Source organism: Chitinophaga sp. sic0106, from assembly GCF_019219075.1.
Lineage (GTDB): Bacteria > Bacteroidota > Bacteroidia > Chitinophagales > Chitinophagaceae > Chitinophaga.
The window spans coordinates 57672-114270 of sequence record NZ_JAHUWJ010000022.1 but is presented as its reverse complement, the minus strand read 5'-3'; the positions used below and the strand labels follow the sequence as shown (position 1 = coordinate 114270).

Below are 56599 nucleotides of genomic sequence, written 5' to 3'. Positions count from 1 at the left end.
AACTACTACTATTGGAAAACAACCCACCAAATGAACTTATTCTAACAAACCGCCGTATGCGGAACCGCATGTACGGTGGTGTGAGAGGACAGTGAGGGAAATAATCCCTCACTTCCTACTCGATTTCAGGGCTTGGGGCCCCACCGCTGGTGGGACCCCAAGCCCTGTTCCTCCCGTCTGCCGAAGGCGGACGAGAGGAACAGGAAACCTGAACTTTAACATTCCCCCTGACTTTTAAACCCTAAAAATTCATAAATTCAGGAATCTAAAAATATTGATTGTATTCACTAACAGATTAAAGCTGGACGTAATATGCAAAGACACATCAATAAAGTAGCCGTACTAGGCTCTGGGGTTATGGGATCAAGAATTGCCTGTCACTTTGCAGGCATTGGAGTTCAGGTACTACTGCTTGATATCGCACCAAAAGAACTGAACGACGCAGAAAAGAAGAAAAACCTCACATTGGATAGTCCTGCAGTGAAGAACCGGATTGTGAATGACGCTCTCCAGGCTGCTGTTAAGTCAAATCCCTCTCCTGTTTTCACGAAAGATGTAGTAAAACGCATCAAAACAGGCAATTTCACGGACGACATGAAAAAAATCGCAGATTGCGACTGGATCATTGAAGTAGTGGTGGAAAACCTGGCCGTGAAAAAAATAGTGTTTGAACAGGTGGAACAGTTCCGTAAACCCGGAACGCTCATTACTTCCAATACCTCTGGCATTCCCATTCACCTGATGGCAGAAGGCCGCAGTGAAGATTTTCAGAAAAACTTCTGTGGCAGCCACTTCTTTAATCCGCCGCGCTACCTGCGCCTGCTCGAAATTATTCCAACACCACATACGGATCCTGCGGTCATTGATTTCCTCATGGAGTACGGTGACCTGTACCTGGGTAAAACCACGGTGCTCTGTAAGGATACACCTGCCTTTATCGCTAACCGCGTAGGCGTGTATTCTATCATGGCCATCTTCCATATCATGCAGGAAATGGGCCTGGGCATCGATGAAATTGATGCGCTCACAGGTCCGGTGATTGGCCGCCCTAAATCGGCTACCTTCCGCACGGCGGACGTGGTGGGAATTGATACCCTCGTGAAAGTGGCAAAAGGGGTGCTGGAGAATTGCCCGGATGACGAAGCCATTGGCATCTTCAAAATTCCTGATTTCTTACAGAAAGTGGTGGAGAACAACTGGCTGGGAGATAAGACAGGTCAGGGTTTTTATAAGAAGACAACAGGGGCGAACGGAAAAGAGATCCTTACCCTCAACCTCCAGACTATGGAGTACGGGCCTAAACAAAAAGCCCGCTTCAGCAGCATTGATGCGGCTAAACCCGTGGAAGACCTGAAGCAGCGGCTGAAAATACTGGCTGGCTCCTCCGATAAAGCCGGCGAGTTCTATCAACAGTTCCATGCTTACCTGTTCTCCTATGTGTCGCATCGCATCCCTGAAATTGCGGACGACCTCTACAAAGTAGATGATGCCATGAAAGCCGGCTTCGGCTGGGAAATTGGTCCATTCGAGAGCTGGGACCTGCTGGATGTAGAAGCCTATGCGAAAAAAGTAGAAGAGAAAGGTCTTACCGTAGCACAGTGGGTGAAAGATATGCTGGCAAAAGGTATCAGGAACTTCTACAAAGTAGAAAACGGAAAAAAATACTATTACGATATTGCATCGCAGGACTATAAAGCATTGCCTGGTGAAGGGGCCTTCATCATCCTGGAAAACTACGGCAGCAACGTGATCTGGAAAAACAGCGTTAGCAGACTGATTGACATCGGCGATGGTGTGGTATGCTTCGACTGGCAAACGAAAATGAATACTATTGGCGGTGAAGTGCTCGAAGGGCTGAACAAGGCGGTAGACCGTGCGGAGAAAGACTTCCGTGGCCTGGTAGTCGCTAACGATGGGGCTAACTTCAGTGCAGGCGCCAACGTGGGCATGATCTTCATGATGGCCGCTGAGCAGGAGTATGATGAGCTGGATATGGCGGTACGGCTGTTTCAGCGTTCCACTATGCGTTTGCGTTATTCCAGCATACCGGTAGTGGTAGCGCCACATGCGCTCACACTCGGGGGGGGCTGCGAAATGGCATTGCATGCGGACAAAGTGCAGGCTGCTGCTGAAACTTATATCGGCCTCGTGGAACTGGGCGTAGGCCTCATTCCTGGCGGCGGTGGTACCAAAGAAATGGCTTTGCGTGCCAGCAACGAATTCAAGGAAGGCCGCATAGAAGAAGAGCCGCTGAAAGATTACTTCATGACCGTAGCTACCGCCAAAGTAGCGACCTCCGGTTTTGAAGGCTTCGATATGGGCGTGCTTCGCAAAGGTCATGATGAAATCACCATGAACCCCAGCCGCCTGATTGCAGATGCTAAACGCAGCGTCATCGCCCTGGCAGACGAAGGTTATACCCGCCCTGTAGAAAGAACAGATGTGAAAGTAATGGGTCGCAGCGCGCTCGGCGCCCTGCTGGCCGGTATATATGCCATGAAGTTTGGTAACTACATCTCCGAGCACGATGAAAAAGTAGCCCAGAAACTGGCCTATGTGATGTGCGGCGGAGACCTGACGGAGCCTACCCTGGTGAGCGAGCAATACCTGCTCGACCTGGAGCGCGAGGCATTCCTCAGCTTGTGCGGTGAACGCAAAACCCTGGAAAGATTACAGAGTGTAATTAAAACAGGTAAACCTATCAGGAATTAATTAGCCAATGTCAATACTATCCTTACAAGGCATCTCCAAAAGGTATGGTGCCGTACAGGCGCTGTCAGGTGTTTCTTTCGACGTTCCCCCTGGCAGCGTCTTTGGTATTTTAGGTCCCAATGGCAGCGGGAAAACTACGCTGCTGGGCATTGTTACTGATGTACTGAAAGCCGACAGCGGTACATTCCAGCTCTTCGGGAAAGCCGGTACTGCCACACAGCGACGCAGCATAGGTACACTACTGGAAACGCCCAATTTCTACCACTACCTCAGCGGCTGGAAGAACCTCGAAATTTCTGCCAGCATCAAACGCAGAGGTGCTGATGATATCGAGCGGGTACTCAAGGTATGTGGCTTGTATGCCCGCAAAGACGCTGCCTTCAAAACCTACTCCCTGGGAATGAAGCAACGCCTGGCGCTTGCGGCCGTACTGCTGGGTGATCCGGATGTACTCATCCTCGATGAACCTACCAACGGACTTGATCCTTCCGGTATTGCAGAAGTGCGTGGTATTATCCACAACCTGGCCCAATCCGGGAAAACGATTATCCTGGCCAGCCACCTGCTCGATGAAGTGGAAAAAGTATGTACGCATGTGGCCATTTTGCAACGTGGACAGTTACTCCTGTCGGGCGCCGTTACAGAAGTGATACAGCGGAATGATTTTGTGGAATTGTCCGCTTCTGACAACAGCGCGCTGGCAGCACTGATGCTGCGCTATCCTGGCTGCAACAGCGCTGTAATCAGCGGCAGCAGCGTGATTGCCACTTTTGATTCCTATCCCGATACCGCAGCCATCAATGGATGGTGCGCCAACAACGGTATCTGGCTGAGCCAACTGCAACTGCGTAAAAAGAGCCTCGAAAAAGCATTCCTGGAACTGACCCATACCTCAAACTCATGAAAAATATAATTTGGACCGAATGGCTCAAAGTGCGCACCTATCGCACCTTTTGGGTGATGCTGCTCCTGGCCGTTATTATCCCTCTTGCCGCTAACTTTTTTATGGCCAATCTCTTCAGCAATGGTGACCTGAAAAAAGCCACACAGCTGATGGGACAACCGTTCAGCTTCCCGGCCATATGGCTCAGCGTGGCCAGCATCTCCTCCTATACTTCCGGCCTGTTCGCGATTTTACTGATCATCCTCACCACCAACGAATATACCTTCCGTACTAACCGGCAGAACATCATCGATGGCTGGGACAGGCGGGAATTCGTATATGCGAAACTGTTTTGGTTGGTAGCACTCTCCGTACTGGCGTTGGCGTTATCTACCATCATAGGTATTATTGTGGGGGTTAGTTATGGAGATACCAGTGTTTCCTTTGAAGATTACCGCTACGTGGTGTATTACTTTCTGCAGGTCATGGTTACCCTCTCGCTCGCCTTACTGATAGCGGTTTTGCTGAAGCGCGCAGGTATTGCTATCGTGATCTTTTTTGCGTATACGATGATGATTGATAATATTCTGTCGGCATTGCTTACCCGTCAGTTTGGTAAGGTTGGCGGCCTGCTGCCTTTGCAGGCGGGCGATGAGCTGCTGCCGGTGCCGCTGTTCGGGAAAATGATCGCAAAAGAGGTATTTGAGCCTTATGTATACATCATCGCTATGGTGGCTTATATCAGCCTGGCGATGTACATCGTTTTCAGGAGGATGATGAAATCAGATTTGTAGAAAGATTATATATTTCACATTCTTTTAAAGCGAAATGTGTAGGAGAGAGCGTAAATTTGTGAAAGAAAGAAAAATTCCGAACTATGGCAGTAAAGGAAAAGTTGATTTTGGTAACGAATGATGATGGTATTACTTCGCCAGGTATTCGTGCATTGATAGAGGCGGTGAGGCCGCTGGGAAGAGTGGTGGTGGTAGCGCCCGACAGTCCGCAATCGGGCATGGGGCACGCTATTACGATCGGTGTTCCCTTACGGTTAAACCAGGTGGATATTTTCGAAGGCATTGAGGCCTGGCAGTGCTCCGGTACGCCGGTGGACTGTGTGAAGCTGGCCAGGGACAAGATCCTGGGTGGCCGCAAGCCGGACCTTTGTGTGAGCGGAATTAACCACGGTGCTAACCATTCCATCAATGTGATTTACTCCGGTACCATGTCAGCCGCCATGGAAGCTGCTATAGAAGGTATCCCCTCTGCGGGATTTTCTTTCCTGGAATATGATTACACCGCTGATTTTTCCCTTCCTGCAAAAGTAGCGCGGGAAGTGGCAGAAAGGATGTTATCGGCTGAACTGCCGGTAGGTACGCTGTTTAATGTGAACATCCCGATTGTGGAAGAAAAAAACTACCGGGGCATCAAAATCTGCCGGCAGGCAGATGCCAAGTGGGTAGAGGAATTTGACGAAAGACGAGATCCGCACGGAAAGAAATATTACTGGCTGACAGGCGAATTTAAAAACCGCGATACAGGCGATGATACTGACGTTTGGGCATTGGAAAACGGCTACGCATCTTTGGTGCCGGTGCAGTTTGATCTGACCAACTATCAACTGAAAAAGCAACTGGAGGAAGAGTGGAAAGATATGAAGTAACACTGCGTACAGTTACCCGTCCTATCGCCATCACAATCATGTTATGTTAAAGAAAGACAATTTACCGCTGGGAATATTACTGGGATTTATTACACCGATCCTGGCGTTTTTCCTGTACTATCTGGTGGCAGTGCGACCTTCCAACATTGAGTTTACCCAGTTTCTGGGACAGCTGAAAGGGAATTACCGCCTGATCCCTAAATTAACCAGTATCTGCCTGTTATTAAACGGCGTGGTGTTTTATCTTTACACCCGCAACAGGCGCGATCTGACAGCTAAAGGAATATTCCTGGTAACCATGCTGTACGCCATCGCGATACTGCTCATGAAAATTATCAGATAATTATTAACAGCAACGGAATTTGAAATATTACATTATTGCGGGAGAGGCATCAGGTGACCTGCACGGTAGTAACCTGATAAAACAGTTGAAGCAGCAGGATACCTCAGCGGATATACGCGGCTGGGGCGGCGACCTGATGGAAGCAGCAGGCGTAAAGGTGGTGAAGCATTATAAGGAACTGGCCTTCATGGGATTCGTGGAAGTGCTGATGAACCTGCGTACCATTCTCCGCAATATAGATACCTGTAAAAAAGATATCAGCGCTTTTAAACCCGATGTGCTCATCCTCGTGGATTATCCCGGCTTTAACATGCGTATTGCCGAATGGGCGAAGGCGGAAGGCTATAAAGTGGTATACTATATCTCTCCACAGGTATGGGCCTGGAAAGAGAACAGGGTTAAAAAGATCAAACGTACGGTAGATAAAATGCTTTGCATCCTGCCATTTGAGCAGGATTTTTACCATAAATGGAATTACGAGGTAGAATATGTGGGCCATCCGCTGGTAGAGGTAATTAAAGCGGAGAAAGCAAAGTCCGCTGACGCACCCATTGTGGAAAAACCGATCATTGCCGTGCTGCCTGGCAGCCGCAAGCAGGAAGTAAGTGTAAAGTTGCCTATCATGCTCACCATGGCCAAACACTTCCCTGAATACCAGTTTGTGGTAGCACAGGCCCCCAGCCTGGACGACGATTTCCTGGAAAGCCTCATCGGACAGCATCCCAACGTATCAAAAGTAAAGGGTAAAACCTATCCGTTGTTGCGACAGGCAACGGCTGCACTGGTAACATCCGGTACCGCCACCCTGGAAACAGCCTTGTTTGGTGTGCCTGAAATCGTTTGCTATAAAGGGAATCCGGTATCTTATCTGCTGGCCAAAAACCTGATTAAAGTAAAATACATCTCCCTGGTAAACCTGGTGATGGATAAGCTGGTAGTGAAAGAACTGATTCAAAACGATCTCACGGAAGCAAACCTGCTCAAAGAATTGTCAGCATTGCTGAAAGATGATACCCGCCGTAATGAACTGGCTGCCGACTATGCAGCCCTCTGGCATAAGCTGGGGGAAAAAGACGCTAGTCGCCGCGCTGCGGAAGTGATATATAATTTTGCCCGCGAATAAACCTACTGCAGGCCAACAACTCTTCGCGGAGATCGCGCAGCGGAGGTGATTTACCATTACGCCCGAAATTATTTCCCTGCAAAAAGGCCCGGACCAATGGTCCGGGCCTTTTTGCAGGGCTTTCCCGTCCACCTCAGGTGGACGGGAAAACAATAGCTTTAAAAGCTTTAGTGTCTCCTTATCAACCGGTAAATCACAATAATTACCGCAATAAAAAACACAATGATGCTGATCCGGTTCATCCCGTGCATCATCGCTACATAGCGGGTTTTAGGCGCATTCGGATCTTTTTTGCCTATATAGAAATAACGCAATATTTGCTGCCACATACTTTTCATACGGTAAAGATCGTAAAACTATTATTCTCATTTCCCCTGAGATTGTTATTTTTGGTGCCTACTCAAATCATCATCTGGTTATGAAATTAAAGCTGATGGGTCGCTTTTTGCTGGTGATCTTTTTTTTATCCTTTTTTACTAAATCGATTTACTCCCAGGTAGATACGCTGAAAAGTGGGTGGGAATTTGGCCGTCCGGATGAGCGGGTGTGGCGCAGTGCCACTGTTCCCGGTACCGTGCACACAGACCTGCTGGCACATCAGCTCATTCCCGACCCATTCAAAGGAATGAACGAAAAAGCCGTGCAGTGGGTGGATAAAAAAGACTGGTGGTACAAATGTACATTTGAGGTAACAGCAGCACAACTGCAGCAGGAGGTAGTAGAACTGGAATTCCTGGGCCTGGATACCTACGCAGAAGTATCCGTGAATAACCGGGATGTACTGGTTACGAATAATATGTTTCTTTCCTGGTCTGCCGATGTGAAGAAACACCTGAAGGTGGGGAAAAATACCCTGCTGATTAAGTTCGAAAGTCCGATCAAACATGATATGCCACGCTTTTTGCGCGACAGCGTCATTTACCCTGCGGGCAACGATGCGAGTGATATTCCATTGAGTGTGTATGCGCGAAAAGCGCCGTATCATTATGGCTGGGATTGGGGCCCGCGGCTGGTTACCAGCGGTGTATGGCGCCCGGTACTGTTGCGCGCATGGAGTAAAGCAGCTATCCGCAACATATCAATCCAACAAAATACCACTGCCGCAAAAGCTGATATTGCTACTACTGTGAAGCTGGAAGCCGTTACAGCAGGTACTTACCAGCTAAGCGCTGCATTGTCGAAAGACGGCGCTAAGCCGGTGGCCACCACTATTCCGGTTACGCTTAAAGCAGGCGTTAATGAAGTAACGGTAAATTTATCCGTTAAAAATCCGCAACGCTGGTGGCCTAACGGCATGGGGGCACAAAACCTTTACAGTATTGCGGTGCAGCTATTGGATAATAAACAGCCGATTGCACAGGCGGGCAAAAAAATTGGCTTGCGTACCATCGAAGTGGAAAACAAACCAGATGCCCAGGGCGAAAGCTTTTTTGTGAAAGTCAATGGCCGTCCGGTGTTTATGAAAGGTTCCAACTACATCCCCCAGGATAATTTTCTGCCACGTGTTACAAAAGAAAAATACAAACAGCTGTTCGACGATATGCAGGAAAGCCATTTCAATATGGTGCGTGTATGGGGTGGTGGCATCTATGAAAATGATGAATTCTACGACCTCGCGGATGAAAAAGGGATTTTAGTATGGCAGGATTTCATGTATGCGTGCACGTTATACCCCGGCGATAAATCATTCCTGGAAAATGCAAGAAGGGAGGCGGTTTATAACATCAACCGACTGAAGGATCACGCGTCAATGGCGCTGTGGTGCGGTAATAATGAAATTGCAGTGGCTATTAAAAACTGGGGTTGGCAAGACGGCTACGCCTATACGAATTCGCAGTATGAAGGCATGCAGCGTGCTTATGATAAATTGTTTAAGGAGATATTACCGGCAGCAGTAAAAGAAAATAATCCGGGCACGTTTTATTTCCACTCTTCTCCCATCAGTAACTGGGGAAAGAAAGAAGATTTCACCAAGGGTGATAATCACTACTGGGGTATCTGGCACGGTATGGAGTGGTTCGAAGCCTATAATACACATATTCCGCGCTTCATGAGTGAATACGGTTTTCAATCGTTTCCGGGGATGCAAACCATTGACAGCTTTGCCACTGCAGCAGATTATCACATTTTTTCCAATGTGATGCAATCCCACCAAAAGAGCCCTGCGAAAGGGAATACGGCGATTAAGATTTACATGGATCACTATTATGATACGCCAACAGATTTTCCTGCATTTGTGTACCTGAGTCAGGTGCTACAGGCGGAAGGCATGAAAGTGGCCATAGAAGCACACCGCAGGAACATGCCTTATTGCATGGGCAGCCTGTACTGGCAGTTGAATGATTGCTGGCCGGGGCCTTCCTGGTCGGGCAGGGATTATTTTGGGAGATGGAAAGCGCTGCAATACTACGCTAAGCGCGCATTCGAGCCGGTGATCCCGTCCTCAGCAGAGGAAGATGGGCAGTTGAAAACCTATGTAATCACCGACGAAAAAGCGGATAAAACAGCCTGGAATATTGGGATAAATCTTACACTCACTGACCTGCAAGGCAATATCATCTCCCAGAAAAAAATACCTGCACGTAAAATACAAGATGGTACCAGCACCCTGGTGAATACCATAGCAGTAAACGATTTGCTGCAAGGCAGAAAACGCAATGAGGTAATATTCTATACTGAATTGGTAATTGACAATAAGGTTCTGCATCCTAATCTGTATTACTTTGCAGTAGCAAAAGAAATTGCGTTACAACAGCCCGGAATTACAGTCGCCTGCAAGGATGCAGGTAATGGCGTGGATGTAACCATTACAACAAAACAGCTTGCGAGAAATATTTACCTGGAACTGAAGGGAGAAAAGGACGGCGAACATTTTGAAGATAACTTCATGGACCTGCCGGCTGGTACACAACGCACAATACACCTGCGCACCAGTCGCACCGCAGCAGCCATACAACAACAGCTGAAAATAACTTCGTTGGTTGACACTTATAAAAAATAACTATGCGTAAACTTTTAATGGCAGCAGGACTGGCATTGATAGGGATGAATGCTGTTGCACAGCATGAAGAGCATCCTTATATTCCGGAACCTGACAAGGCAGTACAACAAAAACTGGATGAGTGGCAGGACTGGAAATTTGGTATGATTATCCACTGGGGTCCTTACTCTCAATGGGGTGTAGTAGAATCCTGGAGTCTTTGTCCGGAAGATGAAGGTTTCACTCAGCGTAAACCTTACGGCATACCGTATTACGACTATCTGAAAAAATATGAGGCACTGGGTAAATCATTCAACCCGGTAAAATTCAATCCTGAACATTGGGCAAAAGCTGCTGCTGATGCAGGTATGAAGTATATGGTGTTTACTACAAAACACCACGATGGTTACTGTATGTTTGATACCAAACAAACAGATTACCGCATTACCGGGCCGGATGTGGCTTTCAGTAAAAATCCGCGTGCAAACGTAGCTAAGGAAATATTTGAAGCCTTCCGCAAAGAAGGGGTACATACCGGTGCTTATTTCTCCAAGCCGGACTGGAATACCGAATATTACTGGTGGAGTTATTTCCCGCCTAAGGACAGGAATCCGAGTTATGATATCAGCAAATACCCTGAGCGCTGGAATAAATTCAAACAGTTTACCTACAACCAGATTGAGGAACTGATGACCGGTTACGGTAAACTTGAAATCCTTTGGCTGGATGGCGGCTGGGTACGTCCTGAAAAATACCAGACAGCAGAATCCAGGACCTGGGGCACTACCAAAGCACAGGACCAGGATATTGATATGCCTAAGATTGCCGCTATGGCACGTGGTCATCAGCCAGGCCTGATTGTGGTGGACCGCAGTGTGCATAGCCAGTACGAAAACTACCGCACACCGGAGCAGCAGATCCCTGACAAGCCGCTGAGCTACCCATGGGAAACCTGTATGACGATGGGTGGTTCCTGGTCGTATGTTCCTAATGATCAGTATAAGTCTGTCAATACTTTGATTCATAATCTGGTAGACATTGTGGCCAAAGGTGGTAACTACCTGCTGAATGTGGGGCCTGGTCCTGATGGTGAGTTGCACGACGCTGCTTATACAACTATGAAGGGAATAGGTGAGTGGATGCATGTGAACGGTGATGCTATTTACGGTACCAGGGCGGTAGCGCCATATAAGGACGGTAAGGTTTGTTTCACCACGAAGAAGGACGGCAGTGTGTATGCCATATATTTATTGGATGATCAGGAAAAGTTGCCGGCAACCATCACTTTTAAGGGACTGACCCCGGCTAAGAAAGCCCGTGTGGAAATCCTCGGTGGTGCGAAATCTTTAGTGTGGAAAACTGCGAATGGAAGCACCGTTATTAACATTCCATCAGCTATGCAGGGTAAAGGATTTAAGCATGCTGTTGCTATCAGGATCAGTGCTGTGGAAAAACTGTGATTATAATGTGAATTAGTGTTAATAAATATAAAAGGATTGACAGGCTTTCTGTCAGTCCTTTTTTGCTTTTTATACGTAGGTATAGTAAAGGCAGCCCCGTATAGGCCCTCAAGAAAAATCTGATTCAACTGTAGCAGCAGGAATATTTGTTTTTGGATTAACGATTGATTAACCGCAAATGAGTGGAATTTTATAAAACTTGCATAGACAAAGAATTTAAGTAGAAAATAACCATATCTGGACTCAATACAGGACTCGGTATTTACAAGGATAGTAATGTGAATAGAACCCCCACATTTAATCATGAATAAGAACCCTCGTATTTTGTTGGTAGAAGACGATAAGGTCTTCGGTGGTATTGTAAAACGCCGGTTGGAAGATGCCGGATTCCGGGTAGAGCATTGCCTGGACGGTGCGAAAGCCTGGCAGGTATACCAGCGCTCCAAATTTGATGTGTGCCTGCTGGACATAGTGCTGCCGGGTATGAATGGCTTTGAGCTGGCGCGCAGCATCCGGGATAAAAGCACGCTGGTGTGTATCATTTTCTTTTCTGCGGAAAGGACGGAAGATACGGACCGCATCGAATCCTTCGAGATCGGTGGCGATACCTATCTTACCAAGCCATTCAATATCATGGAGTTAATGCGGAAGATACTGGTGTTTCTGAAATATTCCAGGCCACTCCGCTCTGATCTCCTGCTGGCGCATTCTGTGGATAACTACACCTTTCACTACCGTAAGCTGAAAGTATTTGATAACAGTACCAAGGATGTGGCGGGAAAGCTATCCCCCCTGGAATCCAAGGTGTTGCGGTATTTTTTTAGTCGTCCTAACGTGATCATCCGCCGGGATGAACTCCTGATCCGCGTTTGGGGAAAAGACGATTTGCAGAACAGTCGCAGCATGGATGTGTATGTTACCAAGGTAAGGCGTCTTATCCGGGAATACCTGCAGGATATAGAGCTGGAAACATATCACAATGCCGGCCTGCGGCTGAAAGTGCCCGAAGGAAAGTTGATAGAGCGGATTTCAGTGCCGCTGGAAAACCCCATCAGGCTCTAAGGCATTCAATATGACCCAATTCCATAGCCAGGTTTCTTTCAGATTAGATTTAATCGTAACTTTAAGGCAATGGAAACAGTGGTAGTTCAAAAATATAATTTAGACGAAGAGCAGGAAAAGAAAGAGATTGTACGACATTACCGGGCCTTGCTCCGGGCGCTGAAACCGCGTCTGAAAAAGGGAGACCGCGAACTGGTACGTACTGCTTTTGAAATGGCAGCAGACGCTCACAAGGAAATGCGGCGCAAATCCGGCGAACCGTATATCCTGCACCCGCTTGCCGTAGCACAGATATGCGTGGAAGAAATCGGACTGGGCGTCCGCTCCGCTATCTGCGCACTTTTACATGATACCGTAGAAGATACCGAAGTAACCCTGGAAGATATTACCAGGGAATTTGGTAACGAAATCGCCCATATCGTTGATGGCCTTACGAAAATCAGCACCGTAATAGATTCCAGCACCAGTACCGCACAGGCAGAGAATTTCAAGAAAATCCTCCTTACACTGGCAGATGATCCCAGGGTAATCCTGATCAAACTGGCCGACAGGCTGCATAACATGCGTACGCTCGACAGTATGAGCCGCGAGAAGCAATTGAAAATAGCTTCCGAAACGGTATTTATCTATTCCCCGCTGGCACACCGCCTCGGCTTGTATATTATCAAGTCCGAAATGGAAGACCTGGCCATGAAGTATACCGAGCAGCAAACCTATAAGGATATTGCCCGCAAGCTCAAGGAAACAAAACGCGAACGTACCCGCTATATCAACGAGTTTATCAAGCCTATTAAGGAAGTATTGCAGGAAGAAGGCTTTGATTTCGAAATCTATGGCCGGCCGAAATCAATACATTCCATCCATAATAAAATCAAAACCAAAGGAGTATCCTTCGAAGAAGTATACGACCTGTTCGCCATCCGTATCATCCTGGACTCAGCGCCGGATAAGGAAAAAGCCGATTGCTGGAAAGTGTATTCCATTATCACCGACTTTTACCATCCCAGCCCTGAGCGTACCCGCGACTGGCTCAGTAACCCCAAATCCAACGGTTATGAAGCCCTGCACGTGACAGTGATGGGCCCCAACGGTAAATGGGTGGAAGTGCAGATCCGTTCCAAACGCATGAACGACTACGCCGAAAAAGGGGTAGCCGCCCACTGGCGTTACAAGGAAGGCAGTTCCTCACCACAGCAGGAATCCAAGTTTGACCAGTGGTTTATGCAGATCAGGGAAATCCTCAGCAATCCGGATTCCAATACGCTCGATTTCCTGGCCGACTTCAAAAGCAACCTGTTTACAGAAGAAATTTATGTGTATACACCGAAAGGTGACCTCAGGATCCTGCCTGTAGGCTCTACCTCACTGGATTTTGCTTACTCCATCCACAGTGCGGTGGGTAACAAATGTATAGGCGCCAAAGTAAATTATAAGCTGGTACCGCTCAGCCATAAACTGCGCAGCGGGGATCAGGTGGAGATCATCACCTCCAACAAACAAAAACCATCTGAAGACTGGCTCAACTTTGTGCTCACCGCCAAAGCGAAGTCCAAGATCAAAGATGCGCTGAAGGAAGAAAAAAGAAAGATTGCCATGGATGGTAAGGCTACGCTGGAGCGTAAGCTGGATCACATGAAAATCAATCCCAGTCAGTATAATATCAATGAGCTGGTACAGTTTTATAAACAGTCCAGCCCGCTCGATCTGTATTACCAGATCGCGATAAAAAATGTGGACCTGCGGGAACTCAAAGAATTCACCCTGTTGGGTGATAAGCTGGAGCCACCAAAGCCTGCACCGGTCAAACAGCCGGAACATGTGTCGGAAGAAGCAGTGAAGCACCAGATTCCCAGCAAAAAAGACGCAGAGCTGATTATTTTCGGTGAAAGTTCCGACAGGATTGCCTACAAGCTGGCTAACTGCTGCCGTCCGATCCCTGGTGATGATGTATTTGGCTTTATCACTGCCAGCGAAGGCCTCAAGATCCACCGCACCAATTGTCCGAATGCAGCGCAGCTGCTGGCCAACTACGGGCACCGTGTGGTAAAAACGAAATGGGTAAAGAACCGCGAAATCTCCTTCCTCACTGGTTTACGTATCATTGGAATGGATGATGTGGGAGTTATCCACAAAATCACAAATATTATTTCAGGAGAACTGAAAGTAAATATCTCGGCGCTCAGTATTGAGTCAAAAGAGGGCCTTTTTGAGGGTTTGATCAAGGTGTATGTCCATGATAAGGACGAACTGGACGAGCTCGTAGAAAAGCTTAAAAGCCTGGATGGTATTCAATCTGTGCAGCGTCTGGAAGAGTCCTGATAATGCTTTTTATTTTTTTAGGGAGAGATGAGGCGCCGGCGGCGCCTCATCTCTCCCTAACCTGACCAGCACCCGTGGCGCAGGGCAGGTTAGGGTCAAACCGTCAATTGAATGCACGCCTGAATGTGCCCCCCAAACAGAGAAAGTAATTTCCAGAGTTTGTAATTGTTATAAATCGCTTTAATTTTGCGACTTCTTTTAAAGCAACAACCTCCGATAAATAATTAAATCATTATGGTAGACGTTTTGTTAGGCCTGCAATGGGGCGACGAAGGTAAAGGTAAAATTGTGGACTATTTTGCCGGTAAATACGACGTGATTGCCCGCTTCCAGGGCGGTCCGAACGCAGGACACACATTGTATGTGAATGGACAGAAAGTAGTTTTACGCACCATTCCTTCCGGTGTATTCCACGATAGTACCATTAACCTTATCGGTAATGGGGTAGTGCTGGACCCGGTAGCTTTCCAGAAAGAGAGCCAGGATATTTCCGCACTGGGCATCGACCTGACAAAAAATCTTTTCATTGCAGAAAAGACCCATATCATTGTTCCTACGCACAGAGCGCTGGATAAAGCATCTGAAATCTCTAAAGGCAATGATAAAATCGGTTCTACCTTAAAAGGTATCGGCCCGGCCTATATGGATAAAACCGGCCGTAACGGTTTGCGCGTTGGTGATGTGATGTCGGCCGACTTCGAAAACCTCTATGCCAAACTGAAAAAGAAGCACCTGGAGTTGCTGTCTCATTTCGATATTAGCGAATTTAGTGATGATATTGCTGCATGGGAAGCTGAGTTCTTCGAAGCAGTGAAATTCCTGCGTACCATGAACGTGGTAGCCGGCGAGTATTTTATCAACGAAAAGCTGAAAGCCGGTAAAAAAGTACTGGCGGAAGGCGCACAAGGTAGCATGCTGGATGTGGACTTCGGAACTTATCCGTTTGTTACCTCCTCCAACACTATCTCTGCCGGAGTTTGTAACGGTCTGGGTATCGCACCACAATGGATCAAAGAAGTAATTGGTGTTACCAAAGCTTATTGCACCCGCGTAGGTAGTGGTCCTTTCCCTACCGAGCTGCATGATGCTACCGGTGAGCAACTGCGCGCCGCTGGTCACGAATTTGGTGCCGTTACAGGCCGCCCACGCCGCTGTGGCTGGATTGACCTGGTTGCACTGAACTATACCTGCATGCTGAGCGGTGTTACCCAACTGGTGATGACCAAATCCGATGTACTTGATGAGTTTGATGAAGTATATGCTTGTACCGCTTACGAAATCAACGGACAACAAACCAAACAATTGCCTTTCCAACTGAATGGCCTGGACATTACACCGGTGTACGAAAAGTTCCCGGGCTGGACAGAAAAAACTGCTACTTGTAAGCAATTCAATGAGTTACCAAACGAAATGAAAAGCTTCGTATCTTCAGTAGAGAATTATCTTGGCGTTCCTGTGAAATACGTTTCCAACGGGCCGGGACGCGACCAGATACTTGAAAAGTAGGTCCAAAAAATTACGGAAAAAAAACGGCAAAAAAAATTTGGCGAATAAAAAAAACTATTAAAACTTTACGGCAAAGAAATAAGTGAACCTATTATGAAATCAAAATCTGATAAAGAGAAAGAGACTAAAAAAACTACTTCTCCTAAGACTGCAAAAGACGCTCCTAAAGCTGCGGCCAAGCCTAAGAAAGAGGTGGATGAAGATGATGAGGAGGAAGATGATGAGGAGGAAACTACTTCTAAATCTTCTTCAAAAAAATCAGATAAATCTCCATCTAAATCTAAACGTAAGTCTGACGATGATGAGGATGATGACGACGAAGATGGAGATGTAGATGATGCAGATGACGCATGGGAGAAAGGCGAAGATGAGGACTATGATCCTGACTTCGAAGAATTCGACATGCCTAAATCTAAAGGTAAACGTGGCCGTCCTAGCACCAAAAAAGGGGATGATGATGACGATCTGGGCTTTGATGACGAATTCAAAGACATGGATCTGTTCAATGATCGCTTTGATGATGATGACGACGATTTCTAAGCACTAAACTGGTTATTATCAGGAATTTCTATTTTTTCCCGGTTGATGATCACAAAATATTTAAGCAACAAATGTTGAATTGGGCTGCCCGGTTCAACATTTGTTGTTTATTAGACAACAACTACTATCCGTCGTCTTATCATCAATACGAAGCCATACTTGGAGCAGATGCCATCGATACATTGCAACTGCCCGCAGGCAACGCCTTTAACGCACTACTGCAATTTTATGACAGCCGTAAGGACTGGTTATTCGGCCATCTCGCTTACGACCTCAAAAATGAAGTAGTACCTTCCCTGCACTCGCAAAACCCAGATGGAACCGGATTTCCGGACCTGTTCTTCTTTCAGCCGCGCATCGTAATGCTGCTCGAAAAAGAAGTAATAGCCATCGGTATGCCCAACGCCACTGAAGAAGATGCCCACGCCATATTACTGGAATGCCTTGGTATGCCCGCCACCGTTGCCGATAATACACCACCCGTCGCGCAACCATTGCAGGCACACCTGGACCACGACAGCTATATAGCCGCAGTGAAATCCCTCCAGCAGCACATCCTGCGCGGGGATTGCTATGAGGTGAACTTCTGCCGCGAAAACTTTATTACCAACGCCAGCGTATACCCGCCGGCGTTATATGCACGGCTGAGCGCCCTCTCTCCGGCCCCGTTTGCGGCGTATTACCGCCTGAACGACAAATACATGGTATGTTCCAGCCCCGAACGATTCATCCAGAAAAAAGGCCGCCAAATCATCTCCCAACCTATAAAAGGAACCAGCCGCAAAGATGCTGACCCGGCCACCGACGAAGCACTCAAAAAAGCCTTGTTCAACAACGCTAAAGAGAGAGCCGAAAATGTAATGGTAGTAGACCTGGTACGGAATGACCTCAGTCACGCCGCCATCAGAGGCTCCGTACACGTGCGTGAACTCTTTGGTATCTACTCCTTTGCACAGGTGCATCACATGATATCCACCGTAGCAGCCACCCTCCCGGACAACCAGCCATTCACCGAAGTGCTGCGGCATGCCTTCCCCATGGGCTCCATGACAGGCGCACCCAAGAAAAGCGTGATGGAACTGATTGAATCACATGAGAAAAGTCGCAGAGGGCTGTACTCAGGTGCCGTAGGCTATATCACGCCGGAAGGCGATTTCGATTTTAATGTGGTGATACGCAGCATCCTGTATAACGCTACTGCCAGATACCTATCCTTTCAGACAGGATCGGCCATCACCTTCTACAGTGACCCGGAAAAAGAATGGGAAGAATGCCTGCTGAAAGCAGCCGCACTGCGCAAAGTACTTAGTGCTTCGGAAACAACTGCTCCATAGCCTTGTCAATGGTAGGATAGGAGAACTGGAACCCGGTATGCTGGATCTTATCCGCCGATGCCCGCACGCTCTTCAGGACCTCCACACTCATTTCTCCCAACGCCACTTTGAGCACAGCAGCAGGCACATAAGCCATCATATAGCTTTTGCCTTTGGCGGCTCTGGCCATAGCTTGTATCAGTTCCTTGTTGGTGACAGGGTTAGGCGCCACGGCGTTGTAAGTGCCCTCCAGCTTGTCGTTTACAATGGCGTTGAAAAACAAGCGTACCAGGTCGTGGATGTGTATCCAGCTGATATATTGCTCCCCATTGCCCATGACTGTGGCAAAACCGAAGCGCAGCGGTTTATAGAACTCTTTGAGCGCGCCGCCATCGCGACTCAACACAATGCCTATACGAAAAGTCACGAGTTTTTTACCGAGAGATTTTACCTCCGCAATACCCTGTTCCCACAGCTGGGTGGTAGTGCCGAGATAGTCCTGCGCTGGGGTGTCCGACTCGGTGAAAATATGATTGGTATATTGGCCATAATAGCCGGTAGCGGAGGCGCTGATTACTTTCTTAACTTTATTAGGGGTAGCCAGCAAGGCTTTTACAATCAATTCACTGCTCTGGGTGCGGCTGGTAACAATTTCCTGCTTACGGGCATCTGTCCACCTTTTCTCGCCTACGTTTGCGCCGCTAAGATGCACGATATAGTCGGCCTGCTGCAGCGCAGCAGTATCTATAGTTTGCGTGTTCACATCCCAACGGGCGTAGGTAACCTGCTTATTACGACCCCGCTCTGGTGTACGGGTGAGCACAATTACCTTGTACCCTCTCTCCAGTAAAAGGTCCGTTAATGCGCTGCCTACCATCCCGGTGCCACCGGTGATTAAAACGGTTTCCATTGAGAATATGCTGTTTTAAAAAAATTAATTAAATGTACACAATAAATCCAGCCTTTTGGTATTAATGTAACGGGAAAAGGCCTACGGAATTGTGCACGGAAATTGCTTACCAATATTGTAAATTTTAATGTAAGTTTGAAAATCAGGTTAGCTGCAATCCGTCTGCCACGCATAACCAACAACTTTTTGAAACACAACTGAAGCATGCATACACTATACCGCATCCAATTGTTGCTATTGATGCTGCTGGCCGGCACCACGGTGATGGCCCAGAAAATATCCTATTCACAACCCGAAAAGGATGACTATAAAAATACAGAGTTCGAAATCATCGGCCGTGTAGCCGGAAATATACTGGTGTATAAGTCCGACCGCGGTGACTATGCTGTTTCTGTGTATGACAACGCCATGGAGCTGAAAGAAAGGGTGCCGCTCGACTTCCTGCCCAAAAAAGTAATCAGCATGGACTTTGTAGCCTATCCCAACAAAGTTCTCATGATCTATCAGTTCCAGTACAAGGATGCCATATTTAGCTACTGCGCTACTATGAGCCCGGATGCAAAATTTGCTGCAGAGCCACTCCTGATTGATTCTACCCGTATCGGTTATTATTCAAGAGAGAATAAAGTCTACTCCCTGGAAGTGTCCGAGGACAAGAACAGGATCATGGTGTATAAAATCAACCAGGACAACGAAAACAACAATCTCTTCTATACTTTTCTGTACGACAGCGCCATGCAGCTGGTAAACAACAGCAAGGTGAGCTTGCCGATGCAGTCAAAAAAGTATTTCCTCAATAACTTTAACCTTACCAACGACGGCGATTTCATCTTCAATAAGCTCGAAAGAACCAGCAGTAAAGACTATGTGATCAGCGGCAATATGATTGTGAAACACCCGCTGACGGATAGCTTCGAGGTTACCCCGCTGGAGTTTAAATCCCAGATGCTGGATGAGGTGAAGATGAAACTGGACAACCAGAAAGGCACCGCCCTGATTACCGCATTCTACTATAAGCAGAAGCGCGGAAACGTGGAAGGCTTATATCTCTATAAATATGATTTTAAGAATCAGAAAACGATTTATGAGAAGTCAGCCCTGTTTAGTCCTGAACTAAAGGCCGCCGCACGTACTGAATCCAGTACCAATGCTGCTTTTAACGACTACTTCATCCGCCGGGTGATCAATACCGCCAACGGTGGTTTCCTGCTTACTGCTGAGTCGTTCTCTACATCGAGCCGCTACCAGCCATGGAACCGCTGGAATTACATGTACGGTAATCCATACAGTGGTTTTTATTCTCCCTATTATTATTCCCCTTACTCTCCATGGTACTACAATCCCGGTTATTGGAACAATTCCCAGGGCCTGCGCTACCATTACGATAAAGTGATTGTCCTTTCTTTTGACGAAGAAGGAAACATGCAATGGAATAACTTCGTGAACAAGAGCCAGTTTGACGATAATGCCGACCTGTATCTTTCTTACATGATGGTAAACATCGGTAGTGAGCTGCGTTTCCTGTATAACGACCTTGACCGCAGAAGCTATATCCTGACTGACAACAGCCTGGAGCCCAGCGGTAAGATCAACAGGATGCCTACACTGCGTAACCTGGACAAAGGCTACACCTGGATGCCACGCTACGGGAAACAAATCAGTTCCAAATCAGTACTGATACCGTGCATCTACAGGAACTATATTTGCTTTGCTAAAATTGACTTTTAATCACACCTTTGCACTGTGATAAAATTTTTCCGTTCCGGCAATCCGCTTACGGTGTTGCTGTTGTTGATATACACGCTGGTTGTAAAGTTTTACTATCTGCTGCATCCGTCCACCTACGTGGCCGACGGTTCAGAGGGATTGCTGTATAAACTGATCGTAAAGTGGCTGCATAGTTTTGCAGGAGAAAGCCCGTTGTTCTATACTTCGCTGGCCATCCTGCTGATTTTGGTGCAGTCGCTGCTGTTTACAAAAATTGTAAACCACCACCGGCTGTTTGCCAAACCTACCTATCTGCCTGCGATGGCGTTTCTTTTGTTTACTTCTATGCTGCAAAGCTGGAATGTATTCTCCCCGGGCCTGCTGGTAAACCTGATTATGCTGTGGGTGGTGTCCAGTATAACGTCGCTGTATACACGTACATCCGCCAGGGATGTGGTTTTCAATATTGGATTTGCCATTGGTATCTGCGGATTGCTGTATTTTCCTTCCGTGATCTTTTGCCTGCTGCTGCTGGTAAGTATGTTGATCATGCGGGCCTTCCGGCTGGCGGAGTGGATTATAGCCTTGCTGGGACTGATTTGCCCCTTATACCTGATGGGTACATACCTGTTTCTGACCAATCAGATTACCTTACTGAGAATGATACCTAACATCGGGTTCTCCCTCCCGATCATTACTGATTATAAAGTATGGGGTGCCATGGTGGCCTGCCTGCTCTTCTTTTTCCTCGGCTGGCTGTTATTGCAGCGGCCATTGAAGAAAATGCTGATCCAGGGGCGTAAAATCTGGGCAGCCCTCATTGTTTATGTGGCGGTGGCCGTGCTGATACCATTTTTCGGTATTCATTTTTCTCCCGCTTACTGGGTGCTGGCGGTATTACCGATCTCCATCTTTGCCGGCAACGTATTCTGGTGTATCCCCAGCGATGCTTTCGCTAACATTGTGCATCTCATGGCCTTCGCATATGTGATAGTTATGCAATATTTCAGCAGATAGCCATTTTTTAAGCACCTGATACTCAATATTTTGTTATTTCCGGATGAACGGCAATGGAAAATTGCGAGCGGCGAAGTAATTTTGTGCTTTCCTAGTAGATTTGTCAGGGAGATATAAAAGTCTCCTGAGCACGGGAAACCAGTGATTTAGATAGTAAAAGTTTGGCAGCATTATTGAATATTGATACTCAAACGAAGCCATCCATTATCGCTAAGTTCCAAATAAAAGCTTGATAAACAACAATTAATAAATCGAACCACCAACCAATTAAAAAGCTAAGTATGAAGAAGTTATTAACAGCTATGGTTTTATTCGCCTTGCCTTTCCTGGCAAGTGCCCAGATAGAGAATCCGGTAAAATGGAAATTCAGCTCAAAGAAAATTGATGCTACCACTTACGAACTGCACATGACTGCTACCATCGATGCCGGCTGGCACCTGTACGCGCAGGACGCTGGTGAAGGTCCTGTTCCTACCACCTTTACAATTGCTAAAAATCCACTGGTGACACCAGTAGGTAAAATCCAGGAAGTTGGTAAACTGCACAAAAACTTCGATAAAAACTTCAATTCCGAACTGAAATACTACGAAAACACCGTTGACTTCGTACAGAAAGTTACCGTTAAAGGTAAAGCTGCCAACAAAGTGAAAGGTACCGTGGAATTCATGGTTTGTGACGATCATCAGTGCCTTCCTCCAAAAGAAACTGAGTTCGCAATCACCGTTGGAGGTAAATAAGTTGCATCCGCTACTTACGCATAAAAGAGTTTTATCAAACGAGTTCCACTTAACTGGAACTCGTTTGTTGTTTAGTTTCTGAAGTATTATTTAAAGCCTATTGACTTTATGAAGCATTTGCTTTCATTTCTGATACCTGTTTTTATATTTGGATTAAGTGCCAATGCACAGGATCAGAGCCCGAAACCAGTGAAGTGGGAGTTTTCCGCTGAAAAGAAAAGCGACACTGAATATACCTTACACTTAAAAGGGGTGATTGAAAAAGGAGTACAGCTGTACTCTACCACCATGGCTGATGATGCGCCTAACACCCGTGTGGTGCTCGACAGCGCCGCAGGTACTGTAGCCGGTATCACCGAAAAAGGTCAGCTGCTCAGCAAAAAAGAACCGCTGTTCGACAATGTGGATGTAAAATACTTCGAGAATGAAGTAGAACTGGTGGCGGATGTAAAAGCTGCTGCAGGTGCTACCAAACTCTCCGGTGTAGTGAATTACATGGCATTGAAAGGCGAAGAAGTGCTGCCGGAAGAAGCTGCATTTGATGTGGAACTCCCTGGCGCTGCTGCGAATACAGCGGTTGCAGCCAGCGGCGATGCTGCACCTTCTGACGTAGCAGATGATGATGCCTCTAATAAGTCTCTCCTGTGGATTTTCCTGGCGAGCTTTGGTGGTGGTTTCATCGCGCTGATTACCCCTTGCGTATTTTCCATGATTCCTATCACGGTGAGCTTCTTCACTAAGAGAAGTGCTACCCGGGCTCAGGGTATCAAAAATGCGTTTTTCTATTCCTTGTCTATCATCGTTATCTACACCTTCCTGGGTTTCCTGATCACTAAAATTTTTGGTGCCGGCGCTCTGAACTCCCTGGCGAGCAACGGTGTAGCGAACTTTATATTCTTCGTGATCTTCCTGCTGTTCGCATTCTCCTTCCTGGGAGCATTCGAAATCAGCCTGCCTAGCAAATGGGCAAACGTATCCGATTCCAAAGCCGGCATGGGCAGCTTCATGGGTATCTTCTTCATGGCGCTCACCCTGGCTATTGTTTCCTTCTCCTGCACTGGTCCAATCCTGGGTAACCTGTTGGTACTGGCGGCAAAAGGTGGGAACACCGGTCCTTTGGTAGGTATGTTCGGATTTTCACTGGCCCTGGCCATTCCTTTCTCCCTGTTCGCACTCTTCCCTAGCCTGCTGAATAAAATCGGTAAATCCGGTGGCTGGCTGAATGCCGTGAAAGTAGTGTTAGGTTTCCTGGAACTGGCATTGGCACTGAAATTCCTGTCGAACGTAGACATGGCTTACCACTGGAACCTGCTGGACAGAGAGATCTTCCTGGCGCTGTGGATTGCCATCTTTGCCCTGATGGGCGTATACCTGCTGGGTAAATTGAAGCTGAGTCACGACAGCGATGTGCCTTACCTCTCTGTTACCCGTCTGTGCTTTGCGATTGTGACCTTCACTTTCGTGGTGTACATGATTCCTGGTATGTGGGGAGCACCGCTGAAAGGCATCTCCGGCTTCTTACCGCATGAAGGTTCCCAGGACTTCAACATCAACCGCAGCCTGATTGATATCCAGGCATCGCTGGAAAGCGGCGGCGGCGGTGGTGGTGAAAAAGCCAACGCCCTCACGATCAAACCTAAAAAGCTGGTAGGTATCCTGCACTCTGAAATTCCGGGTGTGGAAAACGTGTTCTTCGATTATGAAGAAGCACTGGCAGCCGCCAAAGAAGCTAAAAAGCCCCTGATGCTCGACTTTACCGGTCACACTTGTGTGAACTGCCGTAAGTTTGAAAAATCAGTGCTTTCCAGCCCTAAAGTGATGAAAATCCTGCGTAACGACTTTGTAGTAGCTTCACTGTATACAGATGAGAAAACCAAACTGCCTGAAAATGAGCAGTATGTGTCTAAATTTGACGGTACAAAGGTGATGAACATCGGCCAGCGTAACCAGGACCTGGAAGCGACCAACTTCAACAGGAACTCACAGCCTTACTACATCCCGGTTGACCTGACAGGTAAGCCACTGGCGATGAAAGGATATGGTTATGATCCGAAAGAAGATGTGGATGCGTTTGTACAGTATTTGGAAGCTGCAAAAGCAGAATTTGCAAATAGAAATAAATAATAAATAATAAAGCCGGCCACTTGGCCGGCTTTATTATTTATAGACACACCAGTATCTGTTGTAGCATTTTAGAAATTGTAGTTAACCACATCTGCTCCCGCTACTTTCTCCTGCTGACCTGTCGTCAGGTTTTTCACACTCACATTATTCTCCAGCAGTTCGGATTCGCCGATAATGGCTACAAATGGAATACCTCTTTTATTGGCATATTTCATCTGTTTATCCATTTTGGCAGATTCAGGATATATTTCAGCAGCGATGCCTTTGGCGCGCAGGGCTTGTACATGTTTAAATGCGGCCACCGCGTTTGCTTCACCGAGATTTAAGAAAATCACTTTCGTGGATTGCTGGGCAGTTTCCGGGAAGAGATTTAATTCTTCCAGCACATCGTAGATGCGGTCTACCCCGAATGAGATACCTACGCCGGAAATGCCTTTGAGGCCGAAGAGGCCCGTGAGATCGTCGTAACGGCCGCCACCGCCGATGCTGCCCATTTTCACAGTAGCAGGGGCTTTTACTTCCACGATCATGCCGGTGTAGTAGTTGAGGCCACGGGCGAGGGTTACGTCGATGATTGGCTCGTTGTTAAAGGTGGTGAGGCCTGAGTTGAGCACAAATTTTAATTCTTCGATCCCTTTGAGGCCAGTAGCGCTGGTTTGCAGCAGTTCAGCGAGCTGACTTAATTTTTCTTCGTTGGTACCACCTATTGTAAGGAACTTTTCGATTGTATTAATATCGGAATCGCTTAATCCGCGGTCGCTCAGTTCTTTACGCACCCCTTCGGCACCAATTTTATCGAGTTTATCGATGGAGATGGTGATGTCAGTCAGGAGTTCCTGTTTTCCGATTACTTCTGCCAGTCCGGAGAGGATTTTACGGTTGTTGATGCGCAGTTCTACGCCGGCCAGACCGAGGCTGGTGAAAACAGCGTCGTAGATGAGCAGGAGTTCCACTTCGTTTACGAGGGAGTTGCTGCCTACCACATCGGCGTCGCATTGATAAAACTCGCGGTAGCGGCCCTTTTGCGGCTTATCGGCGCGCCATACCGGCTGCATCTGATAGCGTTTGAAGGGGAGGGCTAGGTCGTTCTGGTTCATGACCACGTAGCGGGCAAACGGGATGGTGAGGTCGTAGCGGAGCGCTTTTTCGCTGATAGCGGCTACGAGGTCTTTATTGTTGGTGGCTTTGCTGGCTGCGTCAAAAATTTCGCCATTATCCAGCACTTTGAACATCAGTTTATCGCCCTCTTCGCCGTATTTACCTGTCAATGTGGATAAGTTTTCCATGGCAGGTGTTTCCAGCGGCTGAAATCCGTACAGTTCAAATACCTGGCGGATAGTCTGGAAAATATAATTGCGCTTTCTTACGATCACCGGGCCGAAGTCGCGGGTACCTTTAGGAATGCTAGGTTTGATCATTTATAAAAAGTTGAATGTTATTGTTCTTTATTTATGATTCGTTCGCAGGCTTTGAAAATCAATTCATATACTGGTGCAAACATGTTGTCGTCGAAGTAGGGGTCCGGCACTTCCTGTTCATTTTCCAGGAGGAAATGAACTTTCTGGCGGTCTGCTTCATGTCGGGCCAAATGTATAACGTTGTTATAGTTGCTGCGGTCCATGACGTAGATGCGGTCGAAGCGGTCAAAGTCCCTGGCCGAGAACTGCTGGCCTCTGTGCGTGGAAATATCGATCCCGTTTCTTTTGGCGACCAGGGTTGAGCGCTTGTCTGGCGCGTCTCCGATGTGCCAGTTGCCGGTTCCGGCGGAGTCGATTTCCCAGTGGGTATGTTTACTGCTGGCAGCCAAATAGCGCATCACACCCTCCGCAAGGGGGGAGCGACAAATATTTCCAAGGCAGACCATTAAAATTTTCATGTTAAAGAAATTGAAATTCTGGCCGCAAACCTACAAGATATTATGGAAACCTGCATTGATTTGCATCTATATAAAAGAAATCTGGTATATAGGACGAAATTTCTCAATAAAAAATACGAATTGTTGAAAAAATGACTCAAATTGCCGATGGATATACAATTGCGCGGTTATTTAGCAGTTTTTTTTAACAAACTTCTAAAAGATCATATGCCGGATTAAAAAATATTTTTTTGTATAATTGTAAATCGCAACCATAGATGATGCAGGACGAACAAAACAAACGCACGGATAACAGGTATAGACCTATAGGCGAATTAGTTAGAGGGTTATTTTTTATTCTCTTCGGTCTTTTCGCGATTTTCGCGCGTCAATTAGGCTTGGGAGAGTTCCGTTTATCACCGCAGTGGATGACTATATTAGGAGTTGTACTCTGTATTTACGGTCTCTTTAGAGTAGTTAATGGCGCAAGAAAATTATTTTAAAACAAAATATAAGCGAAAGGAGGTTTGTTTTATGAGATTTTTCAATATTACTAAGACCATGGCCCTGGGCCTGGCAATGGGTGCACTTGTATTCTCTGCCTGCAACAGTAATCCAAACAAAAAGAAACTGGATACACCAACTGAGGGAACCATTCACATAACAGTGGATGAGTCATACCAACCTCTGATTGAAGCGGAGATAAAGGTTTTCGAGTCATTGTATCCAAAAACGAAAGTGATTGCGGAATACAAACCCGAAGCGGAATGTTTTAAAGATTTGCTGAACGACAGTTCAAGACTGATAATAGTAACGAGGGAATTTAATCAGGAAGAGAAGGATTATTTTCAGAAAATTAACATAAAACCTCGTAGTTTACTCCTCGCCTGGGATGCTTTGGCACTAATTGTGAATCACAGTAATCCGGATTCCATCCTCACAATGGACCAGGTAAGAGCGATAATGGATGGTTCGGCAACCGACAGGAAGTGGCAACTGGTGTTTGATAATGCCAACTCGAGCACCGTACGCTATATCAGAGACTCCATTAATAAAGGAAAAGCTTTGCCTGCCAATACCATGGCGGCTAAAACTAACCCGGAAGTGGTGGATTATGTGACAAAAAACAAAGATGCCATGGGAGTAATAGGTGTTAGCTGGATCGCAGATCCAAACGATTCACTTTCCCTGGCCTTTACCAACGATGTAACCGTAGCCAAGTTACGCGCAGATGGCTACTCCGAATTTGTAAGGCCTCACCAGGCTTACATAGCGATAGGCAGTTACCCGCTTAAACGTGGATTCTTTTACTGCCTGAAGGAACCGTATAATGGATTGGGTTCGGGGTTTGCCACATTTTTAGGAAGTTACGAGGGACAGCTGGTAATCAAGCAGTTCCGGTTATTTCCGGCCAGATTGAATGTAGTATTTCGAGAGGCCAACCTGAAGTAGAAACACACAACTAAAAATTAAAAAATCAGATTGCAAATGAACAGACGGAAAAGTTTACTCGTAGCAATGCTTTGCGCTGCATCCAGCAGCGTGATGGCTCAATCTGTAGAAGATGGATTGAAAGACCTGTACTACGGCAAAAATCTGTCCGCAAAACAGAATTTTGAAAAAGTAATTGGTGCGAAGCCAACAGAAGACAAAGCCTATTATTACATGGGTATAGCACAACTGGCCATGGGTGATGAGGCTGGTGCTGCCGCCACTTTCCAGAAAGGTTTGCAGGCTGTTCCTACCTCTGCATTATTGCAGGTGGGTATGGGCCGACTTGACCTGATCAAAGGAGATGCTGGTGCTGCCAAGCAAAAATTTGAAGCTGCCAGCGCTGCTACCCAGGGTAGAGATGGTGACGTTGCACGCGCTATCGCCGATGCAAGCAGCGAAATTAAAGGTGGCGACCGTGCCTATGCACTGACAGTAATGGAAAAATTACTGAACAATGAAGGCCGTAAGAAAAAAGAAGTATACACTGCAACTGCTGCCGACTATATCGAACTGGGTGATGCTTACCGCTTCCTCGGTGGAGAAAACGGTGGTAAAGCGATTACCACATACGAAAAAGCACTGGAGCTGGACGCTAACAACGCAGAAGCCGTGCTCAAGCAAGGCCTTGTTAACTACAATGCCCGTCTGAAAGCGGAAGCAGTAGCTGACTGGACCAAAGCTACCAACATGGACCCTAAGTATGCTCCGGCATTCTATGAGTTGTTCCTGTTCTACACCACTCCTAAAAAAGATCAGCTGGACTGGGGCAGAGCTGCTGGTTACCTGCAGCAGTATATGGAAGTAGCAGATCCTGCGGATAAAGCAAAACTGCAATACCTGGACGCTTCTGTAGCCTTCTTCAAGAAAGATTACGATGCAGCTATCACTAAAGGTAATGCAGCACTCTCTACCGCAACTGAAGAAACTGCTGATAAACTGAACCTCCTCGTAGGTGATGCTTACCTGCAGAAAGGTGATTCCCTGAACGCTAAGAAAGTAATGGACGCTTATGCCACCAAAGCAGGTGAGGGTAAACTGACTGTTCAGGACTATAAACTGATGAGCACTATCTACCTGCGTCTGAAAGATGCTGATTCTGCAACTCAGGCAGGTTACACCGATAAAGGTCTGGGCTACCTGGAGAAATTCGCAGCTATGGATACTACCAGAGATGTGGAAGCTTACAACGCTGTTGCTGAAGCTTACAAAACTGCCCGCAAATATGACAAAGCAGGTGAGTGGTATGTAAAAGCAAATGACCTGCGCGTAGCTAACAAAGAAACCCTGCAGGCAATTGACTACTATCTGCCAGCTCAGATGTACTATTATGGTGGTGCTACTGCAAAACCAATCGATACTACCCTGCTCAACAAATCTGATGAGCTGTATGGTAAAATGATCGAAGCGAAGCCAGACTATATCCCTGGTTACTACTACAGAGGTATGGCTAACTACGCAAAAGACCAGCAGGGTCAGAGCGGTGTAGCTAAACCCTACTTCGAGAAATATATCGAAACCGCAGGTGCTGATCCGGCTAAATACAAATCTAACCTGATCAACGCTTACACCTATATGCTGCTGTACTACTACAACAAAGAAGACAAAGAGAATATCAACGCATACGCTGATAAACTGCTGTCTGTAGATCCTACCAGCGTAACAGTGAAAGAAATCAAAGAAAACATGGCTGCACGCGAAAAACCTGCCAAACCAGCAGGTAATGGTGCCAAAACTGCAGCCAGCAACAAGTAATTAACTTATCTTGTGATAAACAAAAAAACCCTCTGAACTTCAGAGGGTTTTTTTGTTCCTGGTTAATGAAAAAATCTAATATTTTAAAGGTTTATTCATTTGATATTTGGTTTAGTTACAGTATTTTTGCGCATTCGGTCAATATTTTTATCGGGAAGCTTATGTATACAGAAACTGAACTTTTGTCAGCAACGACGCCCTTCAGCTATTTCCCTATTGTACTGCAATTACTTGCTGCTCTAGGTTTCGTTGGAATTACCATGCTCGCCACCCACTTTTTGGGTCCAAAACGTAAAACGGAGGATAAGCTCATTAACTTTGAGAGCGGAATCGAGCAAAAAGGAAATGCCCGCCAGCCGGTAGCCATCAAATACTTTCTTACAGCCATTCTCTTTGTGCTATTTGATGTGGAAGTAATCTTTTTTTATCCCTACGCTGTTAATTTCAGAGACCTTGGTTGGGAAGGATTTACTGCCGTGTTGATGTTTGTCGGATTTTTCCTCTGCGGATTTATTTATATCGTGAAGAAGGGAGCTCTCAAATGGGAAGACTAATCTTAAATCATTAAAACTAATACCATGCCTCGTCCGGTTCAATATAATACTAATGTGAAGATGGTGGAAATCCCTGAGGGGTATTCCGGTGAAGGATTTTACGCCACCTCTTTTGATAAAGTCATAGGTCTGGCCCGTAAAAACTCCATCTGGCCGCTGCCTTTTGCCACTTCCTGCTGTGGAATTGAATTTATGGCAACCATGGCTGCCACCTATGATATGGCGCGTTTTGGTGCAGAGCGTATGGCGTTTACACCACGCCAGTGCGACCTCCTGATGGTAATGGGTACCATTTCCAAAAAAATGGGTCCTATCGTACGCCAGGTATACCTGCAAATGGCTGAACCACGCTGGGTAATGGCAGTAGGTGCCTGCGCCTCCAGTGGTGGTATTTTCGATACTTACTCCGTTCTTCAGGGGATTGATCAGGTAATCCCGGTAGATGTATATGTACCAGGATGCCCTCCAAGACCAGAAGGTATCATCGACGGATTTATGCGCATCCAGGACCTCGTACATAACGAGAGCCTCCGCCGCCGTAACTCCGAGAAATACCGCGAACTCATGGAATCATACGGTATCAAATAACCGAAGAACAGGTAAATCGTTAACGTAAATTATTCTTGTTAATGTCTTTAACAAACGAACGCATACAGCAACGCCTTACGGAGAAGTTTGGAGATGTGGTCACCGGCTTCGAAGAGCCGTATGGCATGCTCACCTTCACCGCACAACGTGATTCTAACCTGAAAGTAATGCAATTCCTGTTTGATGATGAGGAATTGCGTTTTCAGTTTTTGACAGATATCACTGCCGTTCACTATCCGGAAAGGAAAGAAGAAGAACTGGCCGTCATCTACCACCTGCATAACTTCGTGGACAACGTACGTATCCGCCTCAAAGTTTTTGCACCGGTTGCTGCACCTAAAGTATACACCGCTACCAGCCTGTTTCTCTCTGCAAACTGGATGGAGCGCGAAACATATGACTTTTTTGGGATCGACTTCGTTGGTCACCCTAATCTGAAACGTATCCTAAACGTGGACGAAATGACTTATTTCCCCATGCGTAAGGAATTCCCGCTCGAAGACTCCATGCGTGTCGATAAAGACGATGAGATGTTTGGTCGCGGCGGAAACATTTAATACTTAAGGATATGCTAGATCAGAAACAACACGTAAATCTGCCGCAAGGCTCCATAGAAAAAGCTACTACCACCCTGAACCTGGGTCCTACCCACCCGGCTACTCACGGTGTGTTCCAAAATATTCTGGAAATCGACGGTGAACGCATCGTCAGCGCTGAATCTACTGTGGGTTATATCCACCGCGCTTTCGAAAAAATTGCCGAACGACGCCCTTACTACCAGATCACTCCACTCACAGATCGTCTCAACTACTGCTCTTCTCCCATCAATAATATGGGCTGGCACCTGACAGTGGAAAAACTCCTCGGTATCGAAATTCCTAAACGTGTTGATTACATGCGTGTAATCATCATGGAATTAGCCCGCATCGCAGATCACCTGATCTGTAACTCGGTAATGGGCGTGGATACCGGTGCCCTCACCGGTTTCGTATACCTGATGACCTACCGCGAGTTGATCTATGAAATTTATGAAGAGATCTGTGGCTCCCGTTTGACTACCAATATCGGCCGTGTAGGTGGTTTCGAAAGAAACTTTACCCCTGCCGTATGGACAAAACTGGACCGATTTCTGGAAGAATATCCAAAAGCACTCAAGGAATTCGAAACCCTCCTCACCCGCAACCGTATCTTCATCGAACGTACACAAGGGGTAGGTGGTATCGACGCTAAACGCGCTATGAGCTACGGCTTCACCGGTCCTAACCTCCGCGCTGCCGGAGTGGATTACGACGTGCGAGTGGCTACGCCTTACTGCTCTTACCAGGATTTCGACTTCACCGTTCCGGTAGGTACCACCGGCGACTGCTACGACCGCTACCTGGTGCGTAACGCCGAAATGTGGGAAAGCCTTAGCATTATCCGTCAGGCACTCGTGAAACTCAAAGATCTGCCGGATGATGTATACCACGCCAACGTACCTGAATTTTACCTGCCTCTTAAAGAGGATGTATATACGAAAATGGAAGCCCTCATCTATCACTTCAAAATTGTGATGGGTGAAACGGATATTGTGCCGGGAGAAATATACAGTGCGGTGGAAGGTGCCAACGGTGAATTAGGATTCTACCTCATCAGCGATGGTGGCCGTAGTCCTTACCGCCTGCACTTCCGTCGTCCATGCTTTATTTACTATCAGGCATATGCTGAACTGGTGGAAGGCGCTATGATCTCAGATGCCATCATCTGTATGAGTAGCCTTAACCTGATCGCAGGGGAGCTGGATGCGTAGTGATACGAAGTGTAATAAAAGTTCTTAGTCTTGTTGTTTTATATATCGGGAGAGATTAACTGCAGCTGCATTTACATCTCCCTGAAAAAAAGAAAGGCAACAGGTTTATTCAATTATAAATTATCAATAGCTGTGGTTCAATTTTCTGAAGAGAAACTGAATAAAGTAAAAGAGATCATTGCACGCTATCCGGAAGGAAAGCAAAAAAGTGCGCTGATACCAGTGCTACACCTGGCACAGGAAGCATTTGGTGGGTGGTTGAGCGCAGAAACGATGGACTATGTAGCATCGCTGCTGCAGATCAAGCCTATCGAAGTATACGAAGTAGCTACGTTCTACAGCATGTTTAATCTCACACCAGTTGGGAAATACCTGTTTGAAGTTTGTCAGACTGGTCCCTGCATGGTGAGCGGTTCCGATAACATCATCGATTACATCAAATCCAAACTGGGTATTGGTGTAGGTGAAACTACCGCTGATGGCATGTTTACACTGAAGTTGGTGGAATGTCTGGGCGCCTGTGGTTATGCACCAATGATGCAGCTGGGTAAGCATTACCGGGAACACCTGACGCCTGCGAAAGTGGACGACATCATCGCGGAGTGCAGGGCAAAGGCTAACTAATTCCAGTTAAAACAAATACCCATGAGGTTATTGACAGGGTTATTACTGCAAAATAAATTCTTAATTATCGAAGCCATACTGCTGCTGGGCTTATTCACGGCATTGTGGAGAATTGAGAATGCTTTTGTTTCCTTTGTTTTCGGTGTCAGCACCGGATACCTGTTGTACCGCCTTGGCAACCGCATCGCAAAACGCGGCGCCAGCAAAGCCTGATGGTCTTTAATCTATACAAAAATCTGTTGGTGACAGCTGCTGTTGTTATCAATCTATAAGGAAGAAAATGGGACGCAAATTACTTTTAGAAAACGCACATATTGAAGGCATCCGGTATTACGATACTTACCGGAAAAACGGCGGTTATGCTGCAGCTGAAAAAGCGCTGAAAAGCATGGGGCCTGAAGCTGTTCTGGAAGAAGTGAAAAAGAGTGGCCTCAGAGGTCGTGGTGGTGCCGGCTTCCCTACCGGTATGAAATGGAGCTTCATTGCCAAGCCTGAAGGTGTTCCCCGTTACCTCGTTTGTAATGCGGATGAATCAGAGCCCGGTACTTTTAAAGACCGCTACCTCATGGAATTCCTCCCGCACCTGCTGATCGAAGGGCTGCTGATCTCCAGCTTCACCCTCGGAGCAAACGCATGCTACATCTATATCCGCGGCGAATACGCGTGGATTCCTGATATCCTGGAACAGGCCATCGCGGAAGCGAAAAATAATGGCTGGCTGGGTAAAAACATTCAGGGTACCGGTTTTGACCTGGAAATATATGTACAACGCGGTGCCGGTGCTTACATCTGTGGTGAAGAAACTGCGCTCATCGAGTCCCTGGAAGGTAAACGCGGTAATCCACGTATCAAACCTCCGTTCCCTGCGGTAAAAGGCCTCTGGCAGTGCCCTACCGTAGTAAACAACGTAGAAACCCTCGCAGCTGTTGTACCTATCGTGAAGTACGGCGGCGATGAATATATTAAACTCGGTACAGGTAAATCTACCGGTACCAAACTGATTTCTGCCTGCGGTAATATCAACAAGCCAGGCGTATATGAAATCGAAATGAATATCTCCGTGGAAGAATTCATCTTCTCTGATGAATACTGCGGTGGTATCAGAAACGGTAAACGTCTGAAAGCATGTATCCCGGGTGGTTCTTCCGTACCGGTGCTGCCTGCCAACCTCCTGCTGAAAACAGCAAAAGGGGACACCAGGATGATGACCTATGAAAGTTTGGCTGATGGCGGTTTTGCAACCGGCTCTATGCTGGGCTCCGGTGGTTTCATCGTGATGGATGAGGATCAGTGTATCGTTAAAAACACCCTCACCTTCGCACGCTTCTATCACCACGAAAGCTGTGGTCAGTGTAGCCCTTGCCGTGAAGGTACCGGCTGGATGGAAAAAGTGCTGAAAAATATCGACACAGGTAAAGGTAAGATGAGCGACATCGACCTGCTCTGGGACATCCAGCGTAAGATCGAAGGTAACACCATCTGCCCGCTGGGCGACGCCGCAGCATGGCCGGTAGCAGCAGCTATCCGTCACTTCCGCGACGAGTTCGAATGGCATGTGAAAAATCCGGAAGAAGCACAGCGCCGTAACTTCGGCCTGGCACACTACGCCGATCCATTGCCGGTTGCGGCTACAGTTTAGGAAATGGAGTAGATCTTTTTTGCTCGCAAAGCAGGTAAGCAGCATAAGCAGCAAAGGAGTTTGATAAGAAATTTGTTTGTTTTCAGAATTTGTTAACCTTTTAATTATTCATCCATGACTGAAAATGAAATCTCGAAAGAGATTGTAGATCTTTGTTTTCATTTACACCAGCGGTATGGACCTGGTTTGTTTGAATCGGTTTACCATCGATTACTTGTATATGAACTCGAAAGGAATGGTTTCTTTGTCAGGACAGAAGTGGGAGTCGATATTGAACATGATGAAATCATTATTGAAAATGCTTTCAAAGCGGATATTATAATTAACAATAAAGTTATTGTTGAAATTAAAAGTGTAAAAGCATTGGAAGAGGTTCATTTCAAACAGCTCTATACATATCTCAAATTATCTGAAATAAAACTCGGATTATTAGTGAATTTCAATGTTAAGCTGATAAAAGATGGGATACACCGTGTCGTGTGCAATTTGTAATATAACACTAAGGAAAAGTTCAATGGTTTAACAGCAAAAGAATAGAGATAAAATTCGTTTTTATCTGTATAATCGGAACTTGATCAACAAAACATAATCCTTAGCTGCTTAGCTGCTTATGCTGCTTTGCGTGAAAAAAAGACAAAACACAATCCTCGCTCCTGGCCCAATAAGCTATCTGCGAGAAAAAAATAAAAGGAAGCGCTCGCACTGCGAGTATAAAAATCAAAACAATGGCGGAGGAAAAAAAATTATTCAAGGTTAAGATCGATAACATCTCCGTGGAGGTCGAACCAGGTACTACCATTTTGAATGCAGCACGTGGTATTGGAGGAGATGTAGTGCCACCAGCTATGTGTTACTATTCCAAACTGCAGGGTAGTGGTGGTAAATGCCGCACCTGCCTGGTAAAAGTGACGAAAGGTTCAGAAGCTGATCCGCGCCCTATGCCTAAACTGGTAGCCAGCTGCCGTACTACCGTAATGGATGGTATGGAAGTAGCAAATATCACTTCTCCGGAAGTATTGGAAGCCCGCAAAGGCATCGTTGAATTCCTGCTCATCAACCACCCGCTGGACTGCCCGGTGTGTGACCAGGCCGGTGAGTGCGACCTGCAGGACCTCAGCTACGAACACGGTGCTGAAGGTACCCGCTACGAATTTAAACGCAGAACATTCGATAAAATAGATCTGGGTGAGCATATTCAGCTGCACATGACCCGCTGTATCCTCTGCTACCGCTGCGTATTTACAGCAGATCAGCTCACAGAAGCACGCGAGCACGGTATACTCGACAGAGGCGACCACTCCCAGATCAGCACTTATATCCAAAATAACCTGGACAATGATTTCATCGGTAACGTCATCGATGTATGTCCGGTAGGCGCACTCACAGATAAAACCGCACGTTTCAAAAACCGTGTATGGTTCCTCAAACCTGTGGATGCTCACCGCAACTGCGATAATCCTAAATGCTGCGGCAAAGTAGCACTCTGGATGCGTGGTGATGAAGTGTTCCGTGTAACGGCCCGCAAAGACCAATACGGTGAAGTGGAAAACTGGATCTGTGATACCTGCCGCTTCGAAAAGAAAGACGCAAAAGATTGGACCATAGAAGGACCTCGCAAGATCGACCGTCACAGCGTTATCTCTCAGGGTCACTATGTAAATACCGTGAAACCGAAAGACCCGCTCGTGGATGTACTGGATGGCCGCCAGCCTAAACTGCTGTTCGATATCCATACACAGAGTGAGGTAAACAGGCCCACCATCGACCTTTCAAAAATTGATGGACCGGCACACTCTGACGATTTCAATAAATCTCAATCGTAATTTGTAATTCGTAATCGTATTTGGAAATGACGTTATTAAGTATAGACTGGTTTTTCTTAATTGAAAAGATTCTCCTCATCTCAGGAGTATTGGTCCTTTCGTTAGTAGTGGCGATGTACTCTACCTGGGGCGAAAGAAAGGTAGCTGCCTGGATACAGGACCGCCTTGGTCCTAACCGTGCGGGTCCTATGGGGTTACTGCAACCACTGGCAGATGGAGGTAAACTTTTCTTTAAAGAGGAAATCATTCCTACCAATTCCAACAGGTTCCTGTTCATTCTCGGTCCGTCCATCGCGATGCTGGTGGCCTGTATGACCAGTGCCGTTATTCCATGGGCCGATACCATTACCATCGCCGGCCGTCAGATCTCCCTGCAGGTAGCAGATGTAAACATCGGTATCCTGTTCATTTTCGGTGTGGTGAGTATGGGTGTTTACGGTATTATGATTGGTGGTTGGGCATCTAACAACAAATTCTCTCTCCTGGCATCTGTACGCGCGGCCTCCCAGATCATCTCCTACGAGCTGCCTATGGGCCTGGCACTTATCGCATTGCTGATGCTGACCGGTACCCTCAGCCTGAAAGAAATCGTGGAACAACAGCGTGCCGGCCTCTGGAATGTGGTATATCAGCCGCTCGGCTTCCTGATATTCCTGATCTGTGCATTTGCAGAATGTAACCGTACTCCTTTCGACTTACCGGAAGCAGAGAACGAGCTGAATGGTGGTTACCACCTGGAATACTCTTCCATGAAACTCGGCTTCTTCCTGTTTGCTGAATATATCAACATGTTCATCAGTTCCGCCCTTATGGCCACCCTGTATTTCGGTGGTTATGCCTATCCATGGATGGATAAGCTGGGACTGAGCGAAAACATGCTGGCACTCACCGGATTCCTGGCATTGTTCATCAAAACCCTCTTCTTTATTTTCTTCTTTATGTGGGTGCGCTGGACCATTCCAAGATTCCGTTATGATCAGCTGATGCGCCTGGGCTGGAGAGTACTGATTCCGCTCGCATTGGCGAATATGCTGATCACCGGAGCGGTTGAATTATTACGTCATCATTAATTAAATATTTGCCTGCCGTGTAACAGCGGCAGGACTTAAATAGCATTCATTATGCAAACTTTAACCAATAGGGCAAAACCGGTAGATCGCAGACCCATGACTTTCATGGAGAAGATGTATATCCCTGCGATTGCAAAAGGAATGGGTATTACCCTGAAACACCTTTTTCAACGTAAGGCTACTGTTAGCTTTCCAGAGAAGAAACGTCAGTTCAGCGCTGTTTTCCGCGGATTGCATGTACTGAACAGAGATGAAGAAGGACGTGAAAGATGCACTGCCTGCGGCCTTTGTGCTGTTGCTTGTCCTGCTGAAGCCATCACCATGGAAGCGGCGGAAAGAAAGCCAGGCGAAGAACACCTGTATCGTGAAGAGAAATATGCTGCCCGTTATGAGATCAACATGTTACGTTGCATCTTCTGCGGTTTCTGTGAAGAAGCCTGCCCTAAAGACGCAGTATATATGTCAGAAACTTTTGCGCCAGCCATGTACGAGCGTAAAGGCTTTATCTATGGTAAGCAGGATCTGCTGATTCCAAATCCAAAGACATCTTCCGGTAAATAATTTTCGTCCAAAAAAAATACAATAGTCAAACATAGCAGAGATGGGAATGAGTATACAACAAATAATTTTCATGGTGCTGTCGTTAGTAGCGCTGGTATCGGCGCTGGGCGTGGTATTGAGCAAAAATCCTGTATCAAGTGTATTATGTCTGATTGTGACATTCTTCGCTATTGCCGGACATTATATTATGCTCAATGCTCAGTTCCTGGCCGTGGTACATATCATCGTGTACGCGGGAGCCATCATGGTATTGTTCCTTTATGTAATGATGCTGATGAACCTGGATGCAGACATTGAACCGCAGAAACGCAACTGGCTGAAATACGCCGGGGCAGTGAGCGGAGGTGCCTTACTGGTAGTACTGGTAGCGGCCCTGCGCGATGCCAGCGTACCGGCACTCAGCGAGTCATCCGTGGAAATAGGGCTGATTCACAACCTGGGAAAACTGCTGTTTACACAGTATGTAGTTCCGTTTGAGATAAGCAGCATCCTGTTCCTGAGTGCAATGGTAGGTGCAGTAGTTATTGGTAAAAAAGACTGATCTGACCAGGTCAGCATAATTCGTAAAACGTAATTCATTTTTATGCCTGTTCAATATTACATATTCCTGAGTATCGCCCTGTTTTGTATTGGTGTGATGGGAGTGCTGATGCGCAGAAACGCCATCATCATCTTTATGTGCATAGAGCTGATGTTAAACGCAGTAAACCTGCTGCTGGTAGCCTTCTCCAAAATGTGGGCAGATGCCGGAAAAGTAGATGCCGGTTCAGCGCAGTTGTTCGTGTTTTTTATCATGGTGGTAGCCGCTGCGGAAGTAGCAGTTGGGCTGGCCATTATTACTATGGTCTACAGAAATACACACTCCGTAGATATTAACATTCTTAACAGGCTGAAAAATTAATAATTCTACTCCTTCATAATTATTAATTATTTCGACGTCGTAAATAGAATTGATAAATGATTAATCTAGTTTGGCTGGTACCATTTTTACCATTATTAGGTTTCCTGGTGAATGGATTGGGACGCAGATTTTTATCCAAGTCCCTCGTAGGGTTTGTTGGAAGCAGTACGGTGTTGGCTGCCTTTGTGGTGAGCTTAATGATCTTTTTCCAGGTGAAAGCCGAGGGATTTACCGCACAGGTAGTTAACCTGTTCGACTTCATCTCCGTGGGTTCCCTGCATATTCCCTTCGCTTTTCAGGTAGATCAGCTTAGTGCCCTCTTCCTGCTGATCATTACCGGTGTTGGTACGTTGATCCATATCTATTCCACTTCCTACATGCACGATGAGAGCAATGAGAGCTTCGCAAGGTATTTTGCTTACCTCAACCTCTTCGTATTCTCCATGCTGATCCTGGTGCTGGGCGCCAACTATGTGATGATGTTCATCGGATGGGAAGGTGTAGGTCTTTGTTCTTATCTCCTGATCGGATTCTGGTTTAAAAACACCAGTTATAATAACGCCGCCAAGAAAGCATTTATCATGAACCGTATCGGTGACCTCGGCTTCCTGCTGGGTATCCTGTTCATGATCATGCAGTTTGGTACGGTTACTTTCCCTGAAGTATTTGCCAAAGCTGCGCCGCTGGGCATGAACAGTCCTGTACTGGGCGCCATTGCCATGCTGCTGTTTATAGGTGCCATGGGTAAATCAGCGCAAATTCCGCTGTATACCTGGTTACCGGATGCGATGGCGGGTCCTACCCCGGTATCTGCCCTGATCCACGCTGCCACCATGGTTACCGCCGGTATCTATATGATTGCGCGCAGCAACGTGATCTATACACTGGCACCATGCATTCAATCAGTAGTAGCCATCATCGGCCTTGCTACTGCGGTGTTTGCAGCTTCTATCGCACTGAAACAAAACGATATTAAAAAAGTACTGGCTTATTCTACCGTAAGTCAGCTGGGTTATATGTTCCTGGCCCTCGGCGTAGGAGCCTACGGAGCAGCCGTTTTCCACGTGATGACACACGCTTTCTTTAAAGCGCTGTTGTTCCTCGGTTCCGGTTCTGTGATCCATGCCATGGGTGGCGAACAGGATATCCGTAAAATGGGTGGCCTCAGAAAATATATGCCTGCCACCAACTGGACCTTCCTGATTGGTTGTATCGCTATCGCTGGTATCCCAGGTTTCTCCGGTTTCTTCTCTAAAGATGAGATCCTGGCAAGTGCCTTTGGGGTAAATATCTCCTACTATGTAATTGGCCTCATCGGTGCGCTGATGACTGCCTTCTATATGTTCCGCCTCTACTTCATCACCTTCACTGGTCAGTTCCGCGGTACACATGAACAGGAACATCACCTGCATGAAAGTCCTGCAGCCATGACCGTTCCACTGATTGTACTGGCTATCTTATCTGTAGTGGGTGGTTATGTAGGTATTCCGGAAGCACTCGGTGGGCATAATCAGCTGGGTGAATACCTGGCACCGATCTTTGCGCCTTCAGCACCTTTTGCAGCTGTACATCATCTTTCACACAACACGGAATGGCTGCTGATGGGACTGAGCTCTGTATTGGTGATCGTAATGATTGGCCTCGCCTGGCAGAAATTCAAAAACTACCAGGATTCCGGTGCTGGAGCTACCGGCCTCGCTAAAGTACTTGAAAACAAATGGTATATAGATGAACTCTATGACGCAGTGATCGTTAAACCTCTGTATGAGCTGAGCCGCTTCTTCCGTGATACGGTAGAAAAAGCTGGTATCGACAGATTGGTGAATGGCGTAGGTCGCGGTGTAAAATGGGGCAGCCAGCAACTCCGGTTGGTACAAACCGGTAATGTAGGCTTCTACATCTTTGCCATGGTGATCAGTATGATCGTATTAATTGTGATCGGATTCTTATTATAAACCAATAGCAGAAGTTACAAGCGCAGATAAATTATGTTGACAGTTTTATTAATATTGATTCCTTTCATCGCAGGCCTTATCGCATTTGGCCTGAAGGGGTCCGGGCCTAAAGTGCTGGCGGTAATTTCCTCCCTGGCAACGGTGGCAACAGCAATTGGTGCATGGTGCCGTTTAGGCACAGCACCCGACAGTTTGAGCTTTGCAGCCAACTGGATCCCTCAGCTGGGAAGTCAATTCAGGGTAGGTTTAGACGGAATGGGCATGATGCTGTGCTTATTAACAGCCATCGCTTTTCTGCTTGTTTTTATTTCCATCTATAACCGCAACTACGACTCCTCCAACAGCTTTTATGGACTGATGCTGCTTTCACAGGCGGGCCTTACCGGCGTATTTACCGCTTATGATGCACTGCAGTTCTATATCTTCTGGGAGCTGGCACTGATTCCTGTTTATTTCCTCTGCTCCCTGTGGGGAGGCGATAAGCGTATAGCCGTTACGTTTAAGTTCTTTGTTTATACATTCCTGGGCTCGCTGCTGATGCTGGTAGGTATCATCTACCTGTATACGCAGAATCCTGATCATTCTTTCAGCTGGGAATCTTTCACCAACCTGCACCTCGGTGCGGACCAGCAAAACTGGCTGTTCTGGCTCTTCTTTGTAGCTTTTGCTATCAAGATGCCGGTGTTTCCTTTCCATACCTGGCAGCCGGATACCTACGAGCAGTCGCCTACTCCGGTAACCATGATCCTTTCCGGTATCATGGTGAAAATGGGGCTGTTTGGTGTGATCCGCTGGCTGGTGCCTGTGCTGCCTGAAGGCGTGCATATGTGGACAGATGCTGCCATTGTGCTTTCTATCATCGGTATCATCTATGCTTCCTGCATCGCCATGGTACAGTCAGATCTGAAACGCCTGATTGCTTATTCTTCTATTGCGCACATTGGCCTGATGAGTGCTGCTATCTTCTCCCATACGGAACAGGGTATGCAGGGTGTACTGCTACAGATGTTTAACCACGGTATCAATATCATTGGCCTGTGGATTATCGTAGAAATCATTCAGCAGCGTTTCAACATCAAGAACATGGACGAGCTGGGTGGCATTGCGCAGAAAGCTCCGCGTATGGCTATCTTCCTGGTAATCATCAGCCTGGCAAACATCGGCTTACCACTGACCAACGGTTTCGTAGGTGAGTTCCTGATGTTCAGCGGTCTGTTCCAATATAATCACTGGTTTATGGCAGTTGCCGGACTGGGTATCATCCTGGCTGCGGTATATACACTGAATATGATCCAGAAGGTAATGTTCGGTAACGCGAATGCATTAACAGAAACTACAACCGACTTACAGCCTTCAGAAATGCTGGCATTAAGCCTGGTGGTTGCTATCATCCTGATCCTGGGTGTTTATCCAAAACCAATCCTGGATCTGGTAAGCAACACAACTGCTGTAGTTCTTAAATTTTAATCGGGGTTTTGTAACGCAAAAATATGAATGCACTAATTTCTACTGCTTTATCGGGCGTTGTACTGATGTTTGTTGGTTTATTTGCACGTAAGCAGCACATTAAATTTTTTGCCATAGCGGCCATTATTATAGCTTTTATAGCTAACCTGGCGCAGTACCCATCAGTGGAGCTGGGCGGCTATACTATGTATGGCATGATTGAAGTGACTAAATTCAGCATAATATTCAATGCGGTAGCTATTGGGTCTACGCTGTTGTATTTCCTGCTGTCGGGCAGTGAGTTTGAAAAGGTGGGAGAGCATGTGGGAGATTACTTCGCACTGGTATTCTTTATCCTGGCAGGTATTTCACTGGCGGCTACCTTCAGCAACCTGCTGATGCTGTTCCTGGCAATTGAAATTATGTCGATTCCTCAGTATATCCTGGCTGGTAGCGATAAAAAGAACCTGAAAAGCAACGAGGCGGCACTGAAATACTTCCTGATGGGATGTTTCTCTACCGGCGTATTGCTGATGGGTATCACGCTGATCTACGGATCTGCCGGTACTTTCGAGATCGCTTCACTGGGCCTCGGTGCTGAAAACGTTTCACCTTTAGCTTTGTGCGGTACCATCCTGATAGCTTTTGCACTGGCCTTTAAAGTATCCGCTGTTCCTTTCCACTTCTGGACACCGGATGTATACGATGGTTCGCCTACCGTATTCACTTCCTTTATGGCAACCGTGGTAAAAGCCGGTGGTTTCATCGCTTTTGTACGCCTGTTCCACATCGGTTTTGCAGGTGGAGAAATCAGCAGCCACTGGATGCTGTTACTGGCAGTTATCACCGCGCTCACATTAGTACTCGGTAACTTTACCGCGGTATTCCAGCAGAGTGTGAAGCGTATGCTCGCTTACTCTTCCATTGCACAGGCGGGTTTCATGATGTTTGCGGTAATCGCTATGAATCTCGCTGCTGCACAAGGCATTGTGCTGTATGCGGCTGCTTATAGCATCGCTACCATCGGTATCTTCGCAGTACTGCTGCGTTTAAAAGATTATACCTTCGAAGGATTCAACGGCCTGGCTAAGAAAGAGCCGGTGCTGGCCTTTGCCGTAACGGTATTCCTGTTTTCACTGGCAGGTATCCCGGTAACTGCGGGCTTCTTCGCCAAATACTTTGTACTGGCTGCCGCTATCCAGCAGGGACACCTGCTCTGGCTGGTGATCCTGGCAGTACTCTGCGCTGCTATCAGTGTGTACTACTACTTCAGAGTAATCATTGCCATGTACTTCAAACAGGGCGAACCTCAGGTAGAACCGGTTTCCGGCGGATTCAAAGCCGGACTGATCTTTACCGTGATCCTCGTGCTGGCTCTCGGCTTATTCCCGAACCTGTTGCTTTGCTGGCTGTAAAACTGGCATGCCGGCAGATTGCCCGCTATGCCGCATCTGGCGCGGAGCAATTGCTGTAAAACCTCGGGTTTTTTGCGGATAACTATAATATCTCTCTAAAAAAATAGAAAGGAAGACTGGTAAATGAGATGCCAGTCTTCCTTTTTTTATACCGATCAACCAATCGTCCCAAATAACCTCGGATCGAATGCATTATTATATTAACTTTACTATTAACCCGTAATTATGCAATCCCGAGATATATTTTCACTGGCATATCGTTCCGTTACCGGTAATAAACTCCGCACCGGGCTCACTGTAGCAATTATCGCACTGGGTATAACCGTGCTGGTAGGTATTCTTACTGCTATCGACAGTATGAAGAACAGCATTTACAGCAGCTTTGCCATGATGGGCGCCAACAGCTTCAGCATCCGCAACCGGGATATACAGGTGCGCATGGGAGACGACAATGAAACCGCCTCAAAAGGGAACAAAAACCAGAAAAAAGTAAAAAAATCCAACAGTAACAAGGTAATTTCTTACCAGGATGCGGTGCGTTTTAAAGATCGTTACCACTTCCCTGCGGAGGTGAGCATCAACTTCAGGGCCTCCGGGATAGCTACTGTTTATAAAGATGATAAGAAAACAAATCCCAATGTGACCGTTATCGGAGGGGATGAAAACTACCTCAAGGTATCCAGCTATGAAGTGGCCGAAGGCAGGAATTTTAATACGCTCGATGTAGAATCCGGCAGAAATGTGGCCATCCTGGGTAAAGATGTGGCTGAAAAGCTTTTCGGGAAAAAATTGAAAAACATCGTCAATAACACCGTGCGGGTAGGGGATGTGCGTTACCGCGTGATCGGCGTGCTCGCATCCAAAGGGAGCAGTGCCATGATGAGCCAGGATAATGTGGTGCTCACTACGGTCAACAATACACGAAGAATATTCAACCGCCCCAATGCCTCTTACCAGATAGGTATTTCCGTTAAAGATATCAGTCAGATGGAGCCTGCCCAAGGCGAGGCCATCGGGCTATTCCGCATCATACGCGGGCTTTCCGTGAACGAAGCGGATAACTTCGTGATCAGCAAGAGCGATAGCATCGCAGAAATGCTGTTTTCCAGCCTGAGTAAAGTAAACCTTTTTGCAGTAGCCATTGCCTTTATTACCCTGTTCGGCTCTGCTATCGGGCTTATGAATATCATGCTCGTATCTGTGGCAGAGCGCACCCGCGAAATAGGGGTCACCAAAGCCCTGGGGGCCACCAGCAAAGTAGTGCGGCAACAGTTCCTGTACGAAGCCATTATTATCAGTGTAATGGGTGGTGTGATAGGTGTGCTGGTAGGCATGCTCTTCGGCAACGTAGTGTCGTTACTGTTAGGATCTCCGTTTATCATCCCCTGGCTCTGGATTCTTATCGGGGTAAGTCTCTGTGCCATTGTGGGCCTGATTTCCGGTATCTATCCTGCCTATAAGGCCTCCAAACTGGATCCGATTATTGCCCTTCGGTACGAATAACAATCTTCCGATTACTATTACTTTTTTTATATCTTGTCCGATACCAAAATCGAACAAGCATGCCTTTACTTATTGTGATCGGTGCCATCCTGCTCCTTGTGATCCTGGTGGCCTGGTTCAAACTAAATACATTTCTCAGTTTTCTCATCGTATCCCTGCTGATGGGCTTAGCCCTGGGCATGGATATTTCCGCCATCACACAATCTATTCAAACCGGGATTGGTAAAACCCTGGGTTCCCTGATAGTGGTGATTGTGGCCGGCAGTATGCTGGGTAAGCTGGTGGCGGAAAGCGGGGCCGGACAACGGATCGCAGGCGGTCTGATGAAACTGCTGGGGCCTAAGTATGTGCAGTGGTCGCTCATGATCACCGGGTTTGTAGTAGGTATTCCTTTGTTTTATAATATCGGGTTTGTGTTGATGGTACCGCTGATATTTATGGTGGCCGGGCGTACCGGCTTGCCGGCCGTGTATCTGGGGATTCCCATGCTGGCTTCCTTATCAGTAACACATGGCTATCTCCCCCCACACCCTTCCCCTACCGCATTGGTGCAAACCTTTCATGCCAGCATGGGCCTTACCCTGCTGTACGGCATCCTGGTGGCAATACCCGCTATCATTCTTGCAGGGCCCGTTTTTAGCAGATTTCTGAAAGGATATACCAATCCGCCATCACAGATATTTACGACCAAAGAACTGCCCGAAAATGATATTCCGGGAATGGGCGCGAGCCTGTTCGCTGCTATGCTGCCCGTACTGCTGCTGGCATTCACTGCCGTGGCTAAGCTCTGGATACCGGAAAATACATTTGGTTATAAAGTAGCCAGCTGGCTGGGCGACCCACTGATAGTGATGCTGCTGGCCGTGCTCAACGGTATGTACCTGCTGGGCCTGCGCAGGAAAACGCCCATGAAAAAAGTAATGGGCCTGATGGATGAGGCAGTAAAAGATGTAGCCGTGATTATCCTCGTAATAGGTGGCTCAGGTGCGCTCACCCAACTCCTGAACGATAGTAAAGTAAGCTCCTACATTGCGGACAGCCTGCAACAACTGCACCTGCATCCGCTGGTGCTTGCCTGGGGAATTGCCGCCATCATCCGGGTATGTATCGGTTCCGCTACCGTGGCCGGACTCACCACTGCCGCTATCGTAGCACCGCTCATACCGGCTTCCGGCGTCAATCCTAACCTGATGGTACTGGCTACAGGCGCTGGCAGCCTGATGTTTTCCCATGTGAACGATGCCGGTTTCTGGATGTTTAAAGAATACTTTAACTTGACAGTGAAAGATACTATCAAAACGTGGTCAGTGATGGAAACGATCGTATCCGTAACCGGACTGGCAGGCACTTTGTTGCTAAGTTTATTTGTATAAAAAGTTTGTAATGAATTGGTTCGAACTGAAGAATGCAGCCCAGGTGGATTCACCTGCACTCATAATTTATAAAGACCGTGTGATAGAAAATATCAACAAGGTAAAAGGTATGATTGATAACGTATCACGGTTACGCCCACACGTAAAAACAAACAAGATGACGGAAGTGGTGCAGCTGATGATGGGAGCCGGTATCAATAAATTCAAATGCGCTACCATCGCCGAAGCGGAAATGACAGGCCTTGCCGGTGCCGCTGATGTATTGCTGGCCTATCAGCCAGTAGGCCCAAAGGCAGTACGTTTCCTGGAGTTGATACAGAAGTATCCCGGTACGCAATTTTCCTGTCTGGTAGATAACAGGGAGTCGGCTAACGATCTCCAGGAGCTGGCTAAGCAAAGCGGCCGCCACGTGAAGGTGTACATGGATATCAATGTGGGCATGAACCGTACCGGTATAAAACCGGATCACGGCGCACTGGGGTTATACCAATATGTCCACTCCCTTGAAAATTTACTGCCGGTGGGTTTTCATGTGTATGATGGTCATATCCATGATACTGACCTGGCCATACGAAAACAGAAATGTGACCAGGCATATGAGCCTGTGGTGAACCTGGTGGCCGATGTGGTTGCATCCGGATTGCCGGTACCACTGGTAGTGGCAGGCGGTACGCCCACCTTTCCTATCCATTCCCAACGCCGCCGCGAAGAGTGCAGTCCCGGCACTTTTGTGTTCTGGGATTTTGGTTACGCGCGTAACCTGCCGGAGCAACAGTTTGATTATGCTGCACTCGTGCTCAGTCGCGTAATCTCTCATATCGATGATCAGCTGATTTGCCTGGACCTCGGTCATAAATCCATAGCAGCTGAAAACCCGCAGCCACGTGTGGAATTTCTGAATATCCCCGGCACGGTTATCTCCCAGAGTGAGGAACACCTGGTGCTGAAAGTAGCATCCGCAGCAGATTATCCGGTAGGCACCGTTGCCTACGGGGTGACATTACATATTTGCCCTACGGTAGCACTATACGAAAAGGCATACGTGGCAGAAAATAACGATGTAACTGCCACCTGGAAAGTGATTGCGCGGGACCGCCAGATCATCGTGTAAGCGGCCGGAATTTGGTATCTTTATATAACGCAGGTAAGCGCGATATAAAGATACCATATGCAGCAGATTCCAGACAGGATTAAACATTTTAACGAAGGCCGCATTCCTGCCTTGCTTTCTATGAAGTATGCGGCTATGCGCCGGAATCCACTCCGCTTTTTCAGGGGCTCCTGCCACCTGTTTTACCAGGATTTTCCTGCAGGTAATCAGTTACTGAAATCCCCGCGTAGCTGGATTTGCGGCGATCTTCACCTCGAAAATTTCGGCAGCTACAAAGCAGATAATCATATTCCTTATTTCGATATCAATGACTTTGATGAAGCAGCACTGGCGCCATGCCTGCTGGACCCTGCCCGCCTTTTATGCAGCATTATCCTGACCTCAGATGTGTTGCACGTTAATGCAAAAGAAGCTAAAAAACTCGCTGGAATTTTCATTAAATCCTACGCGGATACGCTTACTTTTGGTTACATCCGTTCTTTGGAAAAGCAGGCTGCAACAGGCACTATCCGCCTTTTCCTGGATACGGTCCGTAACAGGAAACTGAAACCATTTCTTGGCAAACGGATGTATGTGAAAGAGGATAAACCACGCCTGCTGATTGATGATCTCAAAACAATTAAAACACCGAAGGTAGAACGGGAGATGGTAACCCATGCAGTAAATAGCTGGGCAGCCAAACGGCCGGCATTAAAGGGTTACAGGGTGGTGGATGCAGCGTATCGTATAGCCGGTACCGGTAGCCTGGGTGTGGAACGCTATGTGTTACTCGCCACTTACGATATGGTACCCGGTGAATATCACCTGCTGGACCTCAAAAGAGCGAACCCCTCCTGTATGTTGCAATACCACGATTTCTCGCAGCCAGTGTGGATGGACGAGGCACATCGGATCACAGAAGTGCAAAAGCGCGTACAGGCAGCTTATCCGGCATTGCTACATTCCGTAAATGTGGATGGGCGACAATTTGTATTAAAGCAACTACAACCGAGTACTGATAAACTTAACTTCGAATTATTTGCAGGTAATATTCCCCAGCTGGAAGAAATCCTGACCACCATGGGACAGATATTGGGTTGGGATTGCCTGCGCTCGGGAGGCCGCCAGGGATCAGCGATTGCGGATGAGCTGATAGATTTTGGCAGCAGTGTGGATAACTGGAAAGATACGCTGTATGAATATGCAGCTTCTTATTCAGAGCAGGTGCTGGAGGATTTTAGAGAGTATGCGACTGCGTATGATGACGGGGTGTTTAATAAAATGATGTAAAAAGAACTGCATGTAAAAAAATCAGCACTCCATGTTGAGGCGTTTTTCTAACTGGTATTTGAACTGATTGATCTCCTTCCTATCAGCACCTCTCTGAGTCATTAACCTCTCTATTTGGGATGCTACTTCATAATAATTTGCTTTTGCCTGAAAGGTTATATTACTATTCACCACTTCATAATATTTTGCAACAACTTCTACTTTGGAGTTTGAAATATTAATCATCGCTGAACAATCTCCTGGAGTTATAAAATCTTTCCGTTTAAATAACCTTACTTCATCAATAGCAGAGCAATTTACAAAGTCTGGAAGTTTGGTTTGGAGCTTTGCAAATCGCACATCATGTGCTTCATCGGAAACTTGCCTTCCATAACCAGTTGCGGCTTTCAGACTTTCAAAACGAATTTTTGTCCCTAATCAGCTCATGTAGGATGGAACTGCCAGTAGTAATAAATGTGTTCTGTAACCTAGCGCCTTCATACGTTCGAAATCTGCTAACACTAATTTGTAATCCTGCAATGTTGTTTCGATAAGTATGTTTAAGTTGTTAGCTATTCCATGCTTTTTTAACCTTGTATTACAAAAGTCTGCAAGTGGCCAGGTCAGGTCCGGGAAATCTGATTCGCGGTCCTGAAGGATCCTGGCTGCATTCGGATGCCGCTCCCGAAAGTCATCAGCGTTACAGACCAGGAGGTTTCTACTGGTTTCAATTCTTATCTGATGAATAATTTCGGTTTTTCCAGCACCAGGCTGCGCGCCTACCAGGTAATACGATGGAGGTAGGGATGGAATCAGTTCTGCTGTTTCTTCGGCTATGATCTGATTACTTATAGCCTCTTGTTCAGATGAGGATATTTGGGGGTAGTCGGGTTTCATTAAGCGCGATACAGTTCTTTAACAATGGTTGAATAAGTATCAATAATATAGTTCATCTCATCCAGGGAATCGAAGCTTGCATTTCTCAAAGTTTCCAGCGCAATATCTTTGTTTTTTTTGACCGTATCCAAATCCATTTTTAATGTATCAGCATCTTTACGGTATTCGGCACGGTGCAATATATTGGAATAAGCGTTAATCGCGCGACGTAAAAGTGTATGTGCAAGCTCTGTACGTTCATAAAACACCATAGCATTTGTCCGGCTCTCTTTTATCATGCTTACCTCTTTTTCTATATCCAATTTTACTGATAAACAGCGTGCCTCAGCCTTTTTTATGTCCGACTCTTTAGCCTCGCGTAAGAGTTTATCAAGCTCGCCTTCTTTTAGGTATAATATCAATTCCAGCTCATGGGCCTCAATTAGTTCTGGCTTCTCAAATGCAATACGAATACAGATGCCTTTTTTGTTCTTGGCGGAATTAATAATTCTGGTTTCGTAATGATGATTTATGAGATTAACAATAATACACTGATCAAAGCTCAGAAAATAGTGTGTATGATTTTCTGGATTAGTGGAAATCCAGTAATCAACCACCGATTCTTTTTCTAATATTGTTTCTGCCATAAACTTAAATGAAGTTCATATTTCTTTCTACTAAAATACGATTTACTAAGGATAAAATCAAAATTCAAATACCAAATTTTTAAAATTTAAATTGTTGATTTTCAGTTTTTTAAAGCCATTCGAATCATTGAATTTAAATGACTTTAAAAAACTGATTGTTAAAACTGGTTTTAAAGAGTTTGTAGGAATTCTATTTTTTTCCGTTCAAAACTTTAATATTCTTCAACTCACCCACAAAAGCATTCGCACTATCCCCAATATACTTAAATGGAAACACCAGCGTTTGCACCTTCGCAATCTTATCTTTCGTGTTGGTAAAAGATATTTTAGCTCCTTCCAGCCGTTCTGTTAATATACCATTTACAAACAGGGAGGTGCCTTTGTTATCACCGGAAATCTCAATATGCGTCCAGGTTTCCGCAGGAACCGCATAATTGAAGTAGTAGTCGTAGCCTTCTCTGCTGAAACCGAGTTTGCCGGTTTGCTGCTGCAATAGTTTTACACTGCCGGTGGGGCCGGAGAATAGGACCGCATTTGGTTTGTTATTTTTTCCCGGGTTAATGTCAAAGCAAATCGTATAGCCGTAACCGATAGCATCTACTGGCGTTTGCAGGTAGCTCCTGCCGCCATTCAGTGTCAGTTTACCTGATATAGCAGCATTTACCAGTGAGGAGGCATCGTGCTTATTGCCGCTGCCATCTTTCTTGTTCCTGAAATCATATGATATCAGTATGGAATCCTTACTGTTTAATTTATATTGCAGGTTCAGCCCTGGGCCTTCAGGCAGATGTTTACTTTTACTGAGGTAAGTTTCATACGGTTGTTGTGCGTTGTAGCCGGTCCACATTTTCTCAGCCATGACCTGCATGGCCGGAAAGGCCCGGTCATGTACATCCTCAGCGGTGATGCCATTGCCCGGATGATCATTCCAGACAGCAAAGGCACCGCCTTTAATTTTCGGATGTCCGAACGGAAATACTTCTTTGCCAATCATATTCGGCTCCCATTTGTTGTATAGCCGGGAGATATTAAGGTAGTCGTAATAGTAGCCGGCTGCGGGCACTATATACAGCCAACCGTCCGGGGTACTGATAAGGTCGTAGCCCAGCTTAATCATGTCGCGGGGTTCGGCATAGCCGTTGTACCAGGCATTCATGGTAACTCCGTCTGATTTCACAGGAGTCGTACCTTTTGCATGCGTCAGTGAGCCCCACATCCTTACTTTCTTGCCGTATCCTTCCACATATTTTATCAGGTGGTCGGTGAATGCCCTGAATTTTTCTGATTCTTTTTTGTCGTATTCATCGGTGCCGATATGTACTTCATTGCCAACAAATACTGGCTCCGGGCCTTCCAGGTATTCTTTAAAAATATTGTCCACCATTTGCCAGGATACAGGTTCGAGGTTGAGATGGTCACGGCCATATTTATCGCTGGCTACTGCCGGCAGGGCTTTACTCAATGCGAGGGAATGTGCCGGCACATCTATTTCCGGGATGATGCGAACGCCGAAGCTGTCGGCCATACGTTGCAGGGCAATGAATTCTTTTTTGGAGTAGGAACCATCTTCGGCGGTAAGGCCTGGGTAGGTACTGTTTTCGAGGCGGAAGGCGGAATAGGTACTATCCCAGTTATCCCCGAAAAACTTGGCAAATCCGTTGTCGTTCAGGTGTACATGGAAGTCATTCATCTTATAGTAAGACATGAATTTCACGTAGTTCCGGAGGAAATCCATCGTGAAAAACTTTCTGCCGGCATCAAGCACGAAGCCACGCACTGCGTATTTAGGGTAATCACGTGTGATCCCCTTTGGTAGCGTGTTGCGGGTGGGCGACTGCTGCAGCAGCTGCAGGATGGTTTGTGCTCCCCACAAGGCTCCGGTTGGGTGTGTAGCCGTTACCGTTACTACCTCGTTGATGTCCAGCTGATAGCCTTCCTGGCCAAGATTAGCATCTGCGCCGGCTAATGTCAGCCATATATCGCCGGCAACAGGTTTACCGGTTTTGTAAGTTATTTTATAGGCAGATGTGGTAGCAGCTATATCAGCGGTGAGACGCTGTGCTACGCTTTCCAGTTGTTTGGCATACACCGGGTCTATGATAACTCTTGCCTTTGGGGTCAGTATATAGTTGCCTGCGTAACTATGCCATTCGCGCAGTGCCGGAATTACGAAGGGCTGTTCTGCCGGCGGCGGCCCGTATCTCCCTGAAACAAGAACAGACATAGGGGCATCCATTTCCGTACCATCGGACTGGCGTTGCAATACGAAGTACAGGTTTACGGTGGCATCCGTAAGGGGAGTGGTCACGTGCCCGTCCAGGTTAATGACTGGTATCCTGTCGGAGCCTTTCAGCAGCAGCTGATAGCCTGCGGGGGCTTGGGGCAGCGTTAAAGTAGTCTGACCGGATTTTACAGGTGATAAAGGCGGCAGGGCTTTCACTACTGCTGCGAGCTGAAGGGAGTCGGTATTTTGCTGAGCAGCCAGGGGCGTGGCCCACAAGGCGGTGCCTGCCGCAAACAGCGCAGCGGATGTTAACTTAAGGAATTGCATTGTTAATAATTGTTCACTGATAAAAAAAGGCGCCTCACCTTTTGCAAAGGGAAGCGCCTGAAAATACTTAATTATCGTGAGATCTAATAGTACAGATAGGTCAGCACATTGGTGGCATCCGGTGCTGCCGGTTTCAGGCTGAGATAGTCGTTGAACTGTTCCGTGCCCAGTAATGCTTTCAGTTTGTTGTTAAGGCCGTTTTGCATGCTGTTAAGCTTGGTCTGGTAAGCCTTTTCATTGCTGCCTTTGAGTGCCTGTATATTGGATTTTTGTTGCAGATAATTGGTAACGAGGTTGAGTAACTTAGGTTGCTGCTGATCAGTGAGCACCAGGGATTTACTCAGTTTGCTGACAATAGAGGCAGAAGTTCCTTCAATATTTATTGTTGGATTTTGCGCCTGGGTACCTTGAAAATAAACACCGAAAATGAGGAGGAGCAGGGTAGTGGCCAGCTGTTTCATATGTGACGGATTTATCTTTAAGATACTGAAAAATTTATTGCTGTACCATTTTTACGTGCAGGGACTTAGTGGTTCCTTCGTCGTCGATACTGATATAGCGGCAGAGGATTGTTTTGGTATCCACCCATTTAGTTTCGGTAGGTCCCCATTTTTCCAGGTTAGTTTCACCTACGTAGCGGATACTGTCTTTTTCGATATTAAACAGCTGGAAGCCGTTTGGCATAAAGGCTGCCACCAGGTCCATGCTGGCGCAGAGTATTTGTTTTTTATCCGGAGAGAAGATAGGTTCTGTCCAGAGGTGCAGGGTATCGCCTGTAAGGGTATTGAGCAGCAGGAAATCCTGTGACTCGTAATAATAGGCGACGATGCCTTTGCTGTTGATTTCCGGATAGTCGCTTAAATAGGCGAAATGCACGAAGTCGCCTTCGTTTTCCGCGTCATCATCTTTATCCGTGAGGGTGGTGGTTTTACCGTTTTGTAATTTAAACTGTAAGGTATTGCCTGATCTTTTAACGGTTGAATCTTTAGCCAGGGCGAGTGTTTCGCTGGTATCCTGTGGTTGTAATTTGAAGCTTTCAAATACCATAGAATCGATGGTATAGATCAGGTAGGTTTTCCCTGCCAGTTCTAATGTGTCGATGGGTGTGTCGGAGGTGGCTGGTACGTTTACCGTTTGTATGCCGGTGGAATCCGTTGTGGTCGTTTGTTTCGTTGATTTCTGCTGTCCGCAGCTCCAAAGTATTACTGCCAGTGCTGCCAGGTAAAACAGGTTTTTGTACATTTTCATCATAAAGTTGCTGATCTGCAAAAATAAGTATTTAAGTGTTCGTTGGGAGATTAGTTTGACAACCGGCCGGCATCAGTCTTGGATAAGGTAAAGTACAGCAAATAGCCGGTGAGTATACCGCAGCCGAAGCCGGTGAGGTGTGCAATATTGTCAATACCAACGGTGAAACAGGCCACGATGATGTTTAAGCCCACAAATAAGGCGATAAAAATGAGGAAAGGCATTTTGGCGGACCGTTTAAACAGCGGCGTAGTTAAAAGGGCCAGAAAGGCGCCGTAAATGCCAAATATAGCTCCTGATGCGCCTACGCCCACTGCATCGGGATGGAACCATATGCTGGCATAATCTGCCACGAGGCCTGTCACCAGGTACACTATGCAAAATTTTGGTCCTTTAAGAATGGGTTCCAGGAATATGCCTGCTATTAGTAGTCCCAGCATGTTGGTAAACAGGTGCCATAGTCCCGCGTGTAGAAACATACTTGTAAGCAGCCGCCAGTATTGATGTTGCTGGCTGGTGAGTGGCCAGTAGTTGGCGCCCCATTGCAGGAGATCGTCTGCATCACCCCACCAGATTTCATGTCCTTTGATGGCCATCATGCAAAATACGATGGTATTCACTACAATCAGTGAAAGGGTAACCGGTGCATTATACAGGCGTTTTAATATTTGCATTCACGATAAGTTACGAAAAATCGTGAAATAAAATATTGAGGCTCAGTTATTCGTAGCTGTAATCTACCACGGTATTGCAGGTATTATTGAGTTGCGTATAACCTTTTGTATGTAGGTAGACGTTAGCGCTGCGGGGATAACCGTTTCCGTTGCAGGCATACATATACTGTACAGTGGTGGAGCGGGATAATGCCATTACGCCTTGTTGGGTAACGGTTTCCTGTTTCTCGTCCAACTGTATCCTGCTGGGGTTGTTGAAGCTGACATGGAGGAGCAGGTTGGCGAGGTCAGGGAGGGGCTCGCTGGCATGACCTTGCGGAATGGTGTCTGCAAGGAGGAGCTGATTGGCCAGCCGTGCCAGCGGGTTATAGGAGTTGTCCCAGTCGCAGCTGGCTTTGGTAAAGTAGATGGTGGTATCTTCCTGCGGATCTTTGGCGATGTTTTTCCAGGTGGGGTTGCCTTCTATATAATCCCAGCTGGTAGCCTGTTTAAGGTCGGTGTATTTGAGCGACAATGGCTGGTCGTTTTGCCATTGGATACGGGCGGTGCGTACGTGTTGTTTATCACCGTCGAAGAAGTCTACTTCTTTGATATTACCACGTAAGTCCCAGTCTTTTACGGCTGCTGTTTTGGTAACTGTTACCTTGTTGCGGGAGGTTGTTTCGCAGCGCATACCGGTGAGTCGGTTGAGGTGGTCATATTCAAAGCGGATGGTATTGGTATCGGTTGTGTTAGGATGTTTTGTCAGGGAGGTCATCTGCCCGTCTTTATTATAGCTGAAACTTATCCAGGGGCTGTTTTCACCATGGATGGTAATGGCCTGCAGGCGTGGCGTGGTGTACTTACCGCGGTGGGAGGTACAGGCTGTAAGCAGCACTGGTAGTGCGAGGGCGAGAAGATACTTTATCATGAAGGGGAAATTACAAAAAATAAAGCACCCGTACCAGGAGGCACGGGTGCTTTATTTTTCTAAGAGTTATATATTACTCAGCTACAACTTCGAATTCCATTTCGGTATCGTTGCCTTTACCGAAGTCCAGGCGAGCTTTGTAAGTACCTAATTCTTTCACATCATCCAGGATATGGATGCGGCGACGATCGATTTCGTAACCTTTCTGTTCTTTAATTGCGCGTGCAATCTGAACACCGGTAACGCTACCGAAGATTTTACCGGAAGTACCGGTTTTCGCGCCGATTTTAACAGGAGAAGCTTTCAGAACTTCCACCACTTTAGCGATTTCCGCCAGCAGTTTCTCTTCTTTCACTTTCTGTACTTTCAGGCGCTCCTGCAGTTGTTTCAGGTTAGAAGGACTAGCTTCTACCGCAAACTTCTGCGGGATCAGGAAATTTCTGGCGTAACCATTCTTTACGGAAACCAGTTCATTCTTCTGACCCAGGTTGTCTACGTCTTGTATTAAAATAATTTGCATAACTTCTTACTTTAAAAGGTCAGTAACATAAGGCAATAAAGCCATTTGACGAGCTTTCTTAATAGCCTGGGCTACT

General features: G+C 46.7%; 53 protein-coding genes (1 of these 53 running past the window's edge). 39 read left to right on the top strand and 14 right to left on the bottom strand.

Annotated elements, in window-relative coordinates; all coding sequences use genetic code 11:
- The first annotated feature begins 312 nt into the window (after positions 1-312).
- From KW844_RS24945 to lpxB, 6 genes are all read left to right on the top strand, one after another.
- Positions 313-2712 carry a 3-hydroxyacyl-CoA dehydrogenase/enoyl-CoA hydratase family protein gene (locus KW844_RS24945; RefSeq protein WP_218379511.1) on the top strand — a complete coding sequence of 800 codons (2400 nt, stop codon included), beginning with the start codon at positions 313-315 and terminating at the stop codon, positions 2710-2712.
- 7 nt (positions 2713-2719) lie between these two features.
- Positions 2720-3616 carry an ABC transporter ATP-binding protein gene (locus KW844_RS24940; RefSeq protein ID WP_218379510.1) on the top strand — a complete coding sequence of 299 codons (897 nt, stop codon included), beginning with the start codon at positions 2720-2722 and terminating at the stop codon, positions 3614-3616.
- Positions 3613-4389, top strand: coding sequence for an ABC transporter permease (locus KW844_RS24935; protein WP_218379509.1), 777 nt, complete (start codon positions 3613-3615; stop codon positions 4387-4389). Before KW844_RS24940 ends, KW844_RS24935 begins: the two co-directional genes overlap by 4 nt.
- An 83-nt stretch (positions 4390-4472) precedes the next feature.
- Positions 4473-5255, top strand: a complete 783-nt coding sequence (gene surE / locus KW844_RS24930) for a 5'/3'-nucleotidase SurE (protein WP_218379508.1) — start codon at positions 4473-4475, stop codon at positions 5253-5255.
- A 43-nt stretch (positions 5256-5298) separates the two neighbouring features.
- A complete protein-coding gene (locus KW844_RS24925; protein WP_218379507.1) occupies positions 5299-5598 on the top strand; it encodes a hypothetical protein in 300 nt (99 codons plus the stop codon).
- Between the two features lie 19 nt (positions 5599-5617).
- On the top strand, positions 5618-6721 hold the full coding sequence (gene lpxB / locus KW844_RS24920) for a lipid-A-disaccharide synthase (RefSeq protein WP_218379506.1): 1104 nt from the start codon (positions 5618-5620) through the stop codon (positions 6719-6721).
- 167 nt (positions 6722-6888) lie between these two features.
- Here lpxB and KW844_RS24915 read toward each other — a convergent pair whose 3' ends face one another.
- The gene (locus KW844_RS24915) at positions 6889-7059 is read right to left on the bottom strand and encodes a DUF6728 family protein (protein ID WP_178372071.1); all 171 of its coding nucleotides are present in this window, start codon (positions 7057-7059) and stop codon (positions 6889-6891) included.
- Positions 7060-7139: 80 nt separating this feature from the next.
- Here KW844_RS24915 and KW844_RS24910 point away from each other — a divergent pair, with 80 nt between their 5' ends.
- The 7 genes from KW844_RS24910 (at position 7140) to KW844_RS24880 (ending at position 17922) form a co-directional block, all read left to right on the top strand.
- Positions 7140-9722, top strand: coding sequence for a glycoside hydrolase family 2 protein (locus tag KW844_RS24910; RefSeq protein WP_255578616.1), 2583 nt, complete (start codon positions 7140-7142; stop codon positions 9720-9722).
- Between the two features lie 2 nt (positions 9723-9724).
- Positions 9725-11161: an alpha-L-fucosidase gene (locus tag KW844_RS24905; protein ID WP_218379505.1), complete on the top strand. Its 1437-nt coding sequence runs from the start codon at positions 9725-9727 to the stop codon at positions 11159-11161.
- Positions 11162-11464: 303 nt separating this feature from the next.
- The gene (locus KW844_RS24900; RefSeq protein ID WP_218379504.1) at positions 11465-12223 is read left to right on the top strand and encodes a response regulator transcription factor; all 759 of its coding nucleotides are present in this window, start codon (positions 11465-11467) and stop codon (positions 12221-12223) included.
- Between the two features lie 69 nt (positions 12224-12292).
- Positions 12293-14542: a bifunctional (p)ppGpp synthetase/guanosine-3',5'-bis(diphosphate) 3'-pyrophosphohydrolase gene (locus KW844_RS24895; protein ID WP_218379503.1), complete on the top strand. Its 2250-nt coding sequence runs from the start codon at positions 12293-12295 to the stop codon at positions 14540-14542.
- A 234-nt stretch (positions 14543-14776) separates the two neighbouring features.
- A complete protein-coding gene (locus KW844_RS24890) occupies positions 14777-16048 on the top strand; it encodes an adenylosuccinate synthase (protein WP_218379502.1) in 1272 nt (423 codons plus the stop codon).
- Between the two features lie 93 nt (positions 16049-16141).
- Positions 16142-16588, top strand: coding sequence for a hypothetical protein (locus KW844_RS24885; RefSeq protein WP_218379501.1), 447 nt, complete (start codon positions 16142-16144; stop codon positions 16586-16588).
- Positions 16589-16659: 71 nt separating this feature from the next.
- The gene (locus tag KW844_RS24880; protein ID WP_218379500.1) at positions 16660-17922 is read left to right on the top strand and encodes an anthranilate synthase component I family protein; all 1263 of its coding nucleotides are present in this window, start codon (positions 16660-16662) and stop codon (positions 17920-17922) included.
- On the opposite strand, the gene KW844_RS24875 is transcribed toward KW844_RS24880, so the two are convergent.
- Positions 17894-18811: a TIGR01777 family oxidoreductase gene (locus KW844_RS24875; protein ID WP_218379499.1), complete on the bottom strand. Its 918-nt coding sequence runs from the start codon at positions 18809-18811 to the stop codon at positions 17894-17896. The genes KW844_RS24880 and KW844_RS24875 overlap by 29 nt on opposite strands.
- A gap of 204 nt (positions 18812-19015) precedes the next feature.
- Here KW844_RS24875 and KW844_RS24870 point away from each other — a divergent pair, with 204 nt between their 5' ends.
- The 4 genes from KW844_RS24870 to KW844_RS24855 all read left to right on the top strand — a co-directional run bounded on the left by KW844_RS24870 (position 19016) and on the right by KW844_RS24855 (position 24396).
- A complete protein-coding gene (locus tag KW844_RS24870; protein ID WP_218379498.1) occupies positions 19016-20539 on the top strand; it encodes a hypothetical protein in 1524 nt (507 codons plus the stop codon).
- A gap of 15 nt (positions 20540-20554) precedes the next feature.
- On the top strand, positions 20555-21535 hold the full coding sequence (locus tag KW844_RS24865; protein WP_218379497.1) for a hypothetical protein: 981 nt from the start codon (positions 20555-20557) through the stop codon (positions 21533-21535).
- A 281-nt stretch (positions 21536-21816) separates the two neighbouring features.
- Positions 21817-22272: a protein-disulfide reductase DsbD domain-containing protein gene (locus tag KW844_RS24860; protein ID WP_218379496.1), complete on the top strand. Its 456-nt coding sequence runs from the start codon at positions 21817-21819 to the stop codon at positions 22270-22272.
- Positions 22273-22380: 108 nt separating this feature from the next.
- Positions 22381-24396 (top strand): protein-disulfide reductase DsbD, encoded by a 2016-nt coding sequence (locus KW844_RS24855; RefSeq protein WP_218379495.1) that lies wholly within the window; start codon positions 22381-22383, stop codon positions 24394-24396.
- A 68-nt stretch (positions 24397-24464) separates the two neighbouring features.
- Here KW844_RS24855 and hisS read toward each other — a convergent pair whose 3' ends face one another.
- Positions 24465-25814 carry a histidine--tRNA ligase gene (gene hisS / locus KW844_RS24850; RefSeq protein WP_218379494.1) on the bottom strand — a complete coding sequence of 450 codons (1350 nt, stop codon included), beginning with the start codon at positions 25812-25814 and terminating at the stop codon, positions 24465-24467.
- A gap of 17 nt (positions 25815-25831) precedes the next feature.
- Positions 25832-26260 (bottom strand): low molecular weight protein-tyrosine-phosphatase, encoded by a 429-nt coding sequence (locus KW844_RS24845; RefSeq protein ID WP_218379493.1) that lies wholly within the window; start codon positions 26258-26260, stop codon positions 25832-25834.
- 525 nt (positions 26261-26785) lie between these two features.
- Between KW844_RS24845 and KW844_RS24840 the strand changes: the two genes are divergently transcribed.
- From KW844_RS24840 to KW844_RS24735, 22 genes are all read left to right on the top strand, one after another.
- Complete coding sequence (locus KW844_RS24840) at positions 26786-27703, top strand: substrate-binding domain-containing protein (RefSeq protein WP_218379492.1); 918 nt, start codon at positions 26786-26788, stop codon at positions 27701-27703.
- A 36-nt stretch (positions 27704-27739) separates the two neighbouring features.
- Positions 27740-29497, top strand: coding sequence for a hypothetical protein (locus KW844_RS24835; protein WP_218379491.1), 1758 nt, complete (start codon positions 27740-27742; stop codon positions 29495-29497).
- A gap of 65 nt (positions 29498-29562) precedes the next feature.
- Complete coding sequence (locus KW844_RS24830) at positions 29563-30051, top strand: NADH-quinone oxidoreductase subunit A (protein ID WP_245805605.1); 489 nt, start codon at positions 29563-29565, stop codon at positions 30049-30051.
- Between the two features lie 60 nt (positions 30052-30111).
- Entirely contained in the window at positions 30112-30639 is a 528-nt protein-coding gene (locus tag KW844_RS24825) for an NADH-quinone oxidoreductase subunit B (RefSeq protein WP_370626516.1), read from the top strand.
- Between the two features lie 41 nt (positions 30640-30680).
- On the top strand, positions 30681-31196 hold the full coding sequence (locus tag KW844_RS24820) for an NADH-quinone oxidoreductase subunit C (protein WP_218379489.1): 516 nt from the start codon (positions 30681-30683) through the stop codon (positions 31194-31196).
- A gap of 11 nt (positions 31197-31207) precedes the next feature.
- Positions 31208-32428 (top strand): NADH-quinone oxidoreductase subunit D, encoded by a 1221-nt coding sequence (locus tag KW844_RS24815; RefSeq protein ID WP_218379488.1) that lies wholly within the window; start codon positions 31208-31210, stop codon positions 32426-32428.
- 132 nt (positions 32429-32560) lie between these two features.
- The gene (gene nuoE, locus KW844_RS24810) at positions 32561-33052 is read left to right on the top strand and encodes an NAD(P)H-dependent oxidoreductase subunit E (protein ID WP_218379487.1); all 492 of its coding nucleotides are present in this window, start codon (positions 32561-32563) and stop codon (positions 33050-33052) included.
- 21 nt (positions 33053-33073) lie between these two features.
- The gene (locus KW844_RS24805; RefSeq protein ID WP_218379486.1) at positions 33074-33265 is read left to right on the top strand and encodes a hypothetical protein; all 192 of its coding nucleotides are present in this window, start codon (positions 33074-33076) and stop codon (positions 33263-33265) included.
- A 67-nt stretch (positions 33266-33332) separates the two neighbouring features.
- On the top strand, positions 33333-34691 hold the full coding sequence (gene nuoF / locus KW844_RS24800) for an NADH-quinone oxidoreductase subunit NuoF (protein ID WP_218379485.1): 1359 nt from the start codon (positions 33333-33335) through the stop codon (positions 34689-34691).
- Between the two features lie 114 nt (positions 34692-34805).
- The gene (locus tag KW844_RS24795; RefSeq protein ID WP_218379484.1) at positions 34806-35183 is read left to right on the top strand and encodes a GxxExxY protein; all 378 of its coding nucleotides are present in this window, start codon (positions 34806-34808) and stop codon (positions 35181-35183) included.
- Positions 35184-35416: 233 nt separating this feature from the next.
- Positions 35417-36514 carry a 2Fe-2S iron-sulfur cluster-binding protein gene (locus KW844_RS24790; RefSeq protein WP_218379483.1) on the top strand — a complete coding sequence of 366 codons (1098 nt, stop codon included), beginning with the start codon at positions 35417-35419 and terminating at the stop codon, positions 36512-36514.
- Positions 36515-36540: 26 nt separating this feature from the next.
- A complete protein-coding gene (gene nuoH / locus KW844_RS24785) occupies positions 36541-37584 on the top strand; it encodes an NADH-quinone oxidoreductase subunit NuoH (protein WP_218379482.1) in 1044 nt (347 codons plus the stop codon).
- A gap of 51 nt (positions 37585-37635) precedes the next feature.
- A complete protein-coding gene (gene nuoI, locus KW844_RS24780) occupies positions 37636-38145 on the top strand; it encodes an NADH-quinone oxidoreductase subunit NuoI (RefSeq protein WP_218379481.1) in 510 nt (169 codons plus the stop codon).
- Positions 38146-38191: 46 nt separating this feature from the next.
- Entirely contained in the window at positions 38192-38686 is a 495-nt protein-coding gene (locus tag KW844_RS24775; RefSeq protein ID WP_218379480.1) for an NADH-quinone oxidoreductase subunit J, read from the top strand.
- Positions 38687-38728: 42 nt separating this feature from the next.
- Entirely contained in the window at positions 38729-39046 is a 318-nt protein-coding gene (nuoK, locus tag KW844_RS24770; RefSeq protein WP_073077731.1) for an NADH-quinone oxidoreductase subunit NuoK, read from the top strand.
- A gap of 56 nt (positions 39047-39102) precedes the next feature.
- The gene (gene nuoL / locus KW844_RS24765; protein ID WP_218379479.1) at positions 39103-41001 is read left to right on the top strand and encodes an NADH-quinone oxidoreductase subunit L; all 1899 of its coding nucleotides are present in this window, start codon (positions 39103-39105) and stop codon (positions 40999-41001) included.
- Positions 41002-41034: 33 nt separating this feature from the next.
- The gene (locus KW844_RS24760) at positions 41035-42468 is read left to right on the top strand and encodes a NuoM family protein (RefSeq protein ID WP_218379478.1); all 1434 of its coding nucleotides are present in this window, start codon (positions 41035-41037) and stop codon (positions 42466-42468) included.
- A 23-nt stretch (positions 42469-42491) separates the two neighbouring features.
- Positions 42492-43862 carry an NADH-quinone oxidoreductase subunit N gene (locus tag KW844_RS24755; protein WP_218379477.1) on the top strand — a complete coding sequence of 457 codons (1371 nt, stop codon included), beginning with the start codon at positions 42492-42494 and terminating at the stop codon, positions 43860-43862.
- A 225-nt stretch (positions 43863-44087) separates the two neighbouring features.
- Positions 44088-45365: an ABC transporter permease gene (locus KW844_RS24750; RefSeq protein ID WP_218379476.1), complete on the top strand. Its 1278-nt coding sequence runs from the start codon at positions 44088-44090 to the stop codon at positions 45363-45365.
- 59 nt (positions 45366-45424) lie between these two features.
- On the top strand, positions 45425-46738 hold the full coding sequence (locus KW844_RS24745) for a gluconate:H+ symporter (protein WP_218379475.1): 1314 nt from the start codon (positions 45425-45427) through the stop codon (positions 46736-46738).
- A 10-nt stretch (positions 46739-46748) separates the two neighbouring features.
- Positions 46749-47849 carry a D-TA family PLP-dependent enzyme gene (locus KW844_RS24740; protein ID WP_218379474.1) on the top strand — a complete coding sequence of 367 codons (1101 nt, stop codon included), beginning with the start codon at positions 46749-46751 and terminating at the stop codon, positions 47847-47849.
- A gap of 57 nt (positions 47850-47906) precedes the next feature.
- Complete coding sequence (locus KW844_RS24735; RefSeq protein ID WP_218379473.1) at positions 47907-49118, top strand: DUF2252 domain-containing protein; 1212 nt, start codon at positions 47907-47909, stop codon at positions 49116-49118.
- Between the two features lie 21 nt (positions 49119-49139).
- Here KW844_RS24735 and KW844_RS24730 read toward each other — a convergent pair whose 3' ends face one another.
- The 10 genes from KW844_RS24730 to rpsR all read right to left on the bottom strand — a co-directional run.
- Positions 49140-49457 (bottom strand): hypothetical protein, encoded by a 318-nt coding sequence (locus tag KW844_RS24730; RefSeq protein WP_218379472.1) that lies wholly within the window; start codon positions 49455-49457, stop codon positions 49140-49142.
- Between the two features lie 78 nt (positions 49458-49535).
- Entirely contained in the window at positions 49536-49994 is a 459-nt protein-coding gene (locus KW844_RS24725; protein WP_218379471.1) for a zeta toxin family protein, read from the bottom strand.
- Complete coding sequence (locus KW844_RS24720; RefSeq protein ID WP_218379470.1) at positions 49994-50620, bottom strand: hypothetical protein; 627 nt, start codon at positions 50618-50620, stop codon at positions 49994-49996. The genes KW844_RS24725 and KW844_RS24720 overlap by 1 nt, the downstream gene beginning before the upstream one ends.
- Positions 50621-50810: 190 nt before the next feature.
- Positions 50811-53171: a family 20 glycosylhydrolase gene (locus tag KW844_RS24715; protein ID WP_218379469.1), complete on the bottom strand. Its 2361-nt coding sequence runs from the start codon at positions 53169-53171 to the stop codon at positions 50811-50813.
- An 83-nt stretch (positions 53172-53254) separates the two neighbouring features.
- Positions 53255-53632 (bottom strand): hypothetical protein, encoded by a 378-nt coding sequence (locus KW844_RS24710; RefSeq protein WP_218379468.1) that lies wholly within the window; start codon positions 53630-53632, stop codon positions 53255-53257.
- Positions 53633-53666: 34 nt separating this feature from the next.
- Positions 53667-54440 (bottom strand): hypothetical protein, encoded by a 774-nt coding sequence (locus KW844_RS24705; protein ID WP_218379467.1) that lies wholly within the window; start codon positions 54438-54440, stop codon positions 53667-53669.
- Positions 54441-54469: 29 nt separating this feature from the next.
- A complete protein-coding gene (locus KW844_RS24700) occupies positions 54470-55093 on the bottom strand; it encodes a rhomboid family intramembrane serine protease (protein ID WP_218379466.1) in 624 nt (207 codons plus the stop codon).
- A gap of 46 nt (positions 55094-55139) precedes the next feature.
- Entirely contained in the window at positions 55140-56003 is an 864-nt protein-coding gene (locus KW844_RS24695; RefSeq protein WP_218379465.1) for a hypothetical protein, read from the bottom strand.
- Positions 56004-56076: 73 nt separating this feature from the next.
- Positions 56077-56523, bottom strand: coding sequence for a 50S ribosomal protein L9 (rplI, locus tag KW844_RS24690; RefSeq protein ID WP_218379464.1), 447 nt, complete (start codon positions 56521-56523; stop codon positions 56077-56079).
- 6 nt (positions 56524-56529) lie between these two features.
- A protein-coding gene (gene rpsR / locus KW844_RS24685; RefSeq protein ID WP_073077706.1) for a 30S ribosomal protein S18 crosses the window boundary here: on the bottom strand, positions 56530-56599 show its 3' end. It continues 203 nt past the right edge of the window; 70 of the gene's 273 nt are visible here — the last part of the coding sequence; its start codon lies off the right edge, out of view; it ends in the stop codon at positions 56530-56532.

Coding starts and splice junctions, on each gene's coding strand:
- KW844_RS24945 (WP_218379511.1), top strand. CDS start 313: ATGCAAAGACACATCAATAAAGTAGCCGTACTAGGCTCTGGGGTTATG.
- KW844_RS24940 (WP_218379510.1), top strand. CDS start 2,720: ATGTCAATACTATCCTTACAAGGCATCTCCAAAAGGTATGGTGCCGTA.
- KW844_RS24935 (WP_218379509.1), top strand. CDS start 3,613: ATGAAAAATATAATTTGGACCGAATGGCTCAAAGTGCGCACCTATCGC.
- surE (WP_218379508.1), top strand. CDS start 4,473: ATGGCAGTAAAGGAAAAGTTGATTTTGGTAACGAATGATGATGGTATT.
- KW844_RS24925 (WP_218379507.1), top strand. CDS start 5,299: ATGTTAAAGAAAGACAATTTACCGCTGGGAATATTACTGGGATTTATT.
- KW844_RS24915 (WP_178372071.1), bottom strand. CDS start 7,059: ATGAAAAGTATGTGGCAGCAAATATTGCGTTATTTCTATATAGGCAAA.
- KW844_RS24910 (WP_255578616.1), top strand. CDS start 7,140: ATGAAATTAAAGCTGATGGGTCGCTTTTTGCTGGTGATCTTTTTTTTA.
- KW844_RS24905 (WP_218379505.1), top strand. CDS start 9,725: ATGCGTAAACTTTTAATGGCAGCAGGACTGGCATTGATAGGGATGAAT.
- KW844_RS24900 (WP_218379504.1), top strand. CDS start 11,465: ATGAATAAGAACCCTCGTATTTTGTTGGTAGAAGACGATAAGGTCTTC.
- KW844_RS24895 (WP_218379503.1), top strand. CDS start 12,293: ATGGAAACAGTGGTAGTTCAAAAATATAATTTAGACGAAGAGCAGGAA.
- KW844_RS24890 (WP_218379502.1), top strand. CDS start 14,777: ATGGTAGACGTTTTGTTAGGCCTGCAATGGGGCGACGAAGGTAAAGGT.
- KW844_RS24885 (WP_218379501.1), top strand. CDS start 16,142: ATGAAATCAAAATCTGATAAAGAGAAAGAGACTAAAAAAACTACTTCT.
- KW844_RS24880 (WP_218379500.1), top strand. CDS start 16,660: ATGTTGAATTGGGCTGCCCGGTTCAACATTTGTTGTTTATTAGACAAC.
- KW844_RS24875 (WP_218379499.1), bottom strand. CDS start 18,811: ATGGAAACCGTTTTAATCACCGGTGGCACCGGGATGGTAGGCAGCGCA.
- KW844_RS24870 (WP_218379498.1), top strand. CDS start 19,016: ATGCATACACTATACCGCATCCAATTGTTGCTATTGATGCTGCTGGCC.
- KW844_RS24860 (WP_218379496.1), top strand. CDS start 21,817: ATGAAGAAGTTATTAACAGCTATGGTTTTATTCGCCTTGCCTTTCCTG.
- KW844_RS24855 (WP_218379495.1), top strand. CDS start 22,381: ATGAAGCATTTGCTTTCATTTCTGATACCTGTTTTTATATTTGGATTA.
- hisS (WP_218379494.1), bottom strand. CDS start 25,814: ATGATCAAACCTAGCATTCCTAAAGGTACCCGCGACTTCGGCCCGGTG.
- KW844_RS24845 (WP_218379493.1), bottom strand. CDS start 26,260: ATGGTCTGCCTTGGAAATATTTGTCGCTCCCCCCTTGCGGAGGGTGTG.
- KW844_RS24840 (WP_218379492.1), top strand. CDS start 26,786: ATGAGATTTTTCAATATTACTAAGACCATGGCCCTGGGCCTGGCAATG.
- KW844_RS24835 (WP_218379491.1), top strand. CDS start 27,740: ATGAACAGACGGAAAAGTTTACTCGTAGCAATGCTTTGCGCTGCATCC.
- KW844_RS24830 (WP_245805605.1), top strand. CDS start 29,563: ATGAAAAAATCTAATATTTTAAAGGTTTATTCATTTGATATTTGGTTT.
- KW844_RS24825 (WP_370626516.1), top strand. CDS start 30,112: ATGGTGGAAATCCCTGAGGGGTATTCCGGTGAAGGATTTTACGCCACC.
- KW844_RS24820 (WP_218379489.1), top strand. CDS start 30,681: ATGTCTTTAACAAACGAACGCATACAGCAACGCCTTACGGAGAAGTTT.
- KW844_RS24815 (WP_218379488.1), top strand. CDS start 31,208: ATGCTAGATCAGAAACAACACGTAAATCTGCCGCAAGGCTCCATAGAA.
- KW844_RS24805 (WP_218379486.1), top strand. CDS start 33,074: ATGAGGTTATTGACAGGGTTATTACTGCAAAATAAATTCTTAATTATC.
- nuoF (WP_218379485.1), top strand. CDS start 33,333: ATGGGACGCAAATTACTTTTAGAAAACGCACATATTGAAGGCATCCGG.
- KW844_RS24795 (WP_218379484.1), top strand. CDS start 34,806: ATGACTGAAAATGAAATCTCGAAAGAGATTGTAGATCTTTGTTTTCAT.
- KW844_RS24790 (WP_218379483.1), top strand. CDS start 35,417: ATGGCGGAGGAAAAAAAATTATTCAAGGTTAAGATCGATAACATCTCC.
- nuoH (WP_218379482.1), top strand. CDS start 36,541: ATGACGTTATTAAGTATAGACTGGTTTTTCTTAATTGAAAAGATTCTC.
- nuoI (WP_218379481.1), top strand. CDS start 37,636: ATGCAAACTTTAACCAATAGGGCAAAACCGGTAGATCGCAGACCCATG.
- KW844_RS24775 (WP_218379480.1), top strand. CDS start 38,192: ATGAGTATACAACAAATAATTTTCATGGTGCTGTCGTTAGTAGCGCTG.
- nuoK (WP_073077731.1), top strand. CDS start 38,729: ATGCCTGTTCAATATTACATATTCCTGAGTATCGCCCTGTTTTGTATT.
- nuoL (WP_218379479.1), top strand. CDS start 39,103: ATGATTAATCTAGTTTGGCTGGTACCATTTTTACCATTATTAGGTTTC.
- KW844_RS24760 (WP_218379478.1), top strand. CDS start 41,035: ATGTTGACAGTTTTATTAATATTGATTCCTTTCATCGCAGGCCTTATC.
- KW844_RS24755 (WP_218379477.1), top strand. CDS start 42,492: ATGAATGCACTAATTTCTACTGCTTTATCGGGCGTTGTACTGATGTTT.
- KW844_RS24750 (WP_218379476.1), top strand. CDS start 44,088: ATGCAATCCCGAGATATATTTTCACTGGCATATCGTTCCGTTACCGGT.
- KW844_RS24745 (WP_218379475.1), top strand. CDS start 45,425: ATGCCTTTACTTATTGTGATCGGTGCCATCCTGCTCCTTGTGATCCTG.
- KW844_RS24740 (WP_218379474.1), top strand. CDS start 46,749: ATGAATTGGTTCGAACTGAAGAATGCAGCCCAGGTGGATTCACCTGCA.
- KW844_RS24735 (WP_218379473.1), top strand. CDS start 47,907: ATGCAGCAGATTCCAGACAGGATTAAACATTTTAACGAAGGCCGCATT.
- KW844_RS24725 (WP_218379471.1), bottom strand. CDS start 49,994: ATGAAACCCGACTACCCCCAAATATCCTCATCTGAACAAGAGGCTATA.
- KW844_RS24720 (WP_218379470.1), bottom strand. CDS start 50,620: ATGGCAGAAACAATATTAGAAAAAGAATCGGTGGTTGATTACTGGATT.
- KW844_RS24715 (WP_218379469.1), bottom strand. CDS start 53,171: ATGCAATTCCTTAAGTTAACATCCGCTGCGCTGTTTGCGGCAGGCACC.
- KW844_RS24710 (WP_218379468.1), bottom strand. CDS start 53,632: ATGAAACAGCTGGCCACTACCCTGCTCCTCCTCATTTTCGGTGTTTAT.
- KW844_RS24700 (WP_218379466.1), bottom strand. CDS start 55,093: ATGCAAATATTAAAACGCCTGTATAATGCACCGGTTACCCTTTCACTG.
- KW844_RS24695 (WP_218379465.1), bottom strand. CDS start 56,003: ATGATAAAGTATCTTCTCGCCCTCGCACTACCAGTGCTGCTTACAGCC.
- rplI (WP_218379464.1), bottom strand. CDS start 56,523: ATGCAAATTATTTTAATACAAGACGTAGACAACCTGGGTCAGAAGAAT.